The organism is Aeromonas sp. 602200, assembly GCF_049173895.1.
GTDB classification, from domain to species: Bacteria; Pseudomonadota; Gammaproteobacteria; order Enterobacterales; family Aeromonadaceae; genus Aeromonas; species Aeromonas veronii_A.
Map to the genome: position 1 here is coordinate 113,905 of NZ_JAAKSL010000008.1, position 57,527 is coordinate 171,431.

Sequence of the window (57,527 nt, forward strand, 5' to 3'; positions counted from 1 at the left end):
TGCCAGCCTGCCGGAATCGGCCAAATGGCTGCTGTCATTCGGCATGCTGCTGGGACGACTGGAGATCCTGACGGTCGCCGTGCTCTTCTTCCCCTCCTTCTGGCGCCAGTAACGCTCACCGTAAGCAAGCAAAAAGCCGCAGCGTTCACCCGCTGCGGCTTTTTTATCTCGTCCATCCCCACGACTTTCCCTCAACGCTCATCAGCCCCATTACCGGTGGCCTGAACGACCTCATCGGCATGGCCAGAGCGGATCACAAGCATAAAAAAACGGACCCAAACCAGAGGTTTGGGTCCGTTTATCAGTGAACCGTCAGCGGCCGCGAGGGCTGCCGAGACTCAGCACATGGCATTAACCACGGCCAGAGCGCTTACGATCCAGCTCGGTCAGCAATTTCTTGCGGATACGGATGTTCTTCGGAGTCACTTCTACCAGTTCATCGTTATCGATGAACTCGAGAGCCTGTTCCAGAGTCATGCGGATCGGCGGAGTCAGAACCTGAGCTTCGTCGGTACCGGAGGCACGCATGTTGGTCAGCTGTTTGCCTTTCAGGCAGTTAACAGTCAGGTCGTTGGAACGGGAGTGGATACCTATCACCTGACCTTCGTACACTTCGGTCGCGTGACCGATGAACAGACGACCGCGGTCTTGCAGACCGAACAGGGCGTAAGTCAGTGCCTTACCGGTAGCGTTGGAGATCAGCACGCCGTTCTGACGCTCACCGATGCTACCACCCTTGTGCGGACCATAGTGGTCGAAGGTGTGGTACAGCAGACCGGTACCTGAGGTCATGGTCATGAACTCGGTCTGGAAGCCGATCAGGCCACGGCTCGGGATCATGAAGTCCAGGCGGACACGACCCTTGCCATCCGGGGTCATGTTGGTCATTTCGCCTTTACGCAGACCCAGCTGCTCCATCACGGAACCTTGGTGCGCTTCTTCAACGTCCACAGTTACAGTTTCGAACGGTTCTTGCAGTTCGCCGTCAACGGTACGCAGGATTACTTCCGGACGGGATACCGCCAGCTCGTAACCTTCGCGACGCATGTTTTCGATCAGGATGGAGAGGTGCAGTTCACCACGACCGGATACACGGAACTTGTCCGGATCATCAGTCTCTTCCACGCGCAGGGCCACGTTGTGGACCAGCTCCTGGTTCAGACGCTCCAGAATGTTGCGGGAGGTCACGAACTTGCCCTCTTTACCGGCGAACGGTGAAGTGTTGACCTGGAAGGTCATGTTCACGGTCGGCTCGTCAACGGAGAGCGGCGGCAGGGCTTCAACGGCACCGTTGTCACAGATGGTGTCGGAGATTTTCAGCTCGCCCAGACCGGTGATAGCGATGATGTCACCCGCTTGCGCGTCGGCAACTTCAGTACGGGACAGACCCAGGTAACCCAGCACCTGACCGACTTTACCATTACGGGTCTTGCCGTCAGCACCAACGATGGTGACTTGCTGGTTGGTCTTGACGCGACCACGAGTGATGCGGCCGATACCGATAACGCCCACGTAGGAGTTGTAGTCCAGCTGGGAGATCTGCATCTGGAAACCACCTTCGGCATCAGCCTTCGGCGCTTCAACGTTGTCAACGATGGCCTGGAACAGCGGCTCCATGTTTTCGGACTCGACGTCCTGATCCATGGTGGCCCAACCGTTCAGTGCAGAGGCGTAAACAACTTTGAAATCCAGCTGTTCGTCAGTCGCGCCCAGGTTGTCGAACAGGTCGAATACCTGATCCATTACCCAGTCAGGACGAGCACCCGGACGGTCAACCTTGTTGATGACCACGATCGGCTTCAGACCCTGAGCGAACGCTTTCTGGGTCACGAAACGGGTTTGCGGCATCGGGCCGTCTACGGCGTCAACCAGCAGCAGCACGGAGTCAACCATGGACAGTACGCGCTCTACTTCACCACCGAAGTCGGCGTGACCCGGGGTATCAACGATGTTGATGCGGTAGTCATTCCAGCGGATCGCAGTGTTCTTGGCGAGAATGGTGATGCCACGTTCCCGTTCCAGATCATTGGAGTCCATGATCCGTTCCTGGCCTTCCGTGGAGCGGTCCAGGGTGCCGGACTGCTGCAGCAGCTTATCAACCAGAGTCGTTTTGCCGTGGTCAACGTGCGCAATAATCGCAATATTGCGTAAATTCTCTAACATTCTCGCCTCAATCACCGGGTAAAATTGGGCGCTAATTGTACTCTTGCCTTTGTGATCTGCCTAGCAGAATTGCAGTACATTCGCGCATAACAACAGATCTGGATCATAGACCTCTCTGACAAACCCTGCTTAGATGGGCGGTGACCGTATTTCGCGCACCATTACAGTGCACCAAAACGATCCACCATCGCACTAAATTGATGCAACGCGAGTCGAGATCGCCTGATTTTGGGGAGCCTCTTCAGCGAGATTGCCCTGAAATCAAGCTGTCACAAACTTGGCACGATACTGGCTTATGTGAATACGACGACGCATTCACCCAGAGAGTTTTAACACCGGAGGTTACTTAGCATGTCAGCCCAGAACGTTTTGGCCCTGATCCAGGAACACGAAGTCAAGTTTGTTGATCTGCGCTTTACCGACACCAAGGGTAAAGAGCAGCATGTATCCATCCCTGCTCACCAGGTTGATGAAGATTTCTTCGAAGACGGCAAGATGTTCGATGGTTCCTCCATCGGCGGCTGGAAGGGCATCAACGAATCCGACATGGTACTGATGCCGGACGCAGCCTCCGCCAAGCTGGACCCGTTCACCGAAGAGACCACCCTGAACATCGTTTGTGACGTACTGGAGCCTGCCACCATGCAGGGCTACGACCGCGATCCACGCTCCATCGCCAAGCGTGCAGAAGATTTCCTGAAGTCCAGCGGCATCGCTGACACCGTGCTGTTCGGGCCGGAGCCGGAATTCTTCATGTTCGACAACATCACCTTCTCCAACACCATGGGCCACAGCTTCGTGAAAATCGAATCTGAAGAAGCCGCATGGAACTCCGGCACTGCCTATGAGCATGGCAACAAGGGGCACCGTCCGTTCGTGAAAGGCGGTTACTTCCCGGTTGCACCGGTCGACTCCTCCCAGGATATCCGTGCCGCCATGTGTCTGGTGCTGGAAGAGATGGGCCAGGTCGTTGAAGCTCACCACCACGAAGTGGCCACTGCCGGTCAGAACGAAATCGCTACCCGCTTCAACACTCTTACGCTGAAAGCAGATGAAGTACAGGTACTGAAGTACGTGATCCACAACGTGGCCCACGCCTACAACAAGACCGTCACCTTCATGCCGAAACCCATGTTCGGTGACAACGGCTCCGGCATGCACTGCCACCAGTCTCTGGCCAAGAACGGCGTCAACCTGTTCGCCGGGGACCTGTATGGCGGTCTGTCCGAGATGGCGCTGCACTACATTGGCGGTATCATCAAGCACGCCAAGGCCATCAACGCCTTCGCCAACCCGACCACCAACTCCTACAAGCGTCTGGTTCCGGGTTATGAAGCCCCTGTCATGCTGGCTTACTCTGCCCGCAACCGTTCTGCCTCCATCCGTATCCCGGTGGTACCGAGCCCGAAAGCTCGTCGTATCGAAGTGCGCTTCCCGGATCCGGCTGCCAACCCGTACCTGGCCTTCGCTGCCCAGCTGATGGCCGGTCTGGACGGTATCATCAACAAGATCCATCCGGGCGATGCCATGGACAAGAACTTGTACGACCTGCCGCCGGAAGAGGCTGCAGAAGTACCGACCGTTGCCGGTTCTCTGGACGAAGCACTGGCTGCTCTGGATGCTGACCGCGAGTTCCTGACCCGTGGCGGCGTGTTCAGCGATGACTTCATCAACTCCTATCTGGAACTGAAACAGCAGGATGTTGACCGTGTGCGCATGACTCCGCACCCGCTGGAGTTCGAACTGTACTACTCCGTCTAAGTCGCAGCAGACAGCCCATTTAGATTGGGGCAGCTTGCCGAATCGTGACAAAACCCGCCAGATGGCGGGTTTTTTCTCTGATAGGATTAAGCAAGATACCGTCAAGGAGAGATGGATGAACAAGATACATGGCATAGGAGCAATTACCCTCCTGTTACTGACCTCATTTAGTACTCATGCGGCCAAGGTCTACTCCTGGGTCGATGGCAATGGCATTACCCACTACACGGATGCCCCTCCTCCCGGCAAAAACGTAAAGGAGGTGGATCTGCGGGCTGCTCCCCTGCTGGGTAGCGCCCCCAGCTCGGTACAGGTAGACAACTTCAACAGCCTGACTGGCGCCGATGCCAAGAAGGAGCAGGAGGCGGCCAAACTGGTGATCGAGCTGCTCTCCCCTGAACAGGGCAGCACCCTGCGCGACAACACAGGCAATATCGTCTTTCAGGGTCAAATCAGCCCCAAACCGCCAACCCAGTATGATGTGCGCCTGACCCTGGATGGCAAGGCAGCCCCCATCGTCAGCAACAGCCTCTCTATCCGGGTCGAAAATGTCGATCGCGGTGCCCACGAAGCTCAGCTAGAACTGCTCGCCAAAGACGGTACGATCCTTGCTAAATCCACACCAGTCACCTTTTACCTGCATAGAGCGACCGTGACGCCGGCTCCCAAACCCACCCCCAAAGCCAACCAGGGGTGATATAGCGCACCGATGCGGGTAAACTCTATGCACCATATCGGTGCATAATAGGTGTGTAGCACCGTTTTAGGGAGAAACCTGTGCCAACCCGCTCGGACAACGCCAAAACACTCTTGGATAATTTGCTGACCGCCGTGATCCTGATGGATGAGCGGCTCTGCATCCAGTTCGTCAACCCGGCGGCTGAACAGCTGCTCTCCCTCAGTGAACGACGGCTGATCGGCATCGAACTGCCCCATCTGCTGGAACATATCTCCCTCGATTTGCAGCGGCTCAAGCAGTGCCTCGTGTCAGGGCAAGGCTTTACCGATAGCGAAGTGACTCTGGTGGTAGAGGGAGAACCGCGACTGGTGGAGCTGAGCGCAACCCCGATGGCCGACCACGAACAGCGTCTGCTGGTGGTGGAGCTGCGCAAGATCGACCAGCAGAAGAAGATCAGTCAGGAGCAGCAGCAACATGCCCAACAGCTGGCGGCCAAGGAGCTGGTGCGTGGCCTGGCCCACGAAATCAAGAATCCCCTCGGCGGCCTGCGCGGCGCGGCCCAACTGCTGCAAAAAGAGCTGCCGGATCCGGCGCTGCGCGAATATACCGGCATCATCATCGAACAGGCTGACAGGCTGCGGGTACTGGTCGATCGGCTGCTCGGCCCCCAGCGCCCCGGCCGTCACCAGATGCACAATGTCCATTCGGTGCTGGAGCAGGTACGCCGACTGGTGGAGCTCGAACTCCCTCCCTCTGTTCGCATCGAGCGGGATTACGATCCCAGCATCCCCGAATTCGAGATGGAGCCGGATCAGCTGCAGCAGGCGTTTCTCAACATAGTGCGCAATGCCGCCGAAGCGCTCGGCGATCAGACCGGGCTTATCCGTATCAAGACCCGCACCGCGTTCCAGATCACCATACACGGCCAGCGTTACCGGCTGGCAGCGGAGATCAAGATCATCGACAACGGCCCCGGCATTCCCGATGCCATTCGCGACACCCTGTTCTACCCCATGATCACCGGCAAGGAGGGGGGAACCGGGCTCGGCCTCTCCATCGCCCAGAACCTGATCGACCAGCACAAAGGGCGGATTGACTGCATCAGCTGGCCGGGTCACACCGAATTCACCATTTTTCTACCGCTTCGCAAGTAAGGGAACCCCATGACCGCCAAAGTGTGGATCGTCGATGACGACAGTTCTATCCGCTGGGTGCTGGAGCGCACTCTCGGCAGCGAAGGCTTCAACTGCGAGAGCTTTGCCGATGGCGAAGCCCTGCTGCACGCCCTTGAGCTGCGCTCGCCCGATGTCATCCTCTCCGATATCCGGATGCCCGGCATCGACGGCCTGAGCCTGCTTGAGCAGATCCATCGCCGTCAGGCCGATCTGCCCATCATCATCATGACCGCCCACTCGGATCTCGACAGCGCGGTCAACGCCTACCAGCGCGGCGCCTTCGAGTACCTGCCCAAACCGTTCGACATCGACGAAGCTGTTACCCTGGTGCGCCGCGCCGAGAATCACCTCAAGGAGCAGCGCACCAAGCGCAAGTCTCGTCAGCAAGAGACCACCGCCACTCCCGAGATCATCGGTGAAGCACCGGCGATGCAGGAGGTGTTCCGCGCCATCGGTCGCCTGTCACGCTCCAGCATCTCGGTGCTGATCAACGGTCAGAGCGGTACCGGCAAGGAGCTGGTCGCCCATGCGCTGCACAAGCACAGCCCGCGCGCCCACAAAAACTTCATCGCCCTCAACATGGCAGCCATCCCCAAAGATCTCATCGAATCGGAACTGTTCGGTCACGAGAAGGGGGCCTTCACCGGCGCCAACAACATCCGCCACGGCCGCTTCGAGCAGGCCGACGGCGGCACCCTGTTTCTCGACGAGATCGGTGACATGCCGCTGGATGTGCAGACCCGACTGCTGCGGGTGCTGGCCGATGGCCAGTTCTACCGGGTCGGTGGCCATCAGCCGGTGCAGGTGGATGTACGGATCATCGCCGCCACCCACCAGAATCTGGAGAAGCGGGTCGCCGATGGCGAGTTTCGGGAAGACCTGTTCCACCGCCTCAACGTCATTCGCATCCACATCCCCGCCCTCAAGGAGCGCCGTGAGGATATTCCCCAGCTGGCCCGCCACTTCCTGCTGCGCGCCGCCAAAGAGCTGAACGTCGAGGCCAAGAGCCTGCACCCGGATACCCAGGCCTATATCAGCCGCCTGCCCTGGCCGGGCAACGTGCGCCAGCTGGAGAACGTCTGCCGCTGGCTTACCGTGATGGCCTCGGGGCAAGAAGTGCTGGTCGGCGATCTGCCTGCCGAGCTGCTCACCCCCATCACCCACAACGCCGAACCGGGCCAACCGGCGTTGCCCGGTTGCTGGCAGCAGCAGTTGCAAGAGTGGGTGGCCAGCAAGTTGGCGCTGGGAGAGACAGACATCCTGGCCGATGCCATGCCCCAGTTCGAGCGGATCATGCTGGAAACCGCGCTGGAACACACTCACGGCCACAAGCAGGAGGCCGCCCGCCTGCTTGGCTGGGGTCGCAACACCCTGACCCGCAAGCTGAAGGAACTCGATCTCTCCTGAGTCCCGGGGAAAAACGATTCCCATCACGCCCTGACAAATCACCGTCCGCCAGAACCCCGTTTAACCATAAACGGGGTATCTTTTTTGAAAGCCCCGCCTAGAATGGCAGGCTTTCAAACCTGACTCGACGAGGGCGCCCCCATGATTGACAGATCTCTCCCCCTGACCGACCTGCACCGCCATCTGGACGGCAACATCCGCCCGCAAACCATCCTCGAGCTGGGTCGCCAACACAATATCCCGCTGCCCGCCTTCGAGCTGGAAGCGCTTCGCCCCCACGTACAGATCGTCGAGAACGAGCCGAGTCTGGTTGCCTTCCTGAAGAAGCTGGATTGGGGCGTGGCCGTGCTGGCTGACTATGACGCCTGCCGCCGGGTCGCCTACGAGAACGTGGAAGATCTGCTGCGCGCAGGTATCGACTATGCTGAACTGCGCTTCAGCCCGGCTTATATGGCCATGGCCCACAAGCTGCACCCGCAGGGTGTGGTGGAAGCCATCATCGACGGCGTGGCCGCGGGCAGCCGCGACTTCGGCATCAAGACCAACCTGATCGGCATCATGAGCCGCACCTTCGGCACCGAGCAGTGCAATCAGGAGCTGGCCGCCTGTCTGGCCCACCGCGACAAGCTGGTCGCCATCGATCTGGCCGGTGACGAACTGGGCTTCCCGGGCGAACTCTTTGTCGACCACTTCCGCAAGGTGCGCGATGCAGGCATGCGCGTCACCGTACACGCAGGTGAAGCCGCTGGCCCCGAGAGCATGTGGCAAGCCATTCGCGAGCTGGGCGCCGAGCGTATCGGCCACGGCGTCAAAGCTATTCAGGATCCGGCCCTGATGGCCTATCTGGCCGAGCACCGCATCGGCATCGAATCCTGCCTCACCTCCAACGTCCAGACCACCACGGTGGCGAGCCTGACCGAACACCCGATCCGCCAGTTCCTGGCTGCTGGCGTGCTGGCTTGCCTCAACACCGACGACCCGGCGGTGGAAGGGATCGACCTGCCCCACGAATATGAAGTGGCCGCTCCGGCCGCCGGCATGACCGCGAGAGAAATCCGCACCGCCCAGCAGAACGGCCTGACCCTGACCTTCCTGAGCGATAGCGAGAAAGCCGAGCTGAGCGCCCGCGCCGCCAGCCGCTGATCCACACCGGCACTGCAAATAGAAACGGCCCACTTCGGTGGGCCGTTTTTATTTGTGGCGGAGATCCCGCAACTTCAAGCCCGCGGTTCGATTAACAGATGTCATATCGTATACATGAAAATATTCCTGCCGATTACAGCATTATGGGGAGATGGTCATGTTGAAAAGTCTGGATCTATTTGGCAAGGCGCTGAAAGAGCACTATCAGAACAGGGATGATGAAACCTTGCAGATCAATATCAGCGGGCAAGAACCATATTGTCTCCCGCTCGCTATCTTTTTTCGACCAGCCGACTACTACCAGATTGATCGCCGGGCGTTATCTTTGTGCAGGGGAAAGACGCTGGATATAGGAGCTGGAACGGGTGAACACTCGCTCTTTTTGCAACAGCAGCTTTTTGATGTGACCGCCCTCGATATCTCGCCATTGGCCTGTGAGGTGATGCAAGCCAGAGGCGTCAGCAGAGTCATCAATGCCGATATCTTTTCGGCTAGTTTTGACGCCCCGTTTGATACCTGGTTGCTACTCGGTCGCAGTATCGGAGCCGTGGGCAACATTAAAATGTTGGGGAAATTTTTCGAACTTGCTCATCAATATATTTCGCCGAAAGGTCAAATCATTTTGAACTCAACGAACGGGAGTACTAACCAGACCGTTATACGAGAGCTCTCTTTTACCTATAAAGGAGAAACCGAGGCGCCCATCAGTTGGCTGGATATCGCTCAGGATCAGCTGAGCAGGGAGGCGGCTAAATATGATTTTTCTACTGAAATAATCGATATAGAAACTGATGGGAATTATCTGGCGGTGTTAAAGAAATAGTCCTACTTATCATTCTCTTCTTAAAAACAGAGCCCAAATCAGCAAAAGGCCCAAACATGGCTTGGGCCTTGGCTGATGGCGATGCTGGGGAAAACTACTCCCGCTCCTTGTCACGCTCCAGCGCCCGTTCCACCAGCGGCTCGGGCAGGCTCTTGGTCACCTCCACCCCCAGCTCGCGGAAACGCTCGACCTGCGCAATCAGATTGCCACGGCCGTTGACCAGCCGTCCCATCGCCTTGTCGTAGCTCTCCTGCGCCTTGTGCAGGCTGCCGCCCATCTGCTGCATCTCCTCGACAAACAGCCGCAGCTTTTCGTAGAGGCGACCGGCCCGTTCGGCAATCTGGCGGGCATTCTGGTTCTGCCGCTCGTAGCGCCACAGGTTTTCGATGGTGCGCAGAGCCACCATGAGATTGGTGGGGCTCACCAGCAGGATATTGTTGTCGAGACCGTAACGCACCAGCGAGGGATCGGCCTCCATCGCGGTGAGGAAGGCGGGCTCCACCGCCACGAACATCAGCACATAGTCGAGGGTGCGCACCCCGGGCAACTGCTGATAATCCTTGCGGCCCAGCTCGCGGATGTGGTTGCGCACCGAGGCGACGTGCTCCTTGAGCGCCACAGCCTTCTCCAGCTCGTCCCCGGCGTTATACCAGCGCTCGTAGGCGGTCAGCGACACCTTGGCGTCGATGATGATGTCTTTTTCCTGCGGCAGGTGGACAATCACATCGGGCTGGTAGCGCTTGCCCTTCTCCACCTCGATATTGACCTGGGTGTGGTACTCGTGGCCCTCGCGCAGGCCGCATTCGCTGAGGATCCGCGCCAACACCACTTCCCCCCAATTGCCCTGTTGCTTGCTGTCGCCCTTGAGGGCGCGGGTCAGGGCCGCAGCCTCTTCGGTCATACGAGCATTGAGCTCGGCGAGGCGCTCCAGCTCGAACTTGAGGCTGTGGCGCTGGGCCGTCTCCTGGGCGTGGGTCTCCCCCACCTGACGACGAAAGCCCTCGAGCTGCTCCTTGAGTGGCGTGAGCAGCAGATCGAGGCTGCTTTGGTTGAGTTCACGGAAGTTGCCGGAGTTTTGCTCGAAGATCCGGTTGGCAAGGTTCTCGAACTGCTGGCTGAGGCGCTGCTCCGCCTCCTGTTGCAGTTGCAGCTTCTCGGCGGCGGCCAGCCGCTCGCTGCGCAGGGTTGCTTCCGCATCCTTGAGACGGGCGGTGAGCTTGATGAGCAGGGTCTGCTGCTGATCCAGCTTCTGCTGCCCCTGTTGCCGCTCATCCTGCAACTCGTCAAAACGCTCCTGCAGCGCCTGATAACGCTCCTGTGCCAGCAGCAGCTCCTGAGTCTGCGCTGTGCTGCTGCGCCGGCCAATCAGCCAGCCTGTGCCGAGTGCCAGCAGGGCGGCTGGCAGCAGGATGACCCAGAGCCCGGGCTCGATCATTTACGGCTCCGCTGGCGCAGGAAGAGTTCGAGATAGCGGTTGGCCAGCAGCCAGAGCAGCACGTAGATGAGGTAGGCGGCGAGCACCACCCCCTTGTGGCTGTTAACCCCGGTATCGAGCTCGACGAACTCGATGCCCTTGATGCGGCAGTAGCCCCACATCAGCAGGGGAAAGATATAGAGCAGGGACGAACGCCAGAGAAATAACCACATATGTTTTCATTCAACCACGGAAAAGAGACCCGCCTAGCTTACACAAGGGCAACAGCCCTTGCGATCCTGACGGCTGCTATTCTCTGGCCTGCCCTCGCAAACTTCGATAAAATTAACCCCTAATAGGTATCAGGGGTGGGCATGACTCATTATTTCCTCCGTTGGCTGACACAAGGTTGGCAAGCTTCGCGCAAACCCGCAGTGGTTTGCCATGAAGCGCGCCCGCCGTGGGCGATCGAGGAGTCCCAGTACCTCACCCTTTGCACCCGCTGCGGCGAGTGTTTCAAGGCCTGCCCGCGCGGTCTGCTCAAACCGGCCATGCAGGAGGAGTACGAGGGGAGCCCGATTGCCGGCACCCCGGTGCTCGATCTCGCCTGCGGCCAGTGCAGCTATTGCGGCAGCTGCGCCAGAGCCTGTCCGACCGGAGCTCTCGACTTGCAACTGGGCCGTCAGGTGCAGACCCGGGTCCAGATTGAAGAGAGTTGTCAGGCCCGTCAGGGCTTCTACTGCCTGCTCTGTGAAGATGCCTGCCCCCAGCAGGCAATCAAGGCCACAGCCGATGGCATCAACGTCAACATGGATGCCTGCAATGGCTGCGGCGCCTGCGGCCTCGCCTGTCTGCACGGCGCCATCACCCTGATCCGCCAGCCGGGCAATCGCTGACAAACAAAAGGGGCCATCAGGCCCCTTTTCTATCTGTTCTTGCTTCCTGCCCATCAGGCCATCGCCAGAATTGACTCCTGCTCGATGCCCAGCAGATGGCAGAGACGGTTCGGATCGCGCACCGCATCGGCCAGGGTGTACTCACCCAGCACTTCGAGGAAGGCGTTCATGGCGCGGCGCAAAATGCCCTGAATGCGGCAGCCACCGGAGAGACGGCAGTTCTCGCGCTTGCAGTCGACCGGACAGAGCACGTGCTCCATATCCATCACCACATCGCGCAGGTTGATGGAGACCGCGGAGCGACCGAGGCGGATGCCGCCATGCTTGCCACGTACCGTCTCGATGTACCCCTTGATGCCGAGCTGGTGCACTATCTTGACCACGTGGTTGCGAGAGATGCCGAAGGTATCGGCCACTTCGGTAATGGTCGACAGGCGATCGCCCGGCTGCACCGCCAGGAAGGTCAGGGTACGCAGGGCGTAGTCGGTAAATCGTGTCAGTTGCATGGTCGCACTTGCCTCTTACTACAAGCCAGGAATCAGGACGACAACATTGAGCTAAGAGGCAGGAGACAACCGGTTTGCCTCTGTTCGCCATTGGTTCGCCAGAGGAGGGGCCTGTCTCTTAATCTGAGTTGCGGAGTGACAAGGTTAAGAGCAGCACAACCGGGTGTCGATGAAGATGCACATAAATCGACACTTTCTTTGATTGATCGCAAACTTGCCGGGTTAGCCCGGCGTTTACCTCCATTCTGGCGGCTAAATTTCCCGAAATTCCTCACCGCCGCACCCAACAGACAAGAGGGGAAATCTCCCTTCGAACAGTGAATAAACGGGGCGTCAGTGCGGCTGTTTCAGCCAGTTTTTCAGCGCGACCGATGGGATGGAGCTCTCGGAGGCGACGGCAAACGCCCCCCAGTCCACCGCGCACTGTAGCGCATCCTTGATCGCCATGCCGCGCGCCAGGCCATGGATCAATCCGCCAGCGAAAGCATCCCCTGCTCCCGTGGTATCGACCACCGAGACTGGCCGCGCGGCGACCCTAATCTGCTCGTCGCCATGGATGGCCACCGCCCCCGCCTTCCCTTCGGTCAACACAAGCCATTCAAGCTGCTCACCCGCCAACTGGCGGGCATGTTGCCAGGGGTCACTTACCTCGCCGAGATCGGAGCGGGAGGCCACCAGCACATGGCAGGGACGGCGCGCTTGGCCGCCCTTGGGATACTGGGCCAACACAAAGCTCTTGCCGAGCATCTGGCGCATATAACTGATGATGGCGGTGCCGGGATAGTTCACGTAGAGGCAGTCGATCCCCTCCTGTGGCAGATCACCGGGCAGATCGGGACGACGGGGACGGCGAAGTATGGTGCGCTCGCCGGTGGAGTCCACCAGGATCAGCAACTCGCCGGTCTCGCCGCCAAAGCGCTCCACATGGCTGCAATCCAGCCCGTAACCGGCCGCCTGCTCCAGCAGCCAGTCGCCGGTCTCGTCCAGCCCGATGCGTGAGGCAATGGTCACCTCGTGACCCGCCCACACCAGCCCGATGCCGGTATTGGCGGCGCCGCCCCCAAGCCTGCGTCCCTGATCCACGTATTGCAGCCGGGCCCCCGCCACCAGCTGTTCGGAGAGGGAGAGCACATGATCACAGTTGAGATTGGCAAGCAGCAGAATACGTGACATAGAGACCTCGGACGATGGAGATAGCCCAAAAGAGACAGGCTGAACCCCGAGTAGAGCCCAGCCTGACTGAAGAGACAACCGTAAGCGATCGGTAATCCGATCGGGATCAATAGATGGGCAGTTCCACCCCGGCCAGCAGCTCGTCGATGCGCGCCTGGGTCGGTTGTTGCATCACGCTCTGGATCACCTCCTTGGTGAGGTGAGGCGAGAAAGAGCTGATGAAGTCATACATGTAGTTCTGCAGCAGAATGCTCTTGCTGAAGCAGATTTGGGCCGGACAGGGCTTGAACAGGTGCTCCAGATTGATGGAGACCAGCCCGGGGCTGTCGGTGTCGTTGGCCACCAGCGAGGAGATGATGCCGATGCCAAAGCCCAGCTCCACATAGCGCTTGATCACTCCGGCATCCATTACCGTCATGTAGTAGCTCGGGGTCAGCCCCGCCGCCTGAAACACCTCATCCTGCACCTGCCGACCGGTGGCACCGCTCTCGTAACTGAGGATGGGGTAGTGGCAGAGCTGCTCCAGGGTCGGCTTCTTCACCTTGGCCAGCGGGTGATCCTGCGGCACCACCAGCGAGAGGGTCCAGAGGTAGGCGGGCAGCGCGATCAGCTCCTTGTCGAAGCCAATTTCGTGGGCAACGATGGAAAAATCGGAGTAACCCTTGCTGATCTGCTCCTTGCTCGCCGACATCACCGGATGGAGGTGGAACGAGATTTTGGGGTACTTCTTGGTGAAGTAGGTAACCGATTTGGGCAGCAGATAGCGGGCGATAGTGTGGGTAGTGTGAATGTTGAGGGTGCCCACGGTCGGATCCAGATACTCACGGGAGATCGCCTTGATCTTGCTCTCGATGTTGAGCATCGCCTCGGCACACTTGATGATCTCCTCGCCCACCGGGGTGATGCGGTGCAGATGCTTGCCACGGCGCTCGAAGATCCGCACTCCCAGCTCGCTCTCCAGCAGGCCGATCTGCTTGCTGACCCCGGGCTGGCTGGTATAGAGCGCATCGGACGCCACCGAGACGTTGAGGTTGTGGTCCCGGATCGCGATCAAGTACTTCAATTGCTGTAGTTTCAAGGCTTCACCCTCTCAAGCTGGTGCGGCGATCACGCCAGACAAACAGGCCGCCACAAAGGGCGGCCAGTGTATCATCCGATCCCGACATCGCAGCGCTTGATCCTTCATTTTGCTACAAAATCTAGCACCCGAAGGGGGTCGCTGACAAACCGGGCTCAGGCTGCGCCGGCCCGCAGCGGCAGGATCCCCAAAAACTGCAGCAACCACTGCATCATGGTGGTCGAATCCACCTCTTCCTCCAGCGAGGAGAGGCTGCTCTGGTAACGCTCGTCGGGTAACAGGCCTCGGCGCCGCTCGATCAGCGCCCGGTTGTACTCCACCGAAAATTCCGGATGTCCCTGAATGGCAACTATGTTGTTCCCCTGCAGGAACATGAAGTTGGGGCAAAAATCGTTGCCCGCCAGCCGGGTCGCTCCGGGGGGCAGCAGGGCCACCTGATCCTGATGACTGGCCAGAATACGGATCTGATCACGAGACGGCGCCATCCAGGGCTCATCAGCCAACATGGGGTGCACCGACACTCCCAGCCCCCACCCCTTGGTAGACTTCACCACCTCGCCCCCCAGCGCCTGGGCGATCACCTGATGACCAAAACAAATCCCGGCCAGCTTGACGTCGGCATCATGGGCCCGACGGATCCAGCCACGCAACGCCTGGATCCAAGGGATATCGCTATAGGCATCGTGGCGCGAGCCGGTGATGAGCCAGGCATCGCACTCGTGCAGCTCCTCCGGCAGCTCCCCATCGATGGCTGACCAGACCCGAAACTCCAGCTCGGGTGCCAGCGGCTGAAACCCCCTGATAAACATCTCGGAGTAGACGGGGCCAAAACGATCCGCCAGATCGGGATCCAGCCGGTCACAATCGAGAATTCCCAATCGCATCTGTTGCTCCTTTACAGAAGTGCCCCCACAGACCAGCGATCTGCGGGGGCAAGAGAATCAAATCATGGTGGTGAGCCCTGGGCTCATCACTTCATGGTTGGCATGGAGAATTCGGCACCACTGCGCAGGCTCTGGGGCCAGCGCGCCGTCACCGTCTTCATCCGGGTATAAAAGCGAACCCCATCCGGCCCGTGCATGTTGAGCGGCCCGAAGATGGAGCGCTTCCAGCCGCCAAAGCTGTGAAACGCCATCGGCACCGGAATGGGAACGTTCACCCCTACCATACCGACCTGTACCCGCGCCGTGAAGTCCCGCGCGGTGTCGCCGTCGCAGGTAAAGATGGCGGTGCCATTTCCGTACTCATGTTCATTGATGAGTCGCAGCGCCGTCTCGTAGTCCGGCACCCGCACGATGGAGAGCACGGGGCCGAAGATCTCCTCGCGATAGATGCGCATCTCGGGGGTCACCTCGTCAAACAGGCAGCCACCGATAAAGTAACCCTCGTCGTGGCTCAGCGTGCGACCATCGACCCGCAGCGCGGCCCCTTCGGCCACCCCCTGATCCACATAACCGCGCACCTTGGCCAGATGCTCCTTGCTGATAAGCGGCCCCATCTCGTTTTCCGGGCTCTGGCCCAGCCCCGGGCCCACCCGCAGCTTCTCAACGAGCGGTTTCAGTTTGGCCACCAGCGCATCGGCGGTCTCGTCACCCACTACCACGGCTACCGAAATGGCCATGCAGCGCTCACCCGCCGCCCCATAAGCAGCCCCCATCAGAGCTGAGACCGCCTGATCGAGATCAGCATCCGGCATCACCACCATATGGTTCTTGGCGCCGCCCAGCGCCTGCACTCGCTTGCCGTGGGCCGAGGCGGTGGCATAGATGTACTGGGCGATGGGGGTGGAGCCGACAAACGACACGGCGCCGACCCGCGGGTCGGTCAGCAGCACGTCCACCACCTCCTTGTCACCGTTCACCACGTTGAGCACGCCGTCCGGCAGACCGGCCTCCTTGAGCAGCTCGGCCATCCGCAGCGAGAGAGAGGGATCCTTCTCGGAGGGTTTGAGAATGAAGGTGTTGCCGCAGGCAATCGCGACCGGGAACATCCAGAGCGGCACCATGGCCGGGAAGTTGAACGGGGTGATGCCGGCGCAAACCCCGACCGGCTGCATCATGGAGTAGCTGTCTACCCCGCGACCGACGTTGAGGGAGTGCTCCCCCTTGAGCAGATGGGGAATGCCGCAGGCAAACTCCACTACCTCCAGCCCGCGGGTCAGCTCACCCTGCGCATCGGAGAAGACTTTGCCGTGCTCGCGGCTGATGAGCTCGGCCAGCTCGTCCCTGTGCTGCTCCATCAGCTCTTTGAAGCGGAAAAAGACCCGAGCCCGCACCAGCGGCGGGGTTTGCGACCAGTCGGCAAAGGCACGCTCGGCGATGGCGATCGCCTCCTGACACTCGGCGGCGCTGGAAAGCCCAACGCTCCCCTGCTGCTTGCCGCAGGCTGGGTTGAAGATGGCGCCCTGGCGCTCGCTACGACTCTCCTGCGGCTGGCCGTTGATGAAGTTGCTGACCCTGTATGTCATGTATCCTCCGTGATAATTGATGTGGTGATTGCGCTGAACAAGACAACGCAAGGCCCCGCCAGCGCGGGGCCATCAAATGGGTTAGGGTTGTGCCTGCAGGGCATCCTGCAGCAGGGTGAAGAGATCATCGATCTGGCTGCGCTCGATGATGAGGGGTGGCGACAGGGCGATGATGTCGCCGGTCACCCTGATCAGCGCCCCCTTCTCGAAGCAGCGGACAAACACCTCATAGGCGCGCTTGCCCGGCGCATCCGGCATGGATTCAAGTTCGATACCGGCCACCAGCCCGTAGTTGCGCACATCCTTCACATGCTTGCAGCCCTTCAGCGAATGGGCCGCCTCCTCCCAGTAGCCCGCCAGATCCGCGGCGCGGCTAAGCAGGTTCTCGTTGCGATAGATCTCGAGGGTCGCCAGACCCGCAGCAGCAGCCACCGGATGACCGGAATAGGTGTAGCCGTGGAACAGCTCGATAGCCCCCTTACCTGCCGCCATCATGTCGTCATAAATATGCTTTTGTACCAGCACAGCTCCCATGGGGATAGCGCCGTTGGTGAGCCCCTTGGCGCAGGTGATCATGTCGGGGATGACATCGAACTCCTGCGCGGCGAAGGGAGAGCCAAGGCGACCGAAACCGGTGATCACCTCGTCAAAAATCAGCAGGATGCCGTGTTTGGTGCAGATCTCCCGCAGCCGCTTGAGGTAGCCTTTGGGCGGCATCAGCACGCCGGTACTGCCGGCGATGGGTTCGACGATCACCGCCGCGATGTTGCTGGCATCGTGCAGAAAAACGATCTTCTCCAGCTCGTCGGCCAGCGCCACATCCTCCTCAGGCAACCCTTTGGTGAAGGCATTTTTGGCGATGTTGAGGGTATGGGGCAAATGATCCACCCCGGTCAGCAGGGAGCCAAACCACTTGCGATTGCCAGGAATGCCCCCCACCGAGATGCCGCCAAAGCCAACCCCGTGATAACCCCGCTCGCGACCAATCAGCCGGGTGCGGGTGCCCTGACCGCGAGCCCGCTGCCAGGCCAGTGCGATTTTGAGCGCGGTATCAACCGACTCTGAGCCGGAGTTGGTATAGAAGACATGGCCAAAGCCCTGGGGAGCGATCTCCACCAGCCGGTTGGCCAGCTCGAACGGCAACGGGTGGCCCATCTGGAAAGTGGGGGCGAAATCGAGGTGGGAAATCTGCTGGGAGACCGCCTCGGCAATCTCGCGCCGACCATGGCCCGCGTTGCAACACCAGAGTCCGGCAGTGCCATCCAGTATCTTGCGGCCATCCTCTGAGTGATAATACATCCCCTCCGCCGACTTCAGGATGCGCGGCGCCGCCTTGAACTGCTGGTTGGCGGTGAACGGCATCCAGAAGGCGGACATGTCGGAGGGAGTATTGATGTCGCTGATCGGTTTCATGGTCACCTCATCCTTAAGGTGTTTAGCAACTATTGGCCATTGCCTATTAAATTAAACACCTGAATCCATAAAAAAGGGCTCATTATCGCCCTGTCTGATGCCACCCCTAGCTAGATGACTCTACAGGGTGGTATAAGATATTTAACACAAATTTAATAATAGTAAACAGTCAAGGAGTGTCTATCGATGGATATCGGTCACCGTCTCAAGGCGGTTCGCACCAAGGCGGCCCTCTCCCAGCGCGAGCTGGCCAAACGCTCGGGCGTGACCAACGGATTCATCTCCCAGATCGAAAAGAATCAGGTGAGCCCGTCAGTTGCCTCCCTGCGCAAGGTGCTGGAAGGGATCCCCATGTCACTGGCCAGCTTCTTTACTGACGAGACCGAAATGGACTCCGAAGTGATCTTTCGCGCCGCCGATATGCCGGATCTCGGCACTCACCCCATCAGCTACCGGCTGGTGGGCCACAGCCGTGCCAACCGTGCCATCGGCATGTTGCAGGAGGTGCTGCCACCGGGCGCCGACACTGGCGACGACATGCTGAGCCACGAGGGTGAAGAGTGCGGCATCGTTATCAAGGGCGAGGTTGAAGTGACCGTGGGTGAGCAGATCTACCTGCTGACACCGGGGGACGGCTACTACTTCGACAGCCGCACTCCTCACCGTTTTCGCAATGTGGGCGAGCAGGAGTGCGTATTGATTTCGGCCAATACCCCCGCCAGTTTCTAACAGGGTGATAAGGGGTCAGCCAGCCGCCAATGTTTAATGAATTGTTACAAAATGGATTTACAAGTGGCAGGATGTTTAGCATATTGATACGCGGACAATGACTTTTGCCGGTTCAAGGAGTGAACATGAGTGACCTGACCCTGGCCCAGTGGCAACACAAGGCCGCCCATCTGACCCTGCCCTCACAAGCCTTTATCAACGGTAGCTATCGGGATGCCGTCAATGGTGCCACCTTCGACTGTATCAACCCGGCCAACGGCAAGCTGCTGACCAAGGTAGCAGCCTGCAATGCCGCCGATGCCGAGCTGGCGGTACAGGCCGCGCGTGATGCCTTCAACGACAAGCGCTGGAGCGGCCTGCCGCCGAAACAGCGCAAGCTGATCATGCAGCGCTTCGCCGAACTGATGCGTCTCAACAAGGTGGAGCTGGCACTGCTGGAGTCGCTGGACATGGGCAAACCCATCGGCGATGCCATGGGCTACGATGCCCCTGCCGCCGCCAACTGCATCGCCTGGAACGCCGAAGCGATCGACAAGATCTACGATCAGGTCGCGCCGGTCGAGGAATCCGCCCTGGCGCTGGTGACCCGGGAACCGCTCGGGGTCGTTGCCGCCATCGTGCCGTGGAACTTCCCGCTGGTGATGGCCTGCTGGAAGCTGGGGCCGGCGCTCGCTACCGGCAACTCGGTCATTCTCAAACCTTCCGAAAAGTCCCCCCTGACCGCCTTGCGTATCGCAGGTCTGGCCAAGGAGGCAGGCATTCCTGACGGCGTGTTCAACGTGCTGCCGGGCTTTGGCCATACCGTGGGCGAGGCGCTGGCCATGCACATGGATGTGGATTGCATCACCTTCACCGGATCCACCAAAATCGGCAAGCACCTGGTGGAGTGTTCCGGCAAGTCCAACCTCAAGCGCGCCTTTATGGAGTGCGGCGGCAAGAGCCCCAACATCATACTGGCGGATGCGCTGGACCTGGATACCGCGGCCAAGAGCGCCGCTGGCGCCATCTTCTACAACCAGGGCGAGGTGTGTACCGCCGCCTCTCGCCTGCTGGTGCAAAACAGCATCAAGCCGCAATTTATGGAGCGACTGCTGGCCCATGCCCGCGAGTGGATCTCAGCCAACCCGCTCGACCCTGCGACCCGCATCGGCGCCATGGTGGATCACATCCAGATGGAGCAGGTGCTGCGCTATGTCGAGATTGGCAAGCAGGAGGGAGCCAAGCTACTGCTGGGAGGCAAACGCACCAATCTTGAGAGCGGCGGCTTCTATATCGAGCCCACCATCTTCGACGAGGTGACACCCGAGATGCGGATCTTCCGCGAGGAGATTTTCGGCCCTGTGCTGGCAGTGACCGGTTTCGACACGCTCGAAGAGGCCATTGCACTGGGCAACGACACCGACTACGGGCTGGCAGCAGCGATCTGGACCGCGGATCTCAACAAGGCGGTGAAGGGTTCCCGCGCCCTGCGTGCTGGCACCGTATTCGTCAACAACTGGGATGGCGGCGACATGACCATGCCGTTTGGTGGCTTCAAGCAGTCTGGTAACGGTCGTGACAAGTCGCTGCACGCGCTGGAGAAGTACACCGAGCTGAAAAGTACCTGGATCCAGCTCGAATAAAGGTATAAATAGCCATCATCATCAGCAATGGGGGAGAAATCCCCCCTTTTGCATTTTGGTCTTCCATCAGGCGGCACAATCGATATAATCATCAAATAAGCAAACCATTAAATATAAAGACAAAAATGCTATTTTTTCTGGGAAGCGTACTTTTTCTGGTGATCGGGTTGCCCCTGCTGTTTTTCGTGCTGGGGCACGGCGAGGCCTACGTGACCTGGGGCCCCTGGATCTCCGCCATCGCCCTGATGTTGTGGCTGTTGATGGACGTCGACAAGATCCGTCGCGGCAAAGGCTGACCAGCTTCCAACCGTATTCTCAAACTTCGTTTATTCGCTTCTTTCCTCGATAAAGGATCGCTACACTGATTTTTTGCGATGTTTTCCCGCATCCAACGCATCAGTAAAGGTCATCCGCATGCCGCAACAGATCCAGCGCCAGGGCGTCATCTACGCCCTGTGCGCCTATACCCTTTGGGGCATAGCCCCCATCTATTTCAAGACCATCTCTGCCGTCCCGGCCGCTGAAATTCTGACCCACAGGATGATCTGGTCCTGCGTACTGCTGATGGTGCTCACCCTGGCAGGCCGCCAGTGGCACAAGGTGCAGGCAGTGCTGCGTCAGCCAAAAGTGCTGCTCACCCTGGCGTTTACCTCGGTCACCGTTGGCGGCAACTGGCTGCTGTTTATCTGGGCCATCAACAACGGCCACATGCTGGATGCCAGCCTCGGCTACTACATCAACCCGCTGTTCAACGTGCTGCTGGGGATGGTGTTTCTGAGCGAGAAACTGCGCCGACTGCAGTGGTGGGCGGTGGCACTGGCCTTTGCCGGAGTGACGATCCAGCTTATCGCCTTTGGCTCTCTGCCATGGATTGCACTGGTGTTGGCGTCGAGCTTCGCCATCTATGGCCTGGTGCGCAAAAAACTGGCCCTCGATGCACTTACCGGCCTGCTGATCGAAACCATGATCATGCTGCCACCGGCAGCCATCTATCTGTGGGGCTTTGCCGACAGCCCCACCAGCCATCTCACCCAGAACGACTGGCACCTCAACCTGCTGCTGATCGCTGCTGGCGCCGTCACCACAGCCCCTCTGCTCTGCTTTACCGCTGCCGCGACACGGCTCAAGCTCTCCACCCTGGGCTTCTTCCAGTACATAGGCCCCAGCCTGATGTTCATCCTCGCTGTCACTCTCTACGGCGAGGAGCTGGCAATGGACAAGGCTCTTACTTTCGCCTGTATCTGGAGCGCGCTGCTGATCTTCACGCTGGATGGGCTGCGCAACGGCAAGCGTCCTGCTGCAACGAGCAATATAAAGCATTCAAAATCAAATCAGTAGCTAACAAAGTCATCAAAAGCGATATGCCATTTTCTCGCCCCCTGACCTGTTAAACCGGTAGCCTTGGACTCAATGTGGGAATAGGATCCGCACTCCCTATTCTCCATCCAGCTATAAGGAATTACAGCTATGACTCGAAAATGGTCGCTCCCCATCGTGGCAATCGCGGGGGGAGCGTTACTCTGGCTTGGCAACACCTTTGGTATGAAATGGGCCCTGATGGCCCTGATCGGATTCGGCTTTGGCTTCACCCTCTCCTTCAGCCGCTTCGGCATCGTGTTCGGTTGGCGCGAAATGCTGACCAAGCGCAACAGTTACTATGTGCGGGTTCACCTGCTCACCATCGCCATCGAAATTCTGCTGTTCACCACCTTCCTCTCCTTTAGTCACGCCCTGTTTGGCGATGCCATGGTGGGCAACGTGATGGCTATCGGCATTCCCTTCATCGTCGGTGCCTTCCTGTTCGGCATCGGCATGCAGCTGGCAGGCGTCTGTGCCACCGGTACTCTTTATTGCTGCGGCGAGGGGCAACCCCGCTTCTGGCTGGTGCTGATCTGCTACGGCATCGGCACCCTCATCAGCAACCAGTTCCGCCCCGAACTGGAGGCCACCTTCTCCAGCCATGTGGTGCTGGCCAAGGATTTGACCGGCAATATCTGGAGCGGCATGCTGCTCAACCTGGCGCTGGTCGCCGCGCTGTTCCTGCTGTTTCGCAACAGCGAACTCAAGCGCACCGGCGAGCTCAAGCCCCTCTTCAGCGGCGGCAATCTGTTCTGGCGCGATGGCCGCTTCACCGTGCTGACCGGCGGCATCATCATCGCCATACTCAACTCCACTGTCGTCGCCCTGCACGGCTCGGCCTGGACCATCACTGGCGCCGTCTATGACATGGCGCTGCGCGGCGCCTCTCTGTTCGGCCTGTTCGAGGGCAACCCCAAGCTGGCCCAGCCACTCTTCATCAACCCCATGGTCGGCATGTTCTGGCTCGGCATTCTGGGGGCCATGCTGGCGCGCTGCATCAGCGGTGGCGGCAACTTCGCCCCGATGCGGCTCGGCAACAGTCTGGCATCCATCCTCGGCGGCCTGCTGATGGGGATGGGCGCAATGTACAGCGCCTGCAACCTTGGCGGCTTCTTCGATGGCACCGCCTCCGGCAGCCTGCACGGCTGGGTCTGGATGCTGATGGCCCTCGCCGGCAGCCTGATCGGCATTCGCCTGCGCCCGCTGTTCAAGCTCTGAGTCACAGACCTTTAGTCGCCAACAAGGTAGTCAGGTCACACCAAATAGAGAGAGCCAGTCCGCTTACGCGGGCTGGCTCTCTTTTTTCTCTCGCGCCGGGATCACACCGGCCCGTCAGCTAGCACGTCATCAGAACCACTGGCCGTGGCGCTTGATGTAGATGGTCTTGACGGTCTGGGTCAGCCCCATGTAGGCCAGCATGGTGATCACCAGCCACATGAAGTACTTGGGCCCATCCAGAGTGATGAAGCCGAAGTGCTCAGCCACAGGCGAGAAGGGCAGGTAGCAACCGATGGCAATGGCGATCGAGGTGGAGAGCAGTACCGGCAGGGTAGCGGTACTCTGCAGGAACGGGATCTTGCGGGTACGCAGCATATGTACCACCAGCGTCTGCGACACCAGCCCCTCGATAAACCAGCCGGAGTTCATGATGGCCTGACCGTTGACCAGCGGATCCATGCTGCCGTTGGCGGTGGCATAGAGGGCACCGGCACCGAACACGAACCACATCAGGCAGTAGGTGCTGATATCGAACACCGACGAGGTCGGGCCAAGCCAGAGCATGAAGCGCTTGATGTTGCTCGCCTCCCACTTGCGCGGCCGCTTGAGGAACTCGGGGTCCATCTTGTCCCACGGCAGCAGCATCTGGGAGACGTCATACACCAGATTCTGGATCAGCATCTGCATCGCCAGCATGGGTGCCCAGGGCAGCCAGGCGGAGGCGACCAGCACCGAGAAGACGTTGCCGAAGTTGGAGCTGGCGGTCATGTTGAGGTACTTGAGGATGTTGCCAAAGGTCTCGCGCCCCTTGATCACCCCCTCCTCCAGCACCATCAGGCTCTTCTCCAGCAGGATGATGTCGGCAGTCTCCTTGGCAATGTCAGCACCGCTGTCCACCGAGATCCCCACGTCCGCATCCCGCAGCGCCGGGGCATCGTTGATGCCGTCGCCAAGGAAACCGACAGTGTTGCCGTTGGCCTGCAGCGCCTTCACCACCCGCGACTTCTGCAGCGGGGTGAGCTTGGCGAAGATGGTAGTCTGCTTGACCACCTCGCACAGCGCCACGTCATCCATTCCTTCGATATCCTTGCCGAGCAGCGGTAAGCCGGGCTCCAGCCCTACGTCACGACACACCTTGCTGGTGATGATGGGATTGTCGCCGGTCAGCACCTTGACCGCCACACCATAGTCGTTCAGCACACGGATGGCCGGTGCGGCCGAATCCTTGGGCGGATCGAAGAAGGTGAGGAAGCCGCGCACCACCAGATTGACCTCATCACTGGTACGATAGCTCTGCTTGCACTCGCCTGCCGAGATCTCGCGGGTTGCCACGATCAGCACCCGATACCCCTCGGCATTGAACTCCTCGCTCTGGCGCAGCAGGGCAAGGCGATCGGCGTCGGTCAGATCCCGCACCTCCTGGCCATCGGCGATCTGGCTGGAGACGGCCAGCATCTCTTCCACCGCCCCCTTGGAGACCATCAGCTGCTGGCCACGCTCATCCTGTACGATCACCGACAGACGGCGGCGCACGAAGTCGAATGGCAACTCATCCACCTTGCTGTAACCAGCCGGCTTGCAGCCAGCTCCCAGCACATCGGCATGCTCGATCACCGCGATGTCCATCAGGTTCTTCATGCCGCTCTGATGATAACTGTTGAGCCAGGCCAGCTGCAGGATCCGGTCGTCCCGGTTGCCACGCACGTCGTAGTGGTGCTCGAGGATGATCTTGTCCTGGGTCAGGGTACCTGTCTTGTCGGTGCAGAGCACGTCCATGGCACCGAAGTTCTGCACCGAGTTGAGCCGTTTGACCACCACCTTGCGCTTGGCCATGGCCACCGCCCCTCGCGCCAGGTTGGCGGAGACGATCATCGGCAGCATCTCGGGGGTGAGCCCTACCGCCACCGCCAGCGCGAAGGTGAGCGCCGACATCCAGTCACCACTGCTGATACCACTGAGCATAAAGACGATGGGCACCATCACCAGCATGAAGCGGATCAGCAGCCTGGTGACGCTGTTGACGCCGCGATCGAAACTGGTCTCGATGCGCTTGTGGCTCACCACGTTGCGGGCCAGCGAACCGAAGTAGGTGTCGCTGCCGGTGGCCACCACCACAGCCTTGGCTGTACCGCTCACCACGTTGGTGCCCATGAAGCAGATGTTGGGCTGATCGAGCAACCCCACGTCCCCTGTGCTGTTGCCGTCTGCCGACTTCTCGGCCACAGCTCCCAGAGTGTCATACTTCTCTACCGGCAGTGCTTCACCGGTCAGCACCGCCTGGCTGATGAAGAGATCGCGGGATTCAATCAGCTTGATGTCGGCGGGGATCATGTCTCCCGCCTGCAAGTGCACTATGTCTCCGGCCACCAGCTCGGTCATTGCCACCTCCTTGCGCTGGGGGGTAGCGCCCGGCGAGGGACGACGCTGTACAGTGGCAGTGTTGCGCACCAGTGACTTGAGCGCCTCGGCCGCCTTGGCGGAACGGTACTCCTGCCAGAAGCGCAGCAGACCGCTCAGGCCCACCATGACACCGAGGATGATCACCTTGACCCAGTCCTCATCACCCGGCTCGGCCATCAGCACGTCCATCACGTAACTGACCAGCCCAAGCACCATCAAGACCATCACAAACGGGTTTTTGAACGCCTGCAGCAGCTGGATCAATGGATGGGGCGGCTTGTCGTGGGTCACCTCGTTGGGGCCAAACTGGACCAGACGGTTGGCCGCCTCGGTCGCGGTCAGGCCGTCGATATTGCCGCGCACGGCAGTGAGGGTGTATTCGAGGGACTTGTCGGCCTCGTCGAGCACCCGGGAGGAGAGCTTCTCATTGGCACGGCCCGGGGCGACGAACCCCTGTTGCTTGTGCCGGCTGGCAGTATGTTGTTGCTTCATAACTTTAAATCCTGATTTTCGCTTGCAGAAGGGCCCTGTCGCGGGCCAGGCCAGGCGTCAGTACTGATATCGAAAGCTGTGAACCCGACTCGTTGCCGGCACGCTCAACTGGCGCGCACGGGGCGGCTCGTCAGACAAATGTCTGCCGTCGAGCTAACCTGCATGGTTGGGTCAGATCAGGGGTCAGAACACCGCATCCCGTCCCCGCAGGGGGGATCAGGAGTGGGGAGACGTGAACCCCGAGGGTCGAGGTTTGGGCTCTTCGGTCATACGATATCCTCCGAGTGGGGTGGAGAGAGGGCCGGACGAACCATGGACAGCGATACACACTGTCGTTGGCAGGCATGGCCGCGAGTCTGCATTATCAGCGGACCAATCCGGTGATCCCGCAACTAGAGCGGCATCACCCATAAAGAAAATCAGGATTACGACAGTTTGAAATAACTGGATGCGGGCAGGAAATAGTATCAGTGATATCTGGCGGGTAAGAACATCGGAGAAAACCACGCCTATAGAAATATTACAGCGCGACCCTTGCCACCGCCGAAATATATTAATCAATCACATCATTTATTTTAATGTGCAACCTGCCATATCGAAAACCAAATAGTTTTCAATATGAGATTATCCATCTTGTTATTTTACGCTTGATCCCTTCCCGACCACGGCACGGATGCATGGTTCCGACGCTGTGACGGCCCTGACGGGCAGTACCGGGATGCATGATGAAGCGTTCAATTGCAGGGGGCGCGAGGCGCGCATGGCTCGCAGATGAGCGGAACGATCCAGATTTACAACCGTAATCCCTGATGAAGGCGGGATAAAGAGGTTGTGAGAGTCGATGCTGACTCATATAGATGCTGCACTCTATGCTTGTGATTCGAGCAATCAGAGTGAGAGAGAAGATAAAATATTCGGCCTCAGCTCTGGTAAACCCGCATCGCGATTTGCAATCGGCTACAACTGTCGCAGTCCATAATATTTACCTGTCTATTGATAACACGCAGAGATTCTAACCAAAAGAATCTTCAGGCGCAAAGTTTAATTCTATTTTTTTATCCTGTAATTTCCTGGAAATATAATAACTATTCCTATTAGGAAAAGATTCGATAACTCATGATGTTGGCAAATCAGGTCTGCACCACCATCCGATCACGCTGACCATAGAAAACGGGAGGCCTGGCCTCCCGTTCTTCTCGAATCCCATCTCTAGCCGCAGCATCACTGCGCCGGCTGGGAAACCCCTTCCAGATGGATTTCAACCCGACGATCCGGTGCCAGACAGGCAATCAGCTCCTGTTTGGAACGGCTGGCGCAGTTGTTGCGAGTAACCGGATTGGCCTTGCCACGCCCTTCGACCCGCACCTTGTCAGCATACAAGCCTTTGGCTACCAGATAGCTGGCCACGCTCTGGGCCCGCTTCTCGGAGAGGGCCAGGTTGTAGTTGTCGGAGCCGATGCGGTCGGTATAACCGACCACGGTCGCGACGCCATCCTTCGGATTGGCCGCCACAATCTGGCTGAACAGGGCATCGAGCGCCTGGCTGGCGGCAGGTTTCAGGGTCGCCTTGTTGAACTCGAACAGCACATCGGAACTAAGGCTGAAGGTCTTGGGCTCCACCACCACAGCCGGGGCAGGCTCGGCTGCCGGAGCTGGCGCCGGCACAGCAACCTCACCACCTTGCTGACCGAAACGATAGAGCATGCCGAACGAGATCAGGCCGTTATCCAGCTCGATGCCTGAGCGATCGAGAGAGGCATCTCCCAGCGGCGTAGTGTACTGGTACTCCAGACGGGCGGCCCAGTCACGATCGATGGCGTACTCGGCACCCAGCGCCCCGACAAATGCGGCGCCATGCTTTTTACCGGTCTCGCTGCTATTGGCGAAGCTGATCTCGCTATCCGTCCAGGCATAGGCACCGCCGAGCCGGCCATAAAGATCGAGCACATTCGTTGCCGGGAAGCTGATCTTCATGGTGGCCTGAATCATCTGGCTCTTGGCTTCGGTATTGAGGGTATTGGCGCCGGTGCCCGAGGTGGTGTCGTATTTGCCAAGCCAGTCATAACCCAGCTCGAACCCCAGGTTGGGGTTGAGCTGGTAACCGGCGAACAGACCCAGACCCAGATCATCCGTGTTCTCGCTGGTATTACCCAACGTCTGGGCAATCGACTCGGCATACTGGTTGTGGTCAACGCCATAGTAATTGGACCAACCGGCCTTGCCACCGACATACCAGGTATTGTCCTGAGCAGCGGCCTGCACGGCTCCGGCCGCCAGCAAACCACTGACCAATACGGCAAGCATGGATTTATTCATATTTTCGCCTCTGCAATAAGTCGTTATGGGCGCCTGAGTGCGCACTCTTCCCTGTGTGAAGCCGTCAGGCGGCCTCTCCGCTATTCAGGGTATCCCATCCGAACGCAGCCTCAAATGACCAGCATCTCAGGAGTGTGAAGCGGCCTGCATTATCGCGCCATCGTCGGCCAAAATGGTCTTTGCCAGCATTCTGGCCTGCTCCAACGCCAGTGGCTGCTGATAGCTGTGAGCCATCACGATCGCCCCCTCCAGCAACAGGCAAAGCTCGGTGGCCTGTGCCAGAGAACAGTTGAGCTGGTTTATCACCCAGCCCAATAACGCCTGCTTGTGGGCCATCACCAGCTTGCGCACCGGATGGCGTGGGTCGGCAAACTCGGCGCTGGCGTTGATAAAGTTGCAGCCATAGAAATCAGAGCGGCCAAACCACGCCGCGAAACCATCGAACAGCGCCTGGAGGCGAGCTTCACGTCCGCTCACACCGGCCAGCCGCTGGTCAAGCAAGGCGAAGAACTCCCGGTCACGAGCGAGCAGCACCTCCTCAATCAAGGCATCCTTGGTCGGGAAGTGGCGATAGAGGGTGCGCTTGGTACTCCCCGCCTCGGCCCAGATGCGATCTATGCCGGTGGCATGAAAGCCATGACGGTTGAACAGACGGTAGGCCGTCGCCACCAGTTGTTGACGCTTCTCACTCATGATTTGCCTCTTGAAGTACACCGATCTGTCTACCTAATGTGCCTAATCAGTTCTGGCAAACCAAGAGGAAAGCATGATGACAAAATGGTATGGCCCGTTATGGGCAGGTGTGGGCGCCGCACTCACCATCGGCATATTGGGATGGCTCAATCTGAGCTGGCATGTCGCGCTAGTCATGGCACCTTTCGGGGCCAGCTGTGTGTTGTTGTTTTCCCTGCCAGATAGTCCGCTGGCGCGCCCCAAAAACGTGCTGGGTGGACACCTGCTGACGGCCTGCGTCGGACTGGTCATCGGCCTGCTTCCCCTCCCTGCTGAAATGCAGATGGCTCTGGCAACCGGGCTGGCCATCGCCCTGATGCAGGGACTGAATATTCTTCACCCTCCGGCGGGCGCCAATCCCTTGCTGATCCTGATGACAGGACAAGAGCCAGCCTTCCTGTGGCAAACGGTGCTGCCCGGCACCCTGCTGCTGATGGCACTGGCCCATGGATTTCAATGGCTCAGACAGAAGTTCCCAATTGCAGCCTAAAAACAGAGGGAGGACAACGCCTCCCTCCTGCTTCATCGCGATCCCGCCATCAACTAGCCAGGAATAGCCGGTAGGCGGGGTCGTCGCTCACCTCTTTCCAGCCGTAGCCAATCTCGCGCAGGTAGTCGTGGAAGGCTGCCACGTCTTCATCCGGCAGCTCGAAGGCGCAGAGCACGCGGCCGTAGTCGGCACCGTGGTTACGGTAGTGGAACAGGCTGATGTTCCAGCGACAACCCAGTGTCTCGAGGAAGCGCATCAGGGCGCCAGGCTGCTCCGGAAACTTGAAGCTGTAGAGACGCTCACCAAGGGGCCGGGCCGGGCGGCCGCCAATCATGTAGCGCACATGATTCTTGGCCAGCTCGCTCTCGGTCATGTTGACCACTGGATAGCCGTTGCCACCGAGCTGATCGATGATCTGGCCGAGCTCTTCGTCACCGCCGGTGAGGCGCACCGAAACGAACAGCGACGCCTGTTCGGCATCGGCGTAGCGATAGTTGAACTCGGTCACCATGCGGGGGCCAAGCTGACGACAGAAGTCGAGGAAGGCCCCCTTGCGCTCGGGGATGGTCACCGCCAGCATGCCCTCGCGCTTCTCGCCGATCTCGCAGCGCTCCGACACGTAGCGCAGGCTGTGGAAGTTAACGTTGGCGCCGGAGAGAATGGCCGCCATCCGCCCCCCTTTGACCTGCTCCCGCTCGCTGTAGGCCTTGAGGCCCGCCAGCGAGAGGGCGCCCGACGGCTCGGCGATGGCGCGGCAGTCGTCGAAGATGTCTTTCAGTGCGGCGCAGATCTGGTCGTTGGAGACGGTCACCACCTCGTCCAGATACTGGTTGCACAGGCGGAAGGTCTCCTCGCCGATGCGCTTGACCGCCACCCCGTCCGCAAACAGCGAGACCCGCTCCAGATTGACCGGCTCGCCGGCCGCCAGCGCGGCCTTGAGACAGGCAGACCCTTCAGCCTCCACCCCGATCACCTTCACATCCGGCAGCAGTTGCTTGATATAGACCGCCACCCCGGCGGCCAACCCACCGCCGCCCACCGGCACAAAGACGTGAGTGAGGTGGGTATCCTGCTCCAGCAACTCCTTGCCGATGGTGCCCTGCCCGGCGATCACCTCGACGTCGTCAAACGGCGGGATCAGGGTGTAACCCTCCAGCTCGGAGAGGCGGCGGCTCTCGCCGTAGGCCTCGTCGAAACTGTTGCCAAACAGCATGACGTTGCCGCCCTGCCGGCGCACCGCGTCGATCTTGATATCCGGCGTGGTCTTGGGCATCACGATGATCGCCTTGATGCCGAGCTTGGCGGCCGACAGGGCGACCCCCTGTGCGTGGTTGCCAGCAGAGGCGGCGATAACGCCGCGCGCCTTCTGCTCCTCGGTCAGGGTGGCGATCTTGTGATAGGCGCCGCGCAGCTTGAAGGAGTGGACCGGTTGCAGATCCTCCCGCTTCAGGCTGACATGGTTGCCGAGCCGCTCGGAAAGTTTCTTCAGGGTTTGCAGGGGGGTCACCCGCGCCGCCTCATAGACGGGGGAGAGCAACACCTTGCGTAGATAATCCGCCGCAGAGACCATGGTTTATTCCCCCAACAGGGTGCGATCACGCACCGCGCCCTTGTCGGCGCTGGTGGCGAACATGGCGTAGGCGCGCAGGGCAAAGGAGACCTGACGCTGACGATCGAGCGGCTTCCAGCCACGGGCTTCCACGGCGACACGGCGGGCGGCCAGCACGCTGTCGGCCACCTCCAGCACCATGCTGCGAGCCGGGATGTTGATGCTGATGATGTCGCCATCCTCCACCAGACCTATGGTGCCGCCGGAAGCGGCCTCCGGCGATACGTGGCCGATGGAGAGGCCCGATGTACCGCCGGAGAAGCGGCCATCGGTGATCAGGGCACACGCCTTGCCGAGTCCCATGGATTTCAGATAGGTGGTTGGGTAGAGCATCTCCTGCATGCCGGGGCCCCCTTTCGGCCCTTCATAGCGGATCACCACCACCTCGCCCGCTTTCACGGTGCCGTCGAGGATGCCGTTCACCGCGCTCTCCTGACTCTCGAATACCCGGGCCGGGCCACGGAAAGTGAGGTTCTCCTCATCCACCCCGGCGGTCTTGACGATGGCGCCGTTGACCGCGAGGTTACCGGAGAGCACCGCCAGACCACCCTCTTGGCTGTAGGCGTTGTCCAGCGAGCGGATGCACCCTTCGGCTCTGTCCAGATCCAGCTCCGGCCAGCGACAATCCTGACTGAACGCCTTGGTGGTACGGATGCCGGCAGGGCCTGCGCGATAGAAGTCCACCACCTCCTGACTGGGCTGGCGGCTGACATCATATTCATTGAGCTGTTCGACGAGGGAGCAACCCAGCACGGTACGGGCATCCCCATGCACCAGACCCGCTTTCTCCAGCTGGCCCAGAATGGCGACCACGCCACCGGCGCGGTGCACATCTTCCATATGGTATTTCTGGGTGGAGGGCGCCACCTTGCAGAGCTGCGGCACCTTGCGCGACATCCGGTCGATATCGGCCATGGTGAAGTCGACACCGGCCTCCTGCGCCGCCGCCAACAGGTGCAGCACGGTATTGGTGGAACCGCCCATGGCGATATCCAGCGCCATGGCGTTCTCGAACGCCGCCTTGGTGGCAATATTGCGCGGCAGTGCCGAGGCATCGTCCTGCTCATACCAGCGCTTGGCCAAAGTCACGATGCGCTGACCCGCCAGCTTGAACAGTTGCTCGCGGTCGCTGTGGGTTGCCAGCATTGAGCCGTTGCCCGGCTGGGAGAGGCCAAGCGCCTCTGTCAGGCAGTTCATGGAGTTGGCGGTAAACATGCCGGAGCAGGAGCCGCAGGTGGGGCAAGCACTGCGTTCCACCTGTTCGCTCTGGGCATCGGAGACCTTGGGGTCGGCGCCCTGGATCATGGCGTCTACCAGATCCAGCTTGATGATCTGGTCGGAGAGCTTGGTCTTGCCCGCTTCCATCGGGCCGCCGGAGACGAAGATCACCGGAATGTTGATGCGCAGGGCCGCCATCAGCATCCCCGGGGTGATCTTGTCGCAGTTGGAGATACAGACCATGGCGTCGGCGCAGTGGGCGTTGACCATGTACTCCACCGAGTCGGCGATCAGCTCCCGCGACGGCAGGGAGTAGAGCATGCCGCCATGGCCCATGGCGATGCCGTCATCCACGGCGATGGTGTTGAACTCTTTGGCCACCCCGCCCGCGGCTTCAATCTCGCGCGCCACCAGCTGACCCAGATCCTTGAGGTGGACGTGGCCCGGCACGAACTGGGTGAAGGAGTTGACCACGGCGATGATGGGTTTGCCGAAATCCTGATCGGTCATTCCGGTAGCGCGCCACAGGGCGCGGGCCCCGGCCATGTTACGTCCGTGGGTGGTGGTGGCGGATCTCAACTTCGGCATGTCTCTACTCCCTGAATGCCCATATGGGCTCGATGCGTTATGCGGTGATGATACAAGTGGATCGGAATCGATCCTGGTGGGCACTCCTCTGGGAAGCGCTCACCGGAAGCGACTCGGGGAGGCATGACGCCTCCCCTCTCTTATCAGTCGTTGACGGGCGTCAGCCAACCCCACTTGTCCTCGGTCTGGCCGTTGAACAGGCCAAAGAAGGCGTTTTGCAGCCGCTCGGTCACCGGACCACGGCTGCCAGCGCCTACCTTCATCCGATCGACGGAGCGCACCGGGGTCACCTCGGCGGCGGTGCCGGTCATGAAGATTTCGTCTGCGACGTACAGCGCCTCACGGGGCAGTGCCTGCTCGCGCACCTCGTAACCGAGATCGCGGGCCAGCGTCATGATGGTGTCGCGGGTGATGCCGGGCAGGATGGCAGCGGTAGCGGGCGGGGTGAACAGCACGCCATTCTTCACCAGAAACAGGTTCTCCCCCGCCCCTTCGCTCAGGTAGCCGTTCACATCCAGCGCCAGCCCCTCGGCGAAGCCGTTGCGCTTGGCCTCGCGGCTGATCAGCTGGGAGGACAAATAGTTGCCGCCCGCCTTGGCGCCGGTGGGAATGGTGTTGGGAGCGAGCCGGTTCCAGGAGGTGACGCAGACATCCACCCCGTTTTTCAGCCCCTCTTCCCCCAGATAGGCGCCCCACGGCAGGGCGGCCACCATCAGGTCGGCCTTGGCATCCAGCGGTGGATGCAGCCCCAGCCCCACGTTGCCGACAAAGGCCAGCGGGCGCAGGTAGCCGCTCTTCAGGCCGTTCTCGCGCACCACGGTGCGGCAGGCTTCATTCACGTCGGACTCGCTGTAAGGGACGTCCATCCAGTAGATCTTGGCGGAGTCGAACAGGCGGCGGGTGTGCTCCTGCAGACGGAAGATGCAGGTGCCCTTGGGGGTCTCGTAGGCGCGCACCCCCTCGAACACCGAGGAGCCGTAGTGCAGAGCGTGACTCATGACGTGCACCTGGGCATCTTGCCAGGGTACCAGTGTGCCGTTGAACCAGATGTATTGCGGGTGAGTGGCAGATTGGGAAGGCTGTGACATTGGCTTGGCTCCTTAAGCTCTGATCCGGGGTTGCTGTTCCAGTGCATCGACCCGGGAAACGTCCACCAGCTTCACCAGCTGGCTCCACAACTGCTGGATGGGACGCACCGACTCGACAGTAACCGTGATCCGCAGCTGTTGGCAATCCTGCTCCATGTTGAGGGCGCAGAGAGCGAAGCCGCGGTGACGCACCACCCGCAGCACCCGCTCCATCACTTCCGGTCTGGGCTGGGCGTGGATATGCAGGGTGTGCTGTGCAAATGCTGGCTGGGCAAGGGTGTGCGGGTTCATGGGCGTTGCTCCATCATCTGGTGGTTGGCGACTCCCGGTGGAACCAGGGGCCAGACGTTTTCTTCCTCTGAAATGGCCACATGCAGCAGATAGGCGCTCTCGCTCGCCAGCAGGCGATCCAGTGCCGGACCTATCTCTTCCTTGCATGTGATGGTCTCGCCGGGAATGCCGAAGGCGGCAGCCAGGGCGACGAAATCGGGGTTGTCGGACAGATTGGTCTCGCTGTAGCGACCGTCGAAGAACAGCTCCTGCCATTGGCGCACCATACCGAGGCGCTGGTTATCCAGCAGCACCATCTTCACCTTGAGCTGAGCGCGGCGGATGGTGCCGAGCTCCTGCACGTTCATCATGAAAGAGCCGTCACCGCTTACCAGCACCACTTCATCCTCCGGGCGCGACATCTTGGCGCCGATGGCGGCGGGCAGACCGAACCCCATGGTGCCGAGACCGGCGCTGGAGAGGTGGTTGCGCGGGCTGGTGAAGCGCATGTGCTGGGCCACCCACATCTGGTGCTGACCCACGTCGCAGGCGACCACGCTGCTCTCCGGCAACTTGGCAGATAGCTGTTTGAGCAGAGCTGGGGCATAGATGGCCTGACCCGGGTGGTCGTAGCGAAATGCATATTCGCGGGCCATGGCGGCGCAGTGTTCACGCCAGGGGGCGATGTCGAGAGTCATGGCGAGGCGCGGCAGCACCAGCTTGAGATCCGTGGTGATGCCCACCTCAGCGGCACGGCGCTTGCCGAACTCGGCGGCATCCACATCGAGATGGATCACCTTCGCCTCGGGGGCAAACTCCTCCAGCTTGCCGGTCACCCGATCATCGAAACGGGCGCCCACCACCAGCAGCAGATCGCACTGCTGCACCGCATAGTTGGCCGACTTGGTGCCGTGCATGCCGAGCATGCCCAGATAAACGGTACTGTCGGGGTCGAGCGCGCCGATCCCCTTGAGGGTGGTGACCGCTGGCATGCCGGTGGCGGCGGCAAAGTCACGCAACTGCTGCTCGGCATTGGCCATGCCCACTCCGCCACCGACGTAAAGCACCGGACGCTCGGCGGCAGCCAGCAGGGTGCGGGCTGCGGTCAGCTCCGAGGGGTTGAGCACCTCCGGCTCCTCCACCGCAAACAGAGGGCTCTGGGGCGGCACGGCGGCCAGTTGCACATCCTTGGGGAGATCGATCAGCACAGGACCGGGGCGCCCTTCGGTGGCGATGGCGAAAGCTTCTGCCAGCACTCGCCCCAGATCGGCGGCATCAGTCACCATAAAGGAGTGCTTGGTACAGGAGAGGGACATGCCGAGCACGTCGACCTCCTGAAACGCATCGGTACCGATGGCGGAACAGGGCACCTGACCGCTGATGGCCACCAGCGGCACCGAATCGAGCAGCGCCTCCGCAAGACCGGTTACCAGATTGGTAGCGCCGGGGCCGGAAGTAGCGATGCAGACCCCCACCTGACCGGAGGCGCGGGCATAACCCACCGCCGCCATGGCGGCACCCTGCTCGTGGCGACAAAGCTGATGGGCCAGACCACCGTCATACAGGGCATCGTAGACCGGCATGATGGCTCCGCCCGGGTAACCAAACACCTGGGTCACCCCCTGTTTCTTGAGAGCCTGTACCAAAAACTGCGCGCCGTTCATGTGGAAAATCCTGTCCTTTGGTCGAAAAAAAACCCCCGAGCTGTGAGGCTCGGGGGTCGCTTGTTTCGTTCTGTCCGGTGGTGGGTCTATCCCTTGTTCCGTGCAGCTAAACGAGCCCCGAGCGGTGAGATAATAATCACCACTAGGACCACAATAATGCTGACGAAACGGGAGGACATGTTCATAGTTACAACCGGAAATCCTGTGAAATTGGGGCGGTTTCTACCGCGAATGGCTATTAGAACTAGCACGGTGATTTTTATTGGGCAAGCCTTTTTTCTGTGACAACCCACTGATTTTGGCTATTCCCCAGCCGGAACTCTGGAATAAAAAACCAACAACAAGCAGTTAGTCAGAACATATATCAACTCAAGGACGGGATTTATGTCATTAGCTGTGGTTTATAGCCGTGCCAGCCTCGGGATCGCGGCCCCGCAAGTTACAGTGGAAGTTCACCTCTCCAACGGCCTGCCCGCCTTCAACATGGTCGGCCTGCCGGAAACCTCGGTGAAGGAGTCGCGGGATCGGGTGCGCAGCGCCCTGCTCAACGGCAATTTCGAGTTCCCGAGCAAACACATCACCGTCAATCTGGCCCCCGCCGATCTGCCCAAGGAGGGAGGCCGCTTCGATCTGGCTATCGCTATCGGCATTCTCGCCGCTTCCAAGCAGATACCGGCAAAATATCTGCTCGATCACGAATTTTTAGGGGAGTTGGCCCTGACAGGCGAAATTCGTCCCGTACTCGGGGTACTGCCTGCCGTACTCGCCTGCCGGGATGCGGGACGCACCCTGCTGGTACCGCGAGAGAACGGCCCGGAAGCCTCTCTCATTCAGGATGCCGAGGTGCGCACCGCCCATCAGCTGCTGGCCGTCACAGCTTGGCTGGCAGGCCAGTACGAACTGCCGCTGCCGGATCCCCAAAGCGCGGAGAGCCTGCCAGATGTGCCGGACCTGCAGGATGTGATCGGCCAGTCACAGGCCAAGCGGGCGCTGGAGATCGCCGCCGCCGGCAGCCACAACCTGCTGTTCATCGGCCCGCCCGGCACCGGCAAGAGCATGCTGGCGAGCCGATTGCCCGGCATCTTGCCGCCGCTGAGCGAGCAGGAGGCGCAGCAGACCGCCGCAATCCACTCCATCGGTGGCCTCACCCCGCGCGCCGGTCACTGGCACCACAGACCCTATCGCACGCCCCACCACAGTGCCTCAGCGGTGGCGCTGGTGGGCGGTGGCAGCCACCCGCGGCCCGGCGAAATTTCGCTGGCCCACAACGGGGTGCTGTTTCTGGATGAATTGCCCGAATTCGAGCGCAAGGTGCTCGACTCCCTGCGTGAGCCGCTGGAGACGGGCCACATCACCATCAGCCGGGCCGCCCGCCAGGTGGATTTTCCCGCCCGCTTCCAGCTGGTCGGCGCCATGAATCCCAGCCCCTGTGGCCACTATGGCGACGGCCAGACCCGCTCCAGCCCGGATCAGATCTTGCGCTACCTCGGCAAGCTCTCCGGCCCCTTTCTCGACCGCTTCGATCTGACTGTGGAAGTGCCACTGCTACCCAAGGGGAGCCTGACCGGCAAGGCGGAGCGGGGGGAGTCGAGCCAGCAGATCCGCGATCGGGTACTGGTGGCACGGGAGCGCATGCTGAGTCGCAACGGCAAGCTCAACAACCTGCTGGATAGCCGTGAGATAGAGGATATTTGCCGCCTATCACCGCAAGATGCCGAATTTTTGGAGAACGCCATCCAGAAGCTGGGGCTCAGCATCCGGGCCTGGCATCGCATCCTGCGGGTGTCACGCACCATCGCCGATCTAGCCGGGCAACCCGCCATCGGCAAGGAGCATCTTATCGAGGCGCTCGGTTACAGGGCCATGGACAGGCTGCTGTCGCGATTGCGCAGCAGCTGACAGGAGGGAAAAGGGTGAGTCCAACCCCGTAACGGCTCTGAATGGTCTCACGGGCAATCGGCTGATATTATGGCCACAGATCTGACCACTTGATGGCCCTTTATCGACAGCAAGACGGACCCGACTCATGCCCAACAAGCTGACAGAGCGACTGCGCGGCAGCCTCTCCACCCTGCTCTATTTTTTCAACACCCTCTTCTGGTTTGTCCCCATCTTCTCGCTGGGTCTGCTCAAGCTCCTGCTCCCCCTCAAGGGGTGGCGCACCCTCTGCAACTGGCTGCTCGATGGCTGTGCCAGCTGCTGGATCGGTTTCAACAATCTGATCCAGAAAACCATCATCAAAACCCCTTTCGAGGTGGTCGGAGTGGACAAAGGGCGCCGGAATGAGTGGTATATGGTGATTGCCAACCATCAATCCTGGGTCGACATACTGGTACTGCAGCGGGTTTTTAACCAACAAATTCCCTTCCTGAAGTTTTTCCTCAAGAAAGAGCTGATTTGGGTGCCTTTTCTCGGTCTGGCATGGTGGGCGCTCGACTTCCCCTTCATGCGGCGATATTCCAGGAAATTTCTGGAAAAGCATCCCCATCTGAAGGGAAAAGACATTGAAACAACCCGTAAAGCCTGTGCCAGGTTCCGCCACATTCCAGTGAGTGTGATGAACTTCGTCGAAGGCACCCGCTTCACCAAGGGCAAACATCAGAAGCAGGGTTCGCCCTATCGTCACCTGCTCCACCCGAAAGCAGGCGGCATCGCCTTTACCCTGGCAGCCATGGGTGACCAGTTGCATCAACTGGTGGATGTCACCATCGCCTATCCGGACGGCATCCCCAGCTACTGGGACTTCATGTGTGGCCGGGTCAGGCAAATCAAGGTTCAGGTCCGCTATTTGCCGATCGACCGCAAGCTGGTGGGGGATTACTTCAATGACCCCGAGTTCCAACAAGAGTTTCAACAGTGGTTGAACGGGATCTGGCACGAAAAGGACCAGACCCTGAGCCAACTGCTGGCAACCAAGGCGCAGTAAACATTCATGCTATCCCTGCTTCCCGGCCCGCTGGTGCTGATCATCAGCGCGGGCCTGACCATCCTTTTCACCGCCTTGTGCGCCAGCCTGATCCTGCTGGTGTCGCTGGCCAAACTAGTACTGCCGATCCCGGCCTTTGGCCGTGCCTGCAGCCGGCTCAACAACCGCTTCATGCGCCTGTGGCTGGCCTGCAATGCGCTGGTGATCCGCCTCACCACCCGTATTGACTGGCAGGTGGAGGACAATACCAAGCTGCGCAAGGATGGCTGGTATCTCATCATCAGCAACCATATGAGCTGGACCGATATCGTGGTGCTCGGCCACCTGTTCCGGGATAGGCTGCCGGTGCCCAAGTTCTTCATGAAGCACGAGCTCATCTACATACCGCTGCTGGGGCTCGCCTGCTGGGGGCTCGATATGCCCTTTATGCGCCGCTATTCGCGAGAATTTCTGTTAAGAAATCCGCATCTGCGCGGCAAGGATATCGAGACCACCCGCAACGCCTGCGAGAAGTTTCGCCACATCCCCACTACCGTCATCAACTTCGTGGAAGGGACCCGTTTCACCGAGCAGAAACGGGATGCGGCCCGCTCCCGCTATCGTCACCTGATGCCGCCCAAAGCGGCAGGACTGGCCTTTACACTGGCGGCCATGGGCGAGCAATTCGACAGCCTGATCAACGTCACCATCCGCTATCCGGACAACGCCGAGACCCCGTTCAAGGACTTCCTGATGGGACGGGTAAAACGCATTCAGGTGCGGATTGAGGAGCTGCCGGTGAATGAACAACTGATAGGAGATTACTTCAACGACAAGCAGTTCAAACGCGGTTTTCAGGAGTGGCTAAACCAGCGCTGGCAGGAGAAGGACGAGGTGCTGGAGGGGTGGCAGAGCGGTCAGGTGCCGGTTGCCGCCAAATCCGGGGAGGAATCCAAAGAGAGCGCAGAAGCCAACTCGGCCAACTGATCTTCGGAAAAGACCACAATCCCGTGGCGGCGCAGCAGGGCGGTGGTCTTGCCTTCGCCAGCCACAGAAACACCTTCGAAGCGGCCGTTATAGATACGGCCGCTGCCACATGAGGGGCTCCCCTCTTTCAGCAGGGCGAAGCGAATGCCCTGCGTCTGACAGATTTCCAGCGCCAGCTCGGCGCCGCGATCAAACTCGGCAGTCACATCCAGTCCGCTCGCCGTCACTACGCGCTCGCCCTGCCGCTCGGCAGGAAGGCGTGGGGTCGGCAAACCGCCAGCCACTTCGGGGCAGAAGGCCAGCACCCGCCCCTCGGCACCCAGCTCACTCAGCCAGTCGCTGACGATCCCCTTGCTCTGACCGTCGTAACGCACCGGCTGACCCAGCAGGCAGGCACTCACCAGCACCTTGTGCACGCTGGTCTCACTCATGCTTCCGCTCCATGCATCACTTGATCGAACATCACGCAGCAGGGGCTCTCCAGCCGGTAGAGGATGGCAGGGCGCTGTTTGCCGGTGCGCTTGCGGCCGGTATCCACCAGAATGTCGGCGCGATGAATCCGCTTGCGAAATGCCGCCGTATTCATGGGTGTTTGCAGGATGATTTCGAAGGCGCGCTGCACCTCGGAGAGGGTGAACTCGGGCCCCAGCAGTTGTAGCGGCAGGGTGCTGTAACGGCTCTTGATCCGCAGCCGCTCCAACCCCTTGGCGATGAGCTGGACATGGTCGAAGGCGAGGCTCAGCCCCGGCAGGTTGGCGAGCGGATGCCAGCAACCGTGGATCGCTTCCACTTCCGGATCGACCAGACAGAGATAGACCAGGGTCGTGGACCAGCCGCGGGGATCCCGCTCCAGATTGCCGAGGGTGCAGACCTGCTCGCTGTAGCAGTGACCGAGCCCCCACTCCGCCAGCAGACGGCGCTGGGCGGCATCCAGATCCCGATCCCGGGTCTCGTCGATGCGCAGCGCCGGCAGTTGCCAGCAGTGGGCAAAGGGGGGGCGATCGCGGGTCTCGAGCAGCAGCTCGAGCCGCTCCTCATGCAACCGCAGCACCACCATATCCAGACTCATTCTCAGCATGCCGATCGCCCTGCTCGCCTTCCATTAATGTTTGGTAGATAATATCACACGAATAGTATGTGCAGGAGCCAATCATGGGAACCGTCGCCAGCCTGGATATTGATGCGCAGAAGGGCTTTACCCCCCTCTGCCCGAACGAACTGCCCGTCGCGGGCGGTGATGATATTGTGGCTGCGCTCAACGCTCAGGCCACCCTCGCCACGCTGCGGATCGGCAGCAAGGACTCTCACCCTGCCAATGCCGACTGGGCCGTCTCTGACCCTGCCGGTATGCTGTTGCCGCTGGATCTGCCCAACGCCGACCTCACCTGGCCGGTGCACTGCGTACCGGGCAGCAAGGGCTTCGAGCTGCTCGACGGCCTGCCCGCTCCCATCGACTATGACTTCTTCGTCTGGAAGGGGGTCGAGCCGGATCTCCATCCCTACGGCACCTGCTTCCACGACCTGGCAGAACGGCGCAGCACCGGACTCATCGAATTTCTGCAAGCCCGCCAGGTCGATACCGTACTGGTCGGCGGCCTCGCCACCGACTACTGTGTCAAAACCAGCGTGCTGCAACTGCGCCGCGCCGGTTTCCGGGTGATCGTCCATCTCGATGCCTGCCGTGGCATCGCCCCCGCGACGGTTGCCAGCGCCCACACCCAGATGATCGAGGCAGGGGCCGAACTGGCCCAGACCCTGATCGATGTACAACGCCTGCTGGACGCCTGATATGCCCCTCATCCTCACCAGCCTGTCCGATAGCGGCGCCTGCAATTTACCTATGCAACTGGCGTTCGCCCGCCTGCGGGGAGCCTGATATGCCACCGATTCTTACCAGCCTGCTCGACACCGACGCCTACAAGCTGCATATGCAGCAGGCGGTGTTCCATCGCTATCCGGATGCCGAGGTGGTGGCCGAGTTTCACAGCCGCAATGAAGAGGATCTGCTGCCCATGATGGGGCAGATCGAGGAGCAACTGCGCCTCGCCGGATCCCTGCGACTGACCAAGCCCGAGCTCGATTTTCTGGCCGAGCGCCCCTTCTTCACCCCTGACTACCTCGACCACCTGCGCCGCAAGCCGCTAGACGCCTCCCTGCTCAAGGTGTTCGAGCAGGATGGTCGTATCAATGTGCGGGTCGAGGGCCCCTGGCAGGATGTGATCCTGTGGGAGATCCCGGTGCTCGCCATCATCAGCGAGATGCGCAACCGCTTCCGCTACCCCCAGTTCGGCGTCAGCCACGCACTGGAGCGGCTCGATCAGAAGATCGACAAGCTGGAGAAGGAGCTGAGCCGCGACGAGATGAGCGAGTTCAACCTCATCGACTTCGGCACCCGCCGCCGCTTCTCCCACGCGGTACAGGATGCGGTAGTGGGTCGCCTCAAGGAGCGGCTGCCGGCGTTTCGCGGCACCAGCAACTACATGCTGGCCCAGAAGTACAAGCTGCCCGCTGTCGGCACCCAGGCCCATGAGTGGTTCCAGGCGCACCAGCAGCTCGGCTTCCCGCTGGAGCACAGCCAGCGCGCCGCCCTCACCAGCTGGCTGGACGAGTTCACCGACCATCTCGGCATCGCCCTGACCGACTGCATTACCATGGATGCCTTCCTGCGCGACTTCGACTTCGAGCTGGCCAGCAGCTATCAGGGCTTGCGTCACGACTCCGGCGATCCCGTGGTGTGGGGCGAGAAGGCGATCAGCCACTATCAGCGCCTTGGCATCGACCCCACCGACAAGACCCTGGTCTTCTCCGACGGGCTCAACCTCGACAAGGCGGTGCAGCTGTTCCGCCACTTCCGTGGCCGCATCAACACCAGTTTCGGTATCGGCACCAAGCTCACCTGCGATCTGCCCGGTGTCAGCCCGATGAACATCGTGTTCAAGCTGATCGAGTGCAATGGCGGCCCGGTCGCCAAGATCTCCGACAGCCCGGGCAAGACCCTCTGTCGGGATGCGGAGTTTATCCGCAACCTCAAGCAGGCGTTCCACGTCGGGGTCTGATCTTCCCGACAACCAGAAAACAAAAAGCCCGCCGGTTCACACCGGCGGGCTTTTTTAATCAACTCAAAAGGTATCAGTCTTTCTTGGCCAGCAGGAACTGCACCAGCTTGTTGAACTGCTCTTGAGAGGTGATGGATTCAATCTTCACCATGTACTTGCCGTTCACCAGGAAGGCCGGTACACCGCGAATGTTGTAGCTCTCGGTGTTGCGATCGAACTGGGAGACCATGCCGGAGACGGCGAAGCTGTCGACGGCACCGTCGAACTCTTCAGCCGGTACGCCGTTGTCCACGAAGATCTTCTTCACGTCGTCACGGCTCATCGGCGGCTGACGCTGGGTGTGGATCTTGTTGAAGATGGCCGGGGTCAGCTTGGCTTCGGCGTTGAGCAGGCTGGCAACGGCGTAGGCACGCTGCATCTCGGGGCCCATCTCGCGGCCGAGGAAGGCAACCGGGTTCTTCTTGAGGGGCACACCCTCTGGCAACCCGGCCTTCAACTGTTCAACGATCGGTTCGAAGGTAGCGCAGTGCGGGCAGTAGTAGGAGAAAAACTCCATCACTTCCGGCTGGGCACTGCCAGTCTGTTTGACCACATCGTAGTTGACGCCTTCCTTGAACTCTGGGGCGGCGTGAACCATGGGGATCATCAGCATGGCAGCAAGGAAAAATAGAACTTTTTTCATGATGTTTCCTGTTAAGGGATCACTGTGAGGCACGCCCGGCGAACCGAAGCAGTGCCAAGCCTATTGTTTCGCCATGCTGACGTCAATGGTCAGGGCCGGAGATCGAGTCCCCCTTGCCGCGCAAGATCCCTTCTATTTCACCAGTTTGGCATCAGGCTCAACGGTGGCGCCTTGAGGGCCTCCAGCTGATCGTGCAGGGTCGCTATCTGTTGACGCCAGTAGTGATCGGTATTGAACCAGGGGAAGTGACGGGGGAAGGCGGGATCTTCCCAGCGCCGCGCCAGCCACGCCATGTAGTGAACGATGCGCATCGCCCGCAGCGGCTCGATCAGCGCCAACTCCCGAGAGTCGAACTCCATAAACTCCTCGTAGCCCGCCAGCAGGGTGTCGAGCTGGATCTGCTGCTCGTGGCGCTCGCCGCTGAGCATCATCCAGAGATCCTGAATCGCGGGACCGGTGCGGCAATCATCGAGGTCGACAAACATGGGGCCATCGCGCCAGAGGATGTTGCCCGGGTGGCAGTCGCCATGCAGGGAGATCTGCGCCACATCCAGGGTCATGGCGTCGCTGACATGCTTGATCAGCTCATCGAGCACCCCGAAGAATTGCTTCGCCAGCCCGCTTGGCAGCCATTCGCCAGACGCCAGCAGCTGACGCGGTTCGTGCAGCATGCTCTCCACATCGAGCCGTACCCGATGGTGGAACGGCTTGCTGGCGCCAATCTGATGAATGCGGCCGAGGAAACGCCCCACCCACTCCAGCTGATCGAGGTTATCCACCTCGAACTGGCGGCCACCGACGCTCTGCCAGATGGCAAAGGGGTAGCCCTCATGCTCCAACAGGGTCTCGCCTGCGAAGGCGAGCGGCGCGGCGACCGGGATCTCAGCCTCCGCGAGGCGGGTGGCAAACTCGTGCTCTTCGAGGATCTGGGCCCGGCTCCAGCGGCCGGGACGGTAGAACTTCACCACATAGCGGCGACGATCCTCATCCTGAAACTGATAGACCCGGTTTTCGTAACTGTTGAGCTCGATAAGGCCGGAGTCGAGCCGCAGGCCACTGAGATCGAGCGCATCCATGATGAGGTCGGGATTGAGGTCGGAATAGTTGAAACGCATGTCATCCACCATAAGAAAGGGGCGCCGTTGCGCCCCATTCTATCACCACTGCCCGGCATTGCCGTGCTCGCTGGTGACCGGACTGGTGTCATGCCCGGCCCGCAGCCACACGCAGTTATAACCGGCTGATAAACTTGCTGCCCTGGCGCAGGTTGCCCTTGCTGTCATCGGGCGCCGCCCCCTCCCGTTTCAGCACGAACTGGATATCCAGCGCCGGCCGTTTCAGGTTGTAGGGATCGACCGCCAGACTGACCGGCAGGGTGTAAATCTCGCCCGCCTTCAGGGTCACTTCACGGGGGCCGAACCACTGATACTCGGGCAAACCCTCCACATCCAGCTGGTAGGTCTGGGACTGCAGAGTCTTGTTGAGGATCTTGAGGGTGTAGGTGTTCTCGATAAGCCCCTCGCTGTTTTCGCGGAACAGCTGGTTGCGATCCCGCAGGATATCGAGCCCCATCGGCATGATGGACATGGCATTGTAGACAAAGACCCCCAGCATCACCGCCATCACCAGCCCGTAACCGATCAACTTGGGCCGCGCCACATGGGTGGAGTCGTTGGCCAGCTTGTGCTCTGTGGTGTAGCTGATGAGCCCTTTCGGGTAGCCCATCCGCTCCATGGTCTGGTCGCAGGCATCGACGCAGGCGCCGCAGTTGATGCACTCGTACTGCAGGCCATCGCGGATGTCGATACCGGTCGGGCAAACCTGCACGCAGAGATCGCAGTCGATACAGTCGCCCAGCCCCATCGCCTTGGGATCCGCCTTGCGGGAGCGGGCGCCACGGGTCTCGCCACGCTTGGTGTCATAGCCGACGATGAAGGTGTCCTTGTCGAACATGGCGGACTGGAAGCGGGCATAGGGGCACATGTGGATACACATGATGGCGCGCATCCAGCCTGCGTTGCCGTAGGTGATGATGGTGAAGAAGATCACCCAGAACAGCACCCATCCGCTGGCCTGCAGGGTGAAGAGCTCTGGCACCAGTTCAGTCACATCCTGGAAGTAGGCGACGAAGGTCAGGCCGGTCACCAGCGAGATCGCCAGCCAGGCGAGATGCTTGGCTCCCTTGCGGGCCAGCTTCTCGCCGCTCCAGGGCGCCTCGTCCAGCTTGCGCCGCTTGTTGGCGGGCCCTTCCAGCTTCTCTTCAAACCAGATGAACATGAAGGTCCAGACCGTCTGCGGGCAGAGATAACCACACCAGACCCGACCGAGGAAGGTGGTAATAAAGAAGAGTCCGAAGGCGGCGATCATGAAGAGCCAGGCGAGCAGGGTCAGATCCTGCGGCCAGATGGTGGCGCCAAAGATATGGAACTGCTGGTGACCGAGGTCGAACAGCACCGCCTGTCGCCCGTCGTAACGCAGCCAGGGCAGCAGCACGAACAGCGCCACAAAGAACCAGCCCATGGCCTTGCGCATCCGCTGCCAATACCCTTTCTGGGCCCGCACATAGATGCGGTTGCCCGGATTGAATCTGTCGTCGCTGGCTTTGAACGTATTGGGGTTGAAGGTCCCGGTTACGCCCTTGTCGGTGACGTCCTTGATATCGATTTTATCGTGGTCGGCCATTGCAAGACATCGCTCCCTTATTTGTTATGGAGCGGATTATATCTTAAACAACATGCTAATTGTGTGGATTAGATGTATCTAATATTGGGGTTGGATCGCAATTTTCGGCAACAAAAAAGCGCATCACCCCGAGGTGATGCGCTTCCGCTAAAGATTCACTTGATTCCGCGTGCCTTGAGCAGCGCCTCTTTGAAATCGGGCACATGATCCTTGGCCAGACCGGGGATCATCGCCTGCTTGTCGGATTCCCGCATCTTGAGGTGATAGATCAGCATGTCGTCGGTCAGCTCGGACAGAGGCCCTTCAAATCCCGCTTCTTGGGCCAGTTTGGCAACAAACTGCACCAGGCTGAGATCCTGTTCCTTGATCCAGGCAGGCTGCAACAACTCCAGCAGCTCTTCGATACGATGACATTGCATAGACAACCTCTTTAATCTGTCACGTTAAATTCAGGCAACCTTACCCATCAAGGCTACTTCGATTCGATCCCGCCCATTATGCTTGGCCTGATAGAGTGCCGCATCCGCTTTTTGGATCAAATCGGCGATTTTCATGCTGTTGTCCGGTATCAGTGTCGCAACACCAAAACTACATGTGACCCTACCGGAGACCAGTGACTTCTGGTGCGGGATGGCCAGCTCCTTAAGCGCCTGCCGGACATTGTCCGCCACCTGCAACGCCCCCTGCATGCCGGTGCAGGGCAGCAGCAAGGCGAACTCTTCGCCCCCGTAACGGGCCGCCAGATCGTCCTCGCGCCGCTCCACCTCGGCCAACAAGCCCGCCACCTGTTGCAGGCAGTCATCCCCCAGCTGATGGCCGTAGAGATCGTTGAACTGCTTGAAGTAATCCACATCCACCAGCACCAGCGACAACGGCGCCCGGGCGCGATGGCAGCGCCGCCAGGCCCGCTCCAGAGAGTCGTCGAGATGGGCGCGGTTGGCGATGCCGGTCAGGCCATCGAGGCGGGAGGTGAGACGCAAATGCTCGGAGACCGCCTTCAGTTCGGCCACCAGCTCGGCGTTGGAGAAACGGTGGTGGAGCGAGGCGATCTGATCCCGCCGCATCCGGCGCAGCAGGGTCGGCAGAAAGACAAACAGATAGCCCGCCAGCATGCAGGAGACAATCCGCTCCTGCTCGTTGCCATTGCCCAGCTCGAACAACATCGCCATGCCCAGCGGCAGGGCGGAACCATAGAGGGTACGGCGGCTGCCAAACAGCATGATGGCGCTGCCGGTAAGAATGAGGCTGGAGAGCATCATCATGGCGGCCCGGTAGGTATCGGGCAGCTTGTCCATGTAGAGCAGCACCCCGAGGGCCCAGATGATGGAGGTGATGGTGGCTCCGATAAAGAGCTCCCGCTCCAGCACCGGCAACGGCGTCTGGTGCAGGCGGGCTCGGCGCCAGCGCAAGTGCCAGCCCCGACCCAGTAGCCACAGGAAAGTGCCTGCCAGCCAACCGAGCGCTTCGATGGCGGGTAGATAGTCGTGAAACAGCAGACTCCAGCCAAATGCCAACACGCCCAAACAGGGGAGACTGAACGATGCATGGGTATAGAGCTGGGCCATGATGGCCTGCTTAACCTGGCGTGTCACACTCTGGGTCAACTGAGTACTCCTGTACAAGAGCCGAGCAGTCTACCATTACCCCCTGACCCGCAACAATAAAGCGCCGCTTATTAAGAAGTTAATCAATCAATAACGATTTCTTCTGCGCTGGCAGGTGAGTCCTTGCTCACCCCTTCTCCAATTCGTCGAGGATCGGGCACTCGGGATTTTCATCCCCGTGGCAGCAGCAGACCAACCCTTCCAGGGAGGTAAGCATGGCCTGCAAGCCGGCAATGCGGGCCCGCAGATCGACGATCTTCTCCTGCGCCAGCTTCTTCACCTGGGCGCTGGTTCTGTGCTCGTCACGGTAGAGCGCCAGCAGCTCCTGACACTCCTCCAGATTGAAGCCGGTCTCCCGCGCCCGCTTGACGAAACGCAGCTCCCGCAGCGCCCCCTCGGTGTAACTGCGATAGCCGTTGTCACTGCGTACCGGGGCTGTGATGAGGCCAATGCTCTCGTAATAACGGATGGTCTTGGCGGTCAGCCCCGTGGCCTTGGCAACCTTGCTGATGTTCATTTATGCCTCCTTACTGATCGGGTTGGATGCTGGCCCGTGCGCCGCCCTGGGCTGCCAGCGTTTCAATAACAGGGAATTGCTCAAAACGGTAATGCTGCTCAGGGCCATGGCCGCCCCCGCCAGCTCGGGGCTGAGGTAACCCAGTGCCGCCAGCGGAATGCCGATGATGTTGAACACGAAGGCCCAGAACAGATTCTGCTGTATGGTGCGCCAGGTCGCCGCCGAGATGTCGATGGCATCGGCCACCAGCCGCGGGTCGGATCGCATCAGGGTGATGGAAGCAGTCTCCATCGCCACGTCGGAGCCGGAGCCCATGGCGATGCCGACGTCCGCCGCCGCCAGCGCCGGGGCATCGTTCACCCCATCCCCCACCATAGCCACCAGCCCGCGGGTTTGCGCCCGCAGCGCCTCTACTTTCTCCACCTTGCCAGCTGGCAGCACGGAGTCAAAGGCTCCGTCCAGTCCCAGCTTGGCAGCGATATGGGCCACGGGGGCCGGCGCGTCGCCGCTCACCAACCAGCTGGCGATACCGCGCTGACGCAGATTGGCGATGGCATCCGGACTCTCCGGGCGCAGGGTATCGGCCAGCGCCGCGATGCCGGCGACCGTGCCATCAACGGCAACCCAAACCCGGGTCGCCCCATCGGCGGCTTGTTCATCCTGTTGCGGCTGATCAATGCCGAGCTGGGCCAGCAGGGAGCCATTGCCGATGGCGACCCTATGGCCCGCCACCTGACCGACAATACCGGCACCGACCCGCACCTCCACCGCTTCCGGCTGGGGCAGCACGGCATCCTGACCGACCGCCTCGCGCATCGCCAGCGCCAGCGGGTGTTCGCTCGCCTGCTGCAGGGCGGCAGCGAGGCGCAGTTGCTCGTCATTGCCGCTCCAGCTCGCCAGCACCGGCTTGCCTTGAGTGAGTGTGCCGGTTTTGTCGAAGATGAGCGCCTTGATGGCGTGGGCCTTCTGCAGGGTATCCACATCCTTGATCAGAATGCCGTGACGCGCCGCGACGCCGGTACCGGTGACGATGGCCGCCGGTGTGGCCAGCCCCAGCGCACAGGGGCAGGCGATCACCAGCACCGCCACCGCTGCCAGCAGAGCCTGAGCAAAGTCGTTGCTGATGGCGTACCACACCAGCAGGGTGAACAGGGCTATGGCCATCACCACCGGTACGAACACGGCGGAGACCTTGTCCACCAGTTGCTGCAGCGGGGCCTTGCCCATCTGGGCGCTCTCCACCAGCGCGATGATCTTGCTGAGGCTGGAGTCCTCCCCCACGGTAGTGGCTTCGATCTCCAGCACGCCGGAGCGGTTGATAGCGCCACCCAGCACCTTGTCGCCCACACTGCGCGGCACCGGCAGGCTCTCGCCGGTGAGGATCGACTCGTCCAGCTCGCTGGCGCCGCTCACGATTTTGCCGTCCACCGGCACCCGCTCACCCACCAACACCCGCAGCCGATCGCCGCGCAGCACCTCATCGATGGCGACGCTCTGCCAGCTCTCGCCACGCCAGACGGTGGCGGTTTCCGGCCGCAGCGCCATCAGTTCGCGAATAGCGGACTGGGTGCTGCGTCTGGCCCGCGCCTCCAGCAACTTGCCGAGGGAGATAAGGGTGATAATGATGGCGCTCGCTTCGAAATAGAGCTTGCCGCTGGCAGCCATTCCCAGCGTCAACAGCAGATAGAGGCTGTAGAAGTAGGCGGCGCTGGTACCGGTTGCCACCAGCACATCCATATTGGCTGCGCGGTTCTTGATGGCAAGCCAGGCGCCGCGATAGAAACGGGCCCCGATCCAGAACTGCACCGGGGTGGCGAGCACCAGCTCCAGCCAAGCGGGTAGATGCCAACGGAACAGTCCGGCCATGGCCAGCATCCCCACCAGCAGCGGCAAGGTCAGCAAAGCCGAGACGATGACCCGGATCTGCGCCTGACGGGCAGTGGCGGCCTCCTGCGCCTCCCGCTCCAGCAACTGCTGGCGGCGGCCGCTGGCCGAACCCTGTGCCAGCTGGGCGCCAAAGCCAAGCGCCTCGATCTGCTCGCGTAAAGCGGCGGGCGTCTGCATCCCGGGGATCAGCACGATGCGGGCCTGTTCGATGGAGAAGTTGACCTCGGCGGAGATAACGCCAGGCAGCGCGGCCAGCATTTTGTTCAGTCGAGCCGAACAACCGGCACAAGTCATACCGGTAATTTGAAACAAAAAGGTCTCGCTGCCGTAGTCGTAACCCTGACTCTTGATGCTGTCGAGCACCGCAGACAGGCGATCGGGGCTGGCCAACTCGATGGCCGCCTGCTCCAGCGCGAAGTTGACGGTGGCCGATACCCCGTCGAGTTTGTTGAGACTGGCCGCGATACGGCCTGCGCAGTTGGCGCAGCTCATGCCGCTGAGCGGCAACTGCAGATGAATGGGTGATTGAAGATGAGTGGTCATGTTGTTCCTCCCCGGAACCCGTCGGCACAACAAAACGCCGACTGGCAAACCCTAACCTTTACTGTAAGGGTAAACTCAAGCCACATGATCCACTTTTTGCAGATGAAAAAACGGCGCCCGTTTGCTGCCAGAGAGCCAACGGGCGCCGCCTTCAACTATTGTGCGGTGTGAACTGCGACTCAGATACCGTACTGGGCGCGGTAAGCCTTCATGGCCGCCAGTTGCGCCGCCAGCTCCGGCTGCTCGGCCTGCTTCTCTTCCAGATACTGGATCAGGTCGCTCATCTGGATGATGGCGATAATGTGGGCGCCGTAGTCACGCTCCACCTCCTGAATGGCGGAGAGCTCGCCCTTGCCCTTCTCCTGACGATCCAGCGCGATCAGCACGCCGGCCAGCGAGGCGCCGTTGGCCTGGATCAGATCCATGGATTCACGGATGGCTGTGCCGGCAGTGATAACGTCGTCCACCAGCATGATGCGACCCTTGAGCGGGCTGCCCACCAGATTGCCGCCCTCGCCGTGATCCTTGGCCTCCTTGCGGTTGAAGCACCAGGGCACATCCACATCGTGCTGCTCCACCAGCTGCACGGCGGTGGCGGAGGCGATGGGGATCCCCTTGTAGGCCGGGCCAAACAGCACATCAAACTCGATGCCGGCATCCATCAGAGCAGCGGCATAGAAGCGGCCGAGACGGGCCAGATCGCGGCCGCTGTTGAACAGACCGGCGTTGAAGAAGTAGGGGCTTTTACGACCGGATTTCAGGGTAAATTCACCGAATTTGAGGACCTGTTTCTCCAGGGCGAACTCGATAAATTGACGCTGGTAGGCTTTCATTCTGGCTCCTTGCTTGGCTTGTCGTTGTCTTGTGTGGGGGTATAAAAAAACGCGGTCAATGCCGCGTTTTTAAAATCAGGAGAGCGACTGCTTCTGCAGCGCAATGATGTCGGCGATGCCGCCCTTGGCGAGCGCCAGCATCTCCAGCAGCTCTTCATGGGTGAAGGGCTCGGCCTCCGCGGTGCCCTGCACCTCGATGATGCGACCATCTTCGGTCATCACCACGTTCATGTCGGTCTCGGCGGCGGAGTCTTCGATGTACTCCAGATCGCAGATGGCTTCGCCCTGATACATGCCGACGGAAACGGCGGCGATCATCTGCTTGAGCGGACTCTGCTTGATCATGCCCTTCTCCACCATCCAGTTCAGCGCATCCACCAGCGCCACACAGGCACCGGTAATGGAGGCGGTGCGGGTGCCGCCATCGGCTTGCAGCACGTCACAGTCAACTGTGATGGAGTGCTCGCCCAGCGCAGTCAGGTCTACCGCCGCGCGCAGGGAGCGGGCGATCAGACGGGAGATCTCCAGAGTGCGGCCACTCTGCTTGCCGGAGGCCGCTTCGCGGTTCATCCGGGAGTGAGTGGAGCGCGGCAGCATGCCGTACTCGGCGGTGACCCAGCCCTGATTCTTCCCTTTCAGGAAGCGCGGCACGCTGGTGTCGACGCTGGCGGTGCAGAGCACGCGAGTGTTACCGAACTCCACCAGCACTGAGCCTTCTGCATGTTTGGTGAAATTGCGGGTAATGGTAACCGGGCGAAGTTGCGCGGCACTGCGATCGCTTGGACGTGACATGGAACGGACCTCTGGGCTGGCTCAAATTGGCGGGGGATTATAAGTGATCCCGCCCCAAATATCAGCCGCTAAAACCACGGCATCGGCTGACGAGCAGGGCCGGGCTGAGTATACTGGCCGCACACTTCATCAAGCCCGGAACAATCAATGATTCACAGCATGACCGCCTACGCCCGCAAGGAATTCAAGGGCGACTGGGGCACAGCCGTTTGGGAAATTCGTTCGGTCAACCAGCGCTATCTGGAAACCTACATTCGCCTGCCGGAGCAACTGCGCAGCCTGGAGCCGGTTCTGCGTGAGCGTTTCCGCGCCAAACTGCAGCGCGGCAAGGTGGAGTGCAACCTGCGCTTCGAGGCCGCTCAGGCCGCAGCCAGCCAGCTCCATATCAATGAAGAGCTGGCCAAGCTGATTATCGACAGCGCCAGCTGGGTAATGAAAGAGGCGGGCCAGGGCCAGCTCAACCCGGTCGATGTACTGCGCTGGCCGGGCGTCATGGCTGCCGCCGAGCAGGACATGGACGCGGTCGCCACCGAGCTGATGGCCGGTTTCGACCTGACCATGGAAGATTTCCTCGCCTCCCGCGCCAGCGAAGGGGCCAACCTCAAGGCCCTGATCGAACAGCGTCTGGCCGGCATTCAGGTGGAAGTGAAGAAGGTGCGCGTCCATCTGCCGCAGATCATCGAGTGGCAGCGCCAGAAGCTCACCGACCGTCTGGCCGAAGCCAAGGTGGAGCTGGATCCGGCCCGCATCGAGCAGGAGATCGTCATGCTGGCCCAGAAGATCGACGTGGCCGAAGAGCTGGATCGTCTGGAGATGCACATCAGCGAAACCAACAAGATCATGAAGAAGGGTGGCGCCTGCGGTCGCCGTCTCGACTTCATGATGCAGGAGTTCAACCGCGAGTCTAACACCCTCGGTTCGAAGTCGATCAACGCCGAAGTGACCCAGTCCGCCGTCGAGCTGAAAGTCCTCATCGAGCAGATGCGCGAGCAGATCCAGAACATCGAGTGATGGGTCGCTGACCATCCGGTTGTTACCTGCAAAAGAGCCCTTGATTCCTCAAGGGCTCTTTTATTTTCCGGCCATCGCACCTGTCGCCCACCGCCGGTAAGTCAGCGGCTGGGAAGCGCCCTAGCCTATCGGCATCACCAGCGCCGGTTGCTGCGGGTCGCTCAGCCGCTCGGCGAGGTAGTCCACCAGCAGCCGCACCTTGGGGGAGAGGTGGCGGTTATGGGGATAGAGGGCCCAGATCCCCTCCGCCGGCGCTCGCAGTTCCGGCAGCAGCTCGATCAATTCGCCCCGGGCCAGATGGTCGCTCACGTAGTAGTCCGGCAGCTGGATGATGCCGATCCCCTTGAGAGCCGCATCCAGCAGGGCGTGGCCACTGTTGCACTGCAACAAGCCGCGCACCCGTACGCTGTGGGGGCGGCCATCCAGGGTGAAGTGCCACTCGTCGCTGTTGCCCACCAGACAGGTGTGGCGGGTCAGCTCGGAGAGGCTGTTGGGCATGCCGTGGCGGGCGGTGTAAGCCGGTGAGGCGCAGACATAGGGCACCCGCTGCGCCAGCTTGCGCGCCACCAGCGTCGAATCCTTGAGATGGCCGAGCCGCAGCGCCAGATCGTAACCCTCATGCACCAGATCCAGCAGCTGGTTGGTGAGGTTGAGGTTCACCTCCAGCTGGGGGAAACGCACCATGAAGTCGTTCACCAGCGGGGCGATGCGGCTCTCGCCGTAGGAGACGGGGGCCGTGATGCGCAGGGTACCCTGCGGCACCGCCTGATGACGCCCCACCGCCAGCTCCGCCTCGTAGAGGTTGTCCAGCAGCTGACGGCAGTGGCGATAGTAGATCTCGCCAAGCTCGGTGAGCCGCACCTGACGGGTGGTACGCAGCAGCAACTTGGCCTGCAGCCGATCTTCCAGCTGTGCCACCTGACGGCTGACTTGCGCCACCGACACTCCCAGCTTGCGCGCAGCCGGGGTAAAGCCCCCCTGCTCCGCCACGCTGACAAATTCACAGATCCCTTCCCAGCCGAACATTATTACCTGTGTGTAAAAGTGATTTGAGATTTGCCCTCATTATCACCAAATCGACGGGAAACTACACTGAATGTCCGAACTCATCTCTGTTCACCCTGCTCAACAAGAAGGATGTCATTCATGGCACAGGTTCAAAGCATCAAGTGTAAGGCCGCCATCGCCTGGGGTCCGGGTCAGCCCCTCTCCATCGAAGAAGTCGAGGTCATGCCACCGCAAGCGGGCGAAGTGCGGGTGCGCATCGTCGCGACCGGCGTCTGCCACACCGATGCCTTCACCCTCTCCGGTGAAGATCCGGAAGGGGTCTTCCCCTGCATTCTCGGTCACGAGGGGGGCGGCATCGTCGAATCGGTCGGCGAAGGGGTCACCAGCGTCAAGGTGGGCGATCACGTGATCCCGCTCTACACCCCCGAATGCGGCGAGTGCAAATTCTGCAAATCCGGCAAGACCAACCTCTGCCAGAAGATCCGCGCCACCCAAGGCAAGGGGCTGATGCCGGACGGTACCACCCGCTTCTCGAAAGATGGCCAGCCCATCTATCACTACATGGGCACCTCCACCTTCAGCGAATACACGGTACTGCCGGAGATCTCCATCGCCAAGGTGGACCCGGCCGCCCCGCTGGAAGAGGTCTGCCTGCTCGGTTGCGGCGTCACCACCGGCATCGGCGCCGTGATGAACACCGCCAAGGTGAAAGAGGGTGAGAGCGTCGCCATCTTCGGGCTGGGCGGCATCGGCCTCTCGGCGGTGATCGGGGCTCGTCTGGCCAAGGCCGGTCGCATCATCGCCATCGACATCAACGAGAGCAAGTTCGAACTGGCCCGCAAGCTGGGCGCCACCGACTGCATCAACCCGAACGACTACGACAAACCGATTCAGGAGGTGATCGTCGAGCTGACCGACGGCGGCGTCGACTTCTCCTTCGAGTGCATCGGCAACGTCAAGGTGATGCGCGCGGCGCTCGAGTGCTGCCACAAGGGGTGGGGCGAATCGGTCATCATCGGCGTCGCCGGAGCGGGTCAGGAGATCAGCACCCGTCCGTTCCAACTGGTGACAGGTCGGGTCTGGCGTGGCAGCGCCTTTGGCGGGGTACGCGGTCGCAGCGAACTGCCGAGCTATGTGCAGCGCTACATGCAAGGTGAGTTCCGCCTCGATGACTTCATCACCCACACCATGCCGCTGGAACAGATCAACGAGGCGTTCGATCTGATGCACCAAGGCAAGAGCATCCGCACCGTCATCCACTACTGAGCATGATCACCCCGCCCGCCATCGTGGGCGGGGTGCAGGAGTCTTTCGATGAATCTGGAGATTATCAGCAGCAACAAGAGCTTCGGCGGCTGGCACAAGCGCTATCGCCACCACGCCAGCGTGCTCGGCTGCGAGATGAATTTTGCCATCTATCTGCCGCCTCAGGCCCTTACCGGCCAGAAGGTACCCGTGCTCTACTGGCTCTCCGGCCTCACCTGCACCGATGAGAACTTCATGCAGAAGGCGGGGGCACACCGCATCGCCGCCGAGCTCGGCATCGCACTGGTGGCGCCGGACACCAGCCCCCGTGGCGACGGCATAGCCGACGACCCCGGTTATGACCTCGGCATGGGCGCAGGCTTTTACGTCAATGCCAGCCAGAGCCCCTGGCAGGCGCACTACCAGATGTATGACTACGTCACCCGCGAACTGCCTGACTTGATAGAGACCCACTTCCCGGTCTCGACCCGGCGCGCCATCAGCGGCCACTCCATGGGCGGTCACGGTGCGCTGATCGCCGCGTTGCGAGAGCCGGGTCGCTACCGCTCGGTGTCGGCGTTTAGCCCCATTTGCCACCCTAGCCGCTGCCCCTGGGGCCAGAAGGCGCTTGGCGCCTATCTCGGCAGCAATCCGCTGTTGTGGCAGGAGTGGGATGCCTGCCAGCTGCTGCGCCACCAGCCGGTCACACCGCTACCAACCTTGGTGGATGTGGGGCTGGATGATCCCTTCCTCGCCGAGCAGTTGCATATCGATGCGCTGGCCGAAGTGGCCGCCAGCAAGGAGTGGCCACTGGAGCTCAACCGCCACGAGGGCTATGACCACAGCTACTACTTCGTGGCGAGCTTTATCGAGGCGCACCTGCGCTTTCACGCCCGCCACCTCTGATCAACACAGGCCCGTTGCGGGCCTGTTCCAGTTGTGGTGATCGGTTGATATCAGCTGCCCGCTCGGGTCACGCCGCCGGAGCCTGCGATCTGCTGCTCCACCTTGGGATCGCCCCAGTAGGCGATGTTGCCTGAGCCGGCGATGCCGACTTTCAGCGTCTCCTGCGCCCGTACCGCCACATCACCACTACCGGCGATATTGACCTCTACCTCGTTGCCGCGCATCTCGCTCCCGAGCACGTCGCCAGATCCGGCAATGTTCAGCTCGATGGCCTGCGCCGAACCGCTGCCCAGCTCCAGACTGCCGGTGCCAGCGATATTCCCTTCCAGCCGTTTCAGCTCCAGCTGACTGGCGACGATGTCACCGGTACCGGCCACCGACAGCACCAGCTCATCGCCCTTGAAGCCGCTCAGATCGCCGTTGCCGGTCCCGGCCAATGCCAGTTCGTTCAACACCGGCAAGGTGATGGTCAGCTCCAGCGGCTCGGTAGGATCGAGCCGGTAACCCTCCTTCACCTCGATCTCCAGCTTGTCGCCGCTCTCGGTCAGCACCAGATAGGGCAGCAGGTTCTCCTGCCCCTTGATCAGGATGCCGCGCGGCTCCCCCGCTACCAGATGGAGGGTGGCAGGCACACCCGCCAGCACCCGGGTCACCCCGTCACCGAGCACCTGCTGGCGCTCGACCACAGCCCCCGTTCCGGTCACTCTGGTCTGATCCAGCCAGTGACAACCACTGAGCCCTGCCATCAACATGACAACCATCATCCATTTCATCACTACTCTCCTCCTTATGTGTTGGCCATCCAGGGCCAATTGGTTTTCATGCTCTGCAAAGCATGAGCCAAAAATTAACACGATGATTCAAAAGGAAATAACCATTTACACCTGAACAGACAGAAAAATTTAGAGAGCCATTTAGACCATATTTTGGTGAAAATAACCATTCTCGAACGGATATGATTGTGGCTGATTGGCGG

At 60.5% G+C, this 57,527-nt stretch carries 52 protein-coding genes (1 of these 52 running past the window's edge); 22 read left to right on the plus strand and 30 right to left on the minus strand.

The window, feature by feature from the left end:
• Positions 1-112, plus strand: partial view of a TrkH family potassium uptake protein gene (locus tag G5221_RS11675; protein WP_216952300.1) — the 3' portion only. It extends 1,331 nt beyond the left edge of the window; only the last 112 of its 1,443 coding nucleotides appear in the window; its start codon lies beyond the left edge, outside the window; its stop codon occupies positions 110-112.
• 239 nt (positions 113-351) lie between these two features.
• Here the strand turns inward: G5221_RS11675 and typA are convergent, their stop codons facing one another.
• A complete protein-coding gene (typA, locus tag G5221_RS11680; protein ID WP_106844305.1) occupies positions 352-2,163 on the minus strand; it encodes a translational GTPase TypA in 1,812 nt (603 codons plus the stop codon).
• Positions 2,164-2,514: 351 nt separating this feature from the next.
• Between typA and glnA the strand changes: the two genes are divergently transcribed.
• The 6 genes from glnA to G5221_RS11710 all read left to right on the plus strand — a co-directional run bounded on the left by glnA (position 2,515) and on the right by G5221_RS11710 (position 9,151).
• Positions 2,515-3,924, plus strand: a complete 1,410-nt coding sequence (glnA, locus tag G5221_RS11685) for a glutamate--ammonia ligase (RefSeq protein ID WP_005339672.1) — start codon at positions 2,515-2,517, stop codon at positions 3,922-3,924.
• Between the two features lie 115 nt (positions 3,925-4,039).
• Complete coding sequence (locus tag G5221_RS11690; protein ID WP_100647086.1) at positions 4,040-4,621, plus strand: DUF4124 domain-containing protein; 582 nt, start codon at positions 4,040-4,042, stop codon at positions 4,619-4,621.
• 80 nt (positions 4,622-4,701) lie between these two features.
• Positions 4,702-5,757, plus strand: coding sequence for a nitrogen regulation protein NR(II) (gene glnL / locus G5221_RS11695; RefSeq protein WP_005356202.1), 1,056 nt, complete (start codon positions 4,702-4,704; stop codon positions 5,755-5,757).
• A 9-nt stretch (positions 5,758-5,766) separates the two neighbouring features.
• Positions 5,767-7,185 carry a nitrogen regulation protein NR(I) gene (glnG, locus tag G5221_RS11700; RefSeq protein ID WP_021231490.1) on the plus strand — a complete coding sequence of 473 codons (1,419 nt, stop codon included), beginning with the start codon at positions 5,767-5,769 and terminating at the stop codon, positions 7,183-7,185.
• Positions 7,186-7,326: 141 nt separating this feature from the next.
• Positions 7,327-8,328: an adenosine deaminase gene (add, locus tag G5221_RS11705; protein WP_421263272.1), complete on the plus strand. Its 1,002-nt coding sequence runs from the start codon at positions 7,327-7,329 to the stop codon at positions 8,326-8,328.
• Positions 8,329-8,485: 157 nt separating this feature from the next.
• Positions 8,486-9,151 carry a class I SAM-dependent methyltransferase gene (locus G5221_RS11710; protein WP_421263273.1) on the plus strand — a complete coding sequence of 222 codons (666 nt, stop codon included), beginning with the start codon at positions 8,486-8,488 and terminating at the stop codon, positions 9,149-9,151.
• Positions 9,152-9,245: 94 nt separating this feature from the next.
• Here G5221_RS11710 and rmuC read toward each other — a convergent pair whose 3' ends face one another.
• Positions 9,246-10,586: a DNA recombination protein RmuC gene (gene rmuC, locus G5221_RS11715; protein ID WP_421263274.1), complete on the minus strand. Its 1,341-nt coding sequence runs from the start codon at positions 10,584-10,586 to the stop codon at positions 9,246-9,248.
• On the minus strand, positions 10,583-10,798 hold the full coding sequence (locus G5221_RS11720; protein ID WP_421263275.1) for a hypothetical protein: 216 nt from the start codon (positions 10,796-10,798) through the stop codon (positions 10,583-10,585). Before G5221_RS11720 ends, rmuC begins: the two co-directional genes overlap by 4 nt.
• A 141-nt stretch (positions 10,799-10,939) precedes the next feature.
• Between G5221_RS11720 and G5221_RS11725 the strand changes: the two genes are divergently transcribed.
• Positions 10,940-11,461, plus strand: a complete 522-nt coding sequence (locus G5221_RS11725; protein ID WP_042031934.1) for a ferredoxin-type protein NapF — start codon at positions 10,940-10,942, stop codon at positions 11,459-11,461.
• A gap of 53 nt (positions 11,462-11,514) precedes the next feature.
• Here G5221_RS11725 and G5221_RS11730 read toward each other — a convergent pair whose 3' ends face one another.
• From G5221_RS11730 to G5221_RS11755, 6 genes are all read right to left on the minus strand, one after another.
• Complete coding sequence (locus G5221_RS11730; RefSeq protein ID WP_033114760.1) at positions 11,515-11,967, minus strand: Rrf2 family transcriptional regulator; 453 nt, start codon at positions 11,965-11,967, stop codon at positions 11,515-11,517.
• Positions 11,968-12,300: 333 nt separating this feature from the next.
• Positions 12,301-13,140, minus strand: a complete 840-nt coding sequence (locus G5221_RS11735; RefSeq protein ID WP_421263276.1) for a PfkB family carbohydrate kinase — start codon at positions 13,138-13,140, stop codon at positions 12,301-12,303.
• A 106-nt stretch (positions 13,141-13,246) separates the two neighbouring features.
• Positions 13,247-14,218, minus strand: a complete 972-nt coding sequence (locus G5221_RS11740; protein WP_033114758.1) for a LysR substrate-binding domain-containing protein — start codon at positions 14,216-14,218, stop codon at positions 13,247-13,249.
• Positions 14,219-14,373: 155 nt separating this feature from the next.
• A complete protein-coding gene (locus tag G5221_RS11745) occupies positions 14,374-15,102 on the minus strand; it encodes a glutamine amidotransferase-related protein (RefSeq protein WP_421263277.1) in 729 nt (242 codons plus the stop codon).
• A gap of 86 nt (positions 15,103-15,188) precedes the next feature.
• The gene (locus G5221_RS11750; protein ID WP_227341755.1) at positions 15,189-16,685 is read right to left on the minus strand and encodes a CoA-acylating methylmalonate-semialdehyde dehydrogenase; all 1,497 of its coding nucleotides are present in this window, start codon (positions 16,683-16,685) and stop codon (positions 15,189-15,191) included.
• Positions 16,686-16,766: 81 nt separating this feature from the next.
• A complete protein-coding gene (locus tag G5221_RS11755; protein ID WP_216952313.1) occupies positions 16,767-18,098 on the minus strand; it encodes an aspartate aminotransferase family protein in 1,332 nt (443 codons plus the stop codon).
• A gap of 186 nt (positions 18,099-18,284) precedes the next feature.
• On the opposite strand from G5221_RS11755, the gene G5221_RS11760 reads away from it, so the two are divergent.
• The 5 genes from G5221_RS11760 to G5221_RS11780 all read left to right on the plus strand — a co-directional run bounded on the left by G5221_RS11760 (position 18,285) and on the right by G5221_RS11780 (position 23,026).
• Positions 18,285-18,827, plus strand: a complete 543-nt coding sequence (locus G5221_RS11760; RefSeq protein WP_042012327.1) for a cupin domain-containing protein — start codon at positions 18,285-18,287, stop codon at positions 18,825-18,827.
• Positions 18,828-18,952: 125 nt separating this feature from the next.
• Complete coding sequence (locus G5221_RS11765) at positions 18,953-20,449, plus strand: aldehyde dehydrogenase (RefSeq protein ID WP_216952314.1); 1,497 nt, start codon at positions 18,953-18,955, stop codon at positions 20,447-20,449.
• A 125-nt stretch (positions 20,450-20,574) separates the two neighbouring features.
• Positions 20,575-20,745: a hypothetical protein gene (locus G5221_RS11770; protein WP_005341999.1), complete on the plus strand. Its 171-nt coding sequence runs from the start codon at positions 20,575-20,577 to the stop codon at positions 20,743-20,745.
• 118 nt (positions 20,746-20,863) lie between these two features.
• Positions 20,864-21,787, plus strand: a complete 924-nt coding sequence (gene rarD, locus G5221_RS11775; protein ID WP_421263278.1) for an EamA family transporter RarD — start codon at positions 20,864-20,866, stop codon at positions 21,785-21,787.
• 129 nt (positions 21,788-21,916) lie between these two features.
• A complete protein-coding gene (locus G5221_RS11780) occupies positions 21,917-23,026 on the plus strand; it encodes a YeeE/YedE thiosulfate transporter family protein (protein ID WP_421263279.1) in 1,110 nt (369 codons plus the stop codon).
• A gap of 129 nt (positions 23,027-23,155) precedes the next feature.
• Here the strand turns inward: G5221_RS11780 and mgtA are convergent, their stop codons facing one another.
• The 3 genes from mgtA to G5221_RS11795 all read right to left on the minus strand — a co-directional run bounded on the left by mgtA (position 23,156) and on the right by G5221_RS11795 (position 28,927).
• Complete coding sequence (gene mgtA, locus G5221_RS11785; protein WP_421263280.1) at positions 23,156-25,918, minus strand: magnesium-translocating P-type ATPase; 2,763 nt, start codon at positions 25,916-25,918, stop codon at positions 23,156-23,158.
• Positions 25,919-27,139: 1,221 nt separating this feature from the next.
• Positions 27,140-28,234, minus strand: coding sequence for a porin OmpA (gene ompA / locus G5221_RS11790; RefSeq protein WP_421263281.1), 1,095 nt, complete (start codon positions 28,232-28,234; stop codon positions 27,140-27,142).
• 126 nt (positions 28,235-28,360) lie between these two features.
• Positions 28,361-28,927, minus strand: coding sequence for a TetR/AcrR family transcriptional regulator (locus G5221_RS11795; RefSeq protein ID WP_182963048.1), 567 nt, complete (start codon positions 28,925-28,927; stop codon positions 28,361-28,363).
• Between the two features lie 76 nt (positions 28,928-29,003).
• On the opposite strand from G5221_RS11795, the gene G5221_RS11800 reads away from it, so the two are divergent.
• Positions 29,004-29,456 carry an HPP family protein gene (locus G5221_RS11800; protein WP_227342965.1) on the plus strand — a complete coding sequence of 151 codons (453 nt, stop codon included), beginning with the start codon at positions 29,004-29,006 and terminating at the stop codon, positions 29,454-29,456.
• Between the two features lie 49 nt (positions 29,457-29,505).
• Here the strand turns inward: G5221_RS11800 and ilvA are convergent, their stop codons facing one another.
• The 5 genes from ilvA to ilvG form a co-directional block, all read right to left on the minus strand.
• Positions 29,506-31,026 (minus strand): threonine ammonia-lyase, biosynthetic, encoded by a 1,521-nt coding sequence (gene ilvA / locus G5221_RS11805; protein WP_167570662.1) that lies wholly within the window; start codon positions 31,024-31,026, stop codon positions 29,506-29,508.
• A gap of 3 nt (positions 31,027-31,029) precedes the next feature.
• The gene (ilvD, locus tag G5221_RS11810; protein ID WP_257701235.1) at positions 31,030-32,871 is read right to left on the minus strand and encodes a dihydroxy-acid dehydratase; all 1,842 of its coding nucleotides are present in this window, start codon (positions 32,869-32,871) and stop codon (positions 31,030-31,032) included.
• Positions 32,872-33,014: 143 nt separating this feature from the next.
• Positions 33,015-33,959, minus strand: a complete 945-nt coding sequence (locus G5221_RS11815; protein WP_421263282.1) for a branched-chain amino acid transaminase — start codon at positions 33,957-33,959, stop codon at positions 33,015-33,017.
• Positions 33,960-33,971: 12 nt separating this feature from the next.
• A complete protein-coding gene (gene ilvM, locus G5221_RS11820; RefSeq protein ID WP_005339613.1) occupies positions 33,972-34,250 on the minus strand; it encodes an acetolactate synthase 2 small subunit in 279 nt (92 codons plus the stop codon).
• Positions 34,247-35,893: an acetolactate synthase 2 catalytic subunit gene (ilvG, locus tag G5221_RS11825; protein ID WP_245132247.1), complete on the minus strand. Its 1,647-nt coding sequence runs from the start codon at positions 35,891-35,893 to the stop codon at positions 34,247-34,249. Before ilvG ends, ilvM begins: the two co-directional genes overlap by 4 nt.
• 384 nt (positions 35,894-36,277) lie before the next feature.
• On the opposite strand from ilvG, the gene G5221_RS11830 reads away from it, so the two are divergent.
• From G5221_RS11830 to G5221_RS11840, 3 genes are all read left to right on the plus strand, one after another.
• The gene (locus tag G5221_RS11830) at positions 36,278-37,792 is read left to right on the plus strand and encodes a YifB family Mg chelatase-like AAA ATPase (RefSeq protein WP_245132244.1); all 1,515 of its coding nucleotides are present in this window, start codon (positions 36,278-36,280) and stop codon (positions 37,790-37,792) included.
• Between the two features lie 127 nt (positions 37,793-37,919).
• Positions 37,920-38,819: an acyltransferase gene (locus G5221_RS11835; RefSeq protein WP_421263283.1), complete on the plus strand. Its 900-nt coding sequence runs from the start codon at positions 37,920-37,922 to the stop codon at positions 38,817-38,819.
• A gap of 6 nt (positions 38,820-38,825) precedes the next feature.
• Positions 38,826-39,785, plus strand: coding sequence for an acyltransferase (locus G5221_RS11840; RefSeq protein WP_421223243.1), 960 nt, complete (start codon positions 38,826-38,828; stop codon positions 39,783-39,785).
• Here the strand turns inward: G5221_RS11840 and G5221_RS11845 are convergent.
• A complete protein-coding gene (locus tag G5221_RS11845) occupies positions 39,716-40,216 on the minus strand; it encodes a DUF523 domain-containing protein (protein ID WP_421223241.1) in 501 nt (166 codons plus the stop codon). The two genes, G5221_RS11840 and G5221_RS11845, sit on opposite strands and share 70 nt — an antisense overlap.
• Positions 40,213-40,863: an NUDIX hydrolase gene (locus tag G5221_RS11850; RefSeq protein ID WP_005339607.1), complete on the minus strand. Its 651-nt coding sequence runs from the start codon at positions 40,861-40,863 to the stop codon at positions 40,213-40,215. Before G5221_RS11850 ends, G5221_RS11845 begins: the two co-directional genes overlap by 4 nt.
• 74 nt (positions 40,864-40,937) lie before the next feature.
• Here G5221_RS11850 and G5221_RS11855 point away from each other — a divergent pair, with 74 nt between their 5' ends.
• Both G5221_RS11855 and pncB read left to right on the plus strand, forming a co-directional pair.
• Complete coding sequence (locus tag G5221_RS11855; protein ID WP_005356142.1) at positions 40,938-41,573, plus strand: nicotinamidase; 636 nt, start codon at positions 40,938-40,940, stop codon at positions 41,571-41,573.
• Positions 41,574-41,662: 89 nt separating this feature from the next.
• A complete protein-coding gene (gene pncB, locus G5221_RS11860) occupies positions 41,663-42,841 on the plus strand; it encodes a nicotinate phosphoribosyltransferase (RefSeq protein WP_042062464.1) in 1,179 nt (392 codons plus the stop codon).
• Between the two features lie 73 nt (positions 42,842-42,914).
• On the opposite strand, the gene G5221_RS11865 is transcribed toward pncB, so the two are convergent.
• From G5221_RS11865 to rph, 9 genes are all read right to left on the minus strand, one after another.
• A complete protein-coding gene (locus tag G5221_RS11865) occupies positions 42,915-43,523 on the minus strand; it encodes a thiol:disulfide interchange protein DsbA/DsbL (protein WP_005356138.1) in 609 nt (202 codons plus the stop codon).
• 137 nt (positions 43,524-43,660) lie between these two features.
• Entirely contained in the window at positions 43,661-44,650 is a 990-nt protein-coding gene (locus G5221_RS11870) for a serine/threonine protein kinase (protein WP_040095068.1), read from the minus strand.
• Positions 44,651-44,753: 103 nt separating this feature from the next.
• On the minus strand, positions 44,754-46,205 hold the full coding sequence (ccoG, locus tag G5221_RS11875) for a cytochrome c oxidase accessory protein CcoG (protein ID WP_160881484.1): 1,452 nt from the start codon (positions 46,203-46,205) through the stop codon (positions 44,754-44,756).
• Between the two features lie 155 nt (positions 46,206-46,360).
• Positions 46,361-46,624 (minus strand): YihD family protein, encoded by a 264-nt coding sequence (locus G5221_RS11880; protein ID WP_005339598.1) that lies wholly within the window; start codon positions 46,622-46,624, stop codon positions 46,361-46,363.
• Between the two features lie 30 nt (positions 46,625-46,654).
• Positions 46,655-47,809, minus strand: coding sequence for a GGDEF domain-containing protein (locus tag G5221_RS11885; RefSeq protein ID WP_005339596.1), 1,155 nt, complete (start codon positions 47,807-47,809; stop codon positions 46,655-46,657).
• Between the two features lie 127 nt (positions 47,810-47,936).
• Positions 47,937-48,326, minus strand: a complete 390-nt coding sequence (gene cueR / locus G5221_RS11890; protein ID WP_005356117.1) for a Cu(I)-responsive transcriptional regulator — start codon at positions 48,324-48,326, stop codon at positions 47,937-47,939.
• Entirely contained in the window at positions 48,327-50,756 is a 2,430-nt protein-coding gene (locus tag G5221_RS11895; protein ID WP_421263284.1) for a heavy metal translocating P-type ATPase, read from the minus strand.
• Between the two features lie 179 nt (positions 50,757-50,935).
• Positions 50,936-51,589 carry an orotate phosphoribosyltransferase gene (pyrE, locus tag G5221_RS11900; protein WP_010676102.1) on the minus strand — a complete coding sequence of 218 codons (654 nt, stop codon included), beginning with the start codon at positions 51,587-51,589 and terminating at the stop codon, positions 50,936-50,938.
• A gap of 75 nt (positions 51,590-51,664) precedes the next feature.
• Complete coding sequence (gene rph, locus G5221_RS11905; protein ID WP_005339589.1) at positions 51,665-52,381, minus strand: ribonuclease PH; 717 nt, start codon at positions 52,379-52,381, stop codon at positions 51,665-51,667.
• Positions 52,382-52,528: 147 nt separating this feature from the next.
• On the opposite strand from rph, the gene G5221_RS11910 reads away from it, so the two are divergent.
• Positions 52,529-53,392, plus strand: coding sequence for a YicC/YloC family endoribonuclease (locus G5221_RS11910; protein ID WP_421263285.1), 864 nt, complete (start codon positions 52,529-52,531; stop codon positions 53,390-53,392).
• Positions 53,393-53,512: 120 nt separating this feature from the next.
• Here the strand turns inward: G5221_RS11910 and G5221_RS11915 are convergent, their stop codons facing one another.
• Positions 53,513-54,418: a LysR substrate-binding domain-containing protein gene (locus G5221_RS11915; RefSeq protein ID WP_421263286.1), complete on the minus strand. Its 906-nt coding sequence runs from the start codon at positions 54,416-54,418 to the stop codon at positions 53,513-53,515.
• A 120-nt stretch (positions 54,419-54,538) separates the two neighbouring features.
• On the opposite strand from G5221_RS11915, the gene G5221_RS11920 reads away from it, so the two are divergent.
• Positions 54,539-55,666 carry an S-(hydroxymethyl)glutathione dehydrogenase/class III alcohol dehydrogenase gene (locus G5221_RS11920; protein ID WP_120416233.1) on the plus strand — a complete coding sequence of 376 codons (1,128 nt, stop codon included), beginning with the start codon at positions 54,539-54,541 and terminating at the stop codon, positions 55,664-55,666.
• Positions 55,667-55,714: 48 nt separating this feature from the next.
• A complete protein-coding gene (fghA, locus tag G5221_RS11925; protein WP_421263287.1) occupies positions 55,715-56,551 on the plus strand; it encodes an S-formylglutathione hydrolase in 837 nt (278 codons plus the stop codon).
• Between the two features lie 50 nt (positions 56,552-56,601).
• On the opposite strand, the gene G5221_RS11930 is transcribed toward fghA, so the two are convergent.
• Complete coding sequence (locus tag G5221_RS11930; RefSeq protein ID WP_108540314.1) at positions 56,602-57,324, minus strand: head GIN domain-containing protein; 723 nt, start codon at positions 57,322-57,324, stop codon at positions 56,602-56,604.
• Positions 57,325-57,527 lie beyond the last annotated feature (203 nt).

Excerpts from the sequence above, each read along its gene's own strand:
- typA (WP_106844305.1), bottom strand. The coding sequence starts at position 2,163 with ATGTTAGAGAATTTACGCAATATTGCGATTATTGCGCACGTTGACCAC.
- glnA (WP_005339672.1), top strand. The coding sequence starts at position 2,515 with ATGTCAGCCCAGAACGTTTTGGCCCTGATCCAGGAACACGAAGTCAAG.
- G5221_RS11690 (WP_100647086.1), top strand. The coding sequence starts at position 4,040 with ATGAACAAGATACATGGCATAGGAGCAATTACCCTCCTGTTACTGACC.
- glnG (WP_021231490.1), top strand. The coding sequence starts at position 5,767 with ATGACCGCCAAAGTGTGGATCGTCGATGACGACAGTTCTATCCGCTGG.
- add (WP_421263272.1), top strand. The coding sequence starts at position 7,327 with ATGATTGACAGATCTCTCCCCCTGACCGACCTGCACCGCCATCTGGAC.
- G5221_RS11710 (WP_421263273.1), top strand. The coding sequence starts at position 8,486 with ATGTTGAAAAGTCTGGATCTATTTGGCAAGGCGCTGAAAGAGCACTAT.
- rmuC (WP_421263274.1), bottom strand. The coding sequence starts at position 10,586 with ATGATCGAGCCCGGGCTCTGGGTCATCCTGCTGCCAGCCGCCCTGCTG.
- G5221_RS11720 (WP_421263275.1), bottom strand. The coding sequence starts at position 10,798 with ATGTGGTTATTTCTCTGGCGTTCGTCCCTGCTCTATATCTTTCCCCTG.
- G5221_RS11725 (WP_042031934.1), top strand. The coding sequence starts at position 10,940 with ATGACTCATTATTTCCTCCGTTGGCTGACACAAGGTTGGCAAGCTTCG.
- G5221_RS11730 (WP_033114760.1), bottom strand. The coding sequence starts at position 11,967 with ATGCAACTGACACGATTTACCGACTACGCCCTGCGTACCCTGACCTTC.
- G5221_RS11735 (WP_421263276.1), bottom strand. The coding sequence starts at position 13,140 with ATGTCACGTATTCTGCTGCTTGCCAATCTCAACTGTGATCATGTGCTC.
- G5221_RS11745 (WP_421263277.1), bottom strand. The coding sequence starts at position 15,102 with ATGCGATTGGGAATTCTCGATTGTGACCGGCTGGATCCCGATCTGGCG.
- G5221_RS11750 (WP_227341755.1), bottom strand. The coding sequence starts at position 16,685 with ATGACATACAGGGTCAGCAACTTCATCAACGGCCAGCCGCAGGAGAGT.
- G5221_RS11755 (WP_216952313.1), bottom strand. The coding sequence starts at position 18,098 with ATGAAACCGATCAGCGACATCAATACTCCCTCCGACATGTCCGCCTTC.
- G5221_RS11760 (WP_042012327.1), top strand. The coding sequence starts at position 18,285 with ATGGATATCGGTCACCGTCTCAAGGCGGTTCGCACCAAGGCGGCCCTC.
- G5221_RS11765 (WP_216952314.1), top strand. The coding sequence starts at position 18,953 with ATGAGTGACCTGACCCTGGCCCAGTGGCAACACAAGGCCGCCCATCTG.
- G5221_RS11770 (WP_005341999.1), top strand. The coding sequence starts at position 20,575 with ATGCTATTTTTTCTGGGAAGCGTACTTTTTCTGGTGATCGGGTTGCCC.
- rarD (WP_421263278.1), top strand. The coding sequence starts at position 20,864 with ATGCCGCAACAGATCCAGCGCCAGGGCGTCATCTACGCCCTGTGCGCC.
- G5221_RS11780 (WP_421263279.1), top strand. The coding sequence starts at position 21,917 with ATGACTCGAAAATGGTCGCTCCCCATCGTGGCAATCGCGGGGGGAGCG.
- mgtA (WP_421263280.1), bottom strand. The coding sequence starts at position 25,918 with ATGAAGCAACAACATACTGCCAGCCGGCACAAGCAACAGGGGTTCGTC.
- ompA (WP_421263281.1), bottom strand. The coding sequence starts at position 28,234 with ATGAATAAATCCATGCTTGCCGTATTGGTCAGTGGTTTGCTGGCGGCC.
- G5221_RS11795 (WP_182963048.1), bottom strand. The coding sequence starts at position 28,927 with ATGAGTGAGAAGCGTCAACAACTGGTGGCGACGGCCTACCGTCTGTTC.
- G5221_RS11800 (WP_227342965.1), top strand. The coding sequence starts at position 29,004 with ATGACAAAATGGTATGGCCCGTTATGGGCAGGTGTGGGCGCCGCACTC.
- ilvA (WP_167570662.1), bottom strand. The coding sequence starts at position 31,026 with ATGGTCTCTGCGGCGGATTATCTACGCAAGGTGTTGCTCTCCCCCGTC.
- ilvD (WP_257701235.1), bottom strand. The coding sequence starts at position 32,871 with ATGCCGAAGTTGAGATCCGCCACCACCACCCACGGACGTAACATGGCC.
- G5221_RS11815 (WP_421263282.1), bottom strand. The coding sequence starts at position 33,959 with ATGTCACAGCCTTCCCAATCTGCCACTCACCCGCAATACATCTGGTTC.
- ilvM (WP_005339613.1), bottom strand. The coding sequence starts at position 34,250 with ATGAACCCGCACACCCTTGCCCAGCCAGCATTTGCACAGCACACCCTG.
- ilvG (WP_245132247.1), bottom strand. The coding sequence starts at position 35,893 with ATGAACGGCGCGCAGTTTTTGGTACAGGCTCTCAAGAAACAGGGGGTG.
- G5221_RS11830 (WP_245132244.1), top strand. The coding sequence starts at position 36,278 with ATGTCATTAGCTGTGGTTTATAGCCGTGCCAGCCTCGGGATCGCGGCC.
- G5221_RS11835 (WP_421263283.1), top strand. The coding sequence starts at position 37,920 with ATGCCCAACAAGCTGACAGAGCGACTGCGCGGCAGCCTCTCCACCCTG.
- G5221_RS11840 (WP_421223243.1), top strand. The coding sequence starts at position 38,826 with ATGCTATCCCTGCTTCCCGGCCCGCTGGTGCTGATCATCAGCGCGGGC.
- G5221_RS11845 (WP_421223241.1), bottom strand. The coding sequence starts at position 40,216 with ATGAGTGAGACCAGCGTGCACAAGGTGCTGGTGAGTGCCTGCCTGCTG.
- G5221_RS11850 (WP_005339607.1), bottom strand. The coding sequence starts at position 40,863 with ATGCTGAGAATGAGTCTGGATATGGTGGTGCTGCGGTTGCATGAGGAG.
- G5221_RS11855 (WP_005356142.1), top strand. The coding sequence starts at position 40,938 with ATGGGAACCGTCGCCAGCCTGGATATTGATGCGCAGAAGGGCTTTACC.
- pncB (WP_042062464.1), top strand. The coding sequence starts at position 41,663 with ATGCCACCGATTCTTACCAGCCTGCTCGACACCGACGCCTACAAGCTG.
- G5221_RS11865 (WP_005356138.1), bottom strand. The coding sequence starts at position 43,523 with ATGAAAAAAGTTCTATTTTTCCTTGCTGCCATGCTGATGATCCCCATG.
- G5221_RS11870 (WP_040095068.1), bottom strand. The coding sequence starts at position 44,650 with ATGGTGGATGACATGCGTTTCAACTATTCCGACCTCAATCCCGACCTC.
- ccoG (WP_160881484.1), bottom strand. The coding sequence starts at position 46,205 with ATGGCCGACCACGATAAAATCGATATCAAGGACGTCACCGACAAGGGC.
- G5221_RS11880 (WP_005339598.1), bottom strand. The coding sequence starts at position 46,624 with ATGCAATGTCATCGTATCGAAGAGCTGCTGGAGTTGTTGCAGCCTGCC.
- cueR (WP_005356117.1), bottom strand. The coding sequence starts at position 48,326 with ATGAACATCAGCAAGGTTGCCAAGGCCACGGGGCTGACCGCCAAGACC.
- G5221_RS11895 (WP_421263284.1), bottom strand. The coding sequence starts at position 50,756 with ATGACCACTCATCTTCAATCACCCATTCATCTGCAGTTGCCGCTCAGC.
- pyrE (WP_010676102.1), bottom strand. The coding sequence starts at position 51,589 with ATGAAAGCCTACCAGCGTCAATTTATCGAGTTCGCCCTGGAGAAACAG.
- rph (WP_005339589.1), bottom strand. The coding sequence starts at position 52,381 with ATGTCACGTCCAAGCGATCGCAGTGCCGCGCAACTTCGCCCGGTTACC.
- G5221_RS11910 (WP_421263285.1), top strand. The coding sequence starts at position 52,529 with ATGATTCACAGCATGACCGCCTACGCCCGCAAGGAATTCAAGGGCGAC.
- G5221_RS11915 (WP_421263286.1), bottom strand. The coding sequence starts at position 54,418 with ATGTTCGGCTGGGAAGGGATCTGTGAATTTGTCAGCGTGGCGGAGCAG.
- G5221_RS11920 (WP_120416233.1), top strand. The coding sequence starts at position 54,539 with ATGGCACAGGTTCAAAGCATCAAGTGTAAGGCCGCCATCGCCTGGGGT.
- fghA (WP_421263287.1), top strand. The coding sequence starts at position 55,715 with ATGAATCTGGAGATTATCAGCAGCAACAAGAGCTTCGGCGGCTGGCAC.
- G5221_RS11930 (WP_108540314.1), bottom strand. The coding sequence starts at position 57,324 with ATGAAATGGATGATGGTTGTCATGTTGATGGCAGGGCTCAGTGGTTGT.